Consider the following 57,671-nt stretch of genomic DNA (forward strand, 5'->3'; position numbering starts at 1 on the left):
GCCGGTTCCGATATGTCCGTCTCTGTTCGGACATGTCATCCCTCCGTTTAAAGTGACCTTATATACTTTTTCTCCGAACAGTTTCTTAAGATAGAGATTCAGGGAACGATAACGTTCCCCATCTGGCTGAAACTGTGAAAAAACAGGCGCCATTAAATCAATTCCTTTATTGCGCGGCTGACTGTTTCCGCAACACATGGGTCAAATGCCTGAGGTAAAATATTATCTTCGGAAAGTTCTTCATCCGGGACAAGTCCGGCGATCGCTTTTGCAGCGGCGAGTTTCATTTCTTCTGTGATCTGAGAAGCACGGCCTTCTAAAGCGCCTTTAAAGATACCCGGAAAAGCTACTACGTTATTTACCTGATTCGGAAAATCCGAACGTCCCGTTCCGACGACTTTCGCACCTGCGGCTTTGGCAAGATCAGGCATGATCTCGGGAACAGGATTCGCCATAGCGAACAAAATGGCATCTTTATTCATAGAAGCAACCATGTCTTTTGTGACGATGCCGGGAGCGGAAACACCGACAAAAATATCTGCGCCTTTTAAAGCGTCGGCCAAAGTTCCCGAAGCATTTTTTAAATTAGTCACTTTTGCCATTTCCTTTTGCATCCAGTTTAAGTTCTCTGAATCTTTTGAGATGATTCCGTTAATATCGCACATTGTAATGTCTTTGAAACCGTAATTTAAAAGAAGTTTCGTAATCGCAACTCCGGCGCTGCCGGCTCCGTTTACGACAACGCGGCATGTCTCCTTCTCTTTTTTGGTTACTTTCAGGGCGTTGATGATTCCGGCAAGTACGACGATAGCGGTTCCGTGCTGATCGTCATGGAAAACAGGAATATCAAGCAGTTCTTTTAAACGTGTTTCGATTTCAAAACAGCGGGGAGCCGAGATGTCTTCCAGATTGATTCCTCCGAATGCCGGAGCAATATTTACGACAGTACGGATGATCTCCTCTGTATCTTGGGTATCAAGACAGATCGGTACTGCATTGACACCGCCGAATTCTTTGAAAAGTACGGCCTTTCCTTCCATAACAGGCATTGCGGCAAGAGCGCCGATGTTTCCGAGGCCAAGTACGGCGCTTCCGTCGGAAACGACTGCTACAGTGTTGGATTTGATTGTATATTTGTATGCGGCTTCCGGATCTTTTGCGATAACTTTACACGGTTCCGCTACTCCCGGAGTGTAAGCGATCGCAAGATCCTCGCGGGAATTGACGTGGGCTTTTGCTGTTGTTTCCAGTTTCCCGTTCCATTGTTCATGCATCTGAAGTGCTTTTTCGCTATTTGACATTTTGATTACCTCGCTTGTAATTATCGTTTTGCACATATGCTATTATCATAGCACTTCTCCCCCCGTCTTGACAAGGGCATGAACGAAATGTATAATAAGTACACATGTTTAGTGAATTCATCAATTTTATGTCAATTCAGACAGTGATTCCCGGAGCATTTAGAAAAAATTGAAGAAACCGATTTGTTTATATTTCTTATATTTCATGAAAGGGTTGGATTATGACAAGAGAAAAATATGAATCTCTCCCGCTGGCAACATTAAAAGAGTTGGCAAAAGCGAGAAAAATGAAAGGCGTTTCTACATTAAAAAAAGCAGATTTGATCGAAGCGATGATCTCTCTTGACGAGCAGGAAGATCAGGAGAAGCTTTCGGAACAAAAAGAAAGTTCGCAGGAGCATTTGAAAGAAATGCAAAATCAAAATAGAGAGGAAAAAGCAGCTTCTGAATTGAAAGAAAATAAGGAACATAGAGAGGCGAAGGATAAGAAGCCGGAGACAGATATGGAACAGCTTGACAGCGGATGCTCGGTAAGCGGAATATTAGAGGTCATGCCCGACGGTTTTGGATTTATCAGAAGTGACAACTATCTTCCGGGAGAAAATGACGTATATGTCTCACCTGCACAGATCCGCCGGTTCGGACTTAAAACAGGAGATATATTGTCTGGAAATACAAGGATTAAAACGCAGAGTGAAAAATTCAGCGCCCTTCTTTATGTAACTACAGTCAACGGATATCACCCGGCGGAAGCTGCGAAAAGACCGAACTTTGAAGAGTTGACGCCGATATTTCCAAAAGACAGAATCCGTCTGGAACAGCCGGGAAGCAGTACGGCGATGCGGATTATGGATTTGATTTCGCCGATCGGAAAAGGTCAGAGAGGGATGATCGTTTCTCCGCCGAAAGCGGGAAAAACAACTCTTTTAAAAGAAGTTGCGCTTTCGGTACAGAAAACAGAACCGGACATGCACCTTCTTATATTACTGATCGATGAACGGCCGGAGGAAGTAACTGATATTAAAGAAGCGATCGAAGGACCGAATGTAGAGGTAATATATTCTACGTTTGACGAACTTCCGGAACATCATAAAAGGGTATCGGAGATGTTGATCGCAAGGGCAAAGCGTCTCGTAGAACATGGCCGGGATGTAATGATCCTTTTAGATAGTATTACAAGATTATCACGGGCATATAACCTGACCGTTCCGCCATCGGGACGAACATTGTCGGGAGGTCTTGATCCGGCAGCTCTTTACAGTCCGAAGCGCTTTTTCGGAGCAGCCCGAAAAATGCGGGAAGGCGGAAGTCTTACTATTCTGGCCACTGCTCTCGTAGAAACGGGAAGTAAGATGGACGATGTCGTATACGAAGAGTTCAAAGGAACAGGAAATATGGAACTTATGCTTGATCGAAAACTTCAGGAGAAAAGAGTGTTTCCGGCAATCGATATTCCGCGTTCCGGAACGAGAAGAGAAGATCTTCTTCTTAATAAAGAGGAACAAGAAGCAAGTTACATTATCCGGAAGGCGTTAAACGGAATGAAAGCGGAAGAAGCCGCAGACAATCTGATCAATATGTTTTCGAGGACAAAATCAAATGCAGAATTAGTGCAGCAGGTTATTCGTCAGAAGTTTATCTAAAAAATAGTTGCAAAAGGAAATAACTTGTGATACAATGAGGAAGCTGTTTAGAGATTATAATAACTATTTTGAAATAGAGAGGTGAAAATCATGCGCGAAGGAATCCATCCAGAATATCATCAGGCAACTGTGACTTGCAACTGTGGAAACACATTTGTAACAGGTTCTACAAAAGAGAACATCCACGTTGAAATCTGCTCCAAATGCCATCCGTTCTATACAGGACAGCAGAAAGCAGCACAGGCACGCGGCCGTGTTGATAAGTTTAATAAAAAATACGGTATTAAATAAGAAGCGAATGAAGCAGGCTGAGGTGGGATCATCTCAGCCTCTTTTCTTTACTGAGAATACGTTAGTTTTTCAGTAATTAAAAATCTGTACAGGTCAGACTGAGAAAGCAATTCTCTTAGTTAAGATTCCGGCAGACAGTAAAGGAGAAAGCAGGGAAATTATGCGATCATCGAATATTGGCGGACAGGCAGTGCTGGAAGGCATTATGATGAGAAACGGCGGAAAGTATTCTGTGGCAGTACGAAAGCCGGATGGAGAGATAGAATCAGAAGTGTGGGATTATCATAGTGTGATTCCGTGGAAAGTTCTTCTGAAAATTCCTTTTATAAGAGGAATATTTAATTTTGTGGATTCTCTTGTTCTTGGAATGAAGACGTTGATGTATTCTGCTTCGTTTTTTGAGGAAGAAGAGGAAGGCGAACTTTTGACGAAAGAAGAGGCGCAAAAGAGAGAAAAGAAAGAGAAGATCATTATGAACATTACGGTAGTCATTTCGTTGCTGGCGGCTGCGGCATTGTTTATGATACTGCCCTATGTGCTGAGCGGACTTTTGAAACGGGTGACGTCATCCCGTGTTGCGGTGACTGTTTTTGAAGGTGTGATCCGTGTTGCGATCTTTTTGATTTATATTTTTCTTATTTCAAGGACAAAAGATATAAAAAGAACCTTTATGTATCACGGGGCAGAACATAAGTGTATTAACTGTATCGAACACGGATTAGAACTGAATGTGGAAAATGTGAGGAAAAGTTCAAAACAGCACAAACGATGCGGAACAAGTTTTCTCTTTTTTGTGATGATCGTAAGTGTGATATTTTGCTTTTTTATTACGGCGCAGTCACAGGTGATGCGCATTGTTATCAGGTTGGCGCTTCTTCCCCTTATTGCAGGTGTTTCTTATGAAATCATCAAATTGGCAGGCAACAGTGACAATCCGGTTGTGAATCTTTTGAGTAAGCCGGGAATGTGGGTTCAAAATATGACGACGAAAGAACCGGATGACAGTATGATCGAAGTGGCGATCTGTGCGGTAGAGAAAGTGTTTGACTGGCGGGAGTGGCAGGAGAAGAACAATGAATTATAAAGAAGCGTATGCATGGGGCGTCGAATTGTTAGAAAAGGCATGCGTCGAAGAGTCAAAGATCGATGCATGGTATTTATTAGAATATGTGACAAAGATCAGCAGGGCAGTATTTTATGCATACCCGGAAAAAGAATTGACTGAAGAAGAAAAAATACAGTATGAAGAGTGTATCAAAAGGCGGGCAGAGAGGATTCCGCTCCAACATATTACCGGGGTACAGGAATTTATGGGACTTCCGTTTCTGGTAAACGAACATGTACTTATTCCCCGTCAGGATACAGAAGTTCTTGTAGAACAGGCTTTGTGTCTGCTTGAAAAAGAAAAGAAACATAAGGAAATAGTCCGGATTCTTGATCTTTGTACCGGATCAGGCTGCATTCTTTTGAGTATGCTGCATTATGTAAGAAGGAAACGAAAAATAGATATTTACGGCGTCGGCTCGGATATTTCAAAAGAAGCGCTGGCTGTTGCGGTTGAAAATGCGAAAAAGCTCGGTATAGAAGCGAAGTTTGTGCAAGGAGATCTGTTTGAAAACGTAGAAGGAAGTTTTGATATGATTCTTTCAAACCCGCCTTACATACGGACATCTGAAATAGAGCGGCTCCAAGAGGAAGTCAGATTTCACGATCCTATCAAGGCATTGGACGGAAAAGAGGACGGTCTTTATTTTTATCGGATCATCGTGAAAGAAAGCAGACAGTATTTAAAGCGCGGCGGATGGCTTATATTTGAGATCGGAAGCGATCAGGCGGAAGCGGTAAAAACGCTGCTTCAAGAGGCTGGGTATGAAAATATTGAAGTGAAAAAAGATCTTGCAGGACTTGACCGCGTCGTATATGGCATGTATAGTTGAAAATAAGTTTGCCGCAAGCCCATTAGCTTTAGACAGTGGGTAGTTTTACAAAGTGTATAGAAAATATACAGGACAGTATACAGATAAGGTGTACAGGAAAGGATAAGAGAAATGTTTGACAGATTAGAAGATTTGTTAATTCGATATGAAGAAGTTATGGGAGAGTTACAGGAGCCGGGTGTGGCGGACGATCCTGTAAGGTTTAGAAAACTGATGAAAGAGCAAAGTGATCTTGCGCCGATCGTAGAGGCTTACAATGAGTACAAGCAGTGCAGGCAGAACATCGAAGACAGTCTGGCGATGCTTGAGGAAGAGTCTGACGAAGAGATGAGAGAACTTGCGAAAGAAGAGTTGAGCGATTCGAGAAAACGTGTAGAAGAATTGGAACAGGAGCTGAAGATCCTTCTGCTCCCGAAAGATCCGAATGATGATAAGAACGTTATCGTTGAGATCCGGGCAGGCGCAGGCGGTGATGAAGCGGCGCTTTTTGCGGCTGAGATCTACCGTATGTATGTTCATTATGCGGACAGCCGAAGATGGAAGACAGAGATGATCTCTTTGAACGAAAACGGAATCGGAGGATTCAAAGAGTGCGTATTCATGATAACAGGTCAGGGAGCTTATTCCAGATTGAAATATGAAAGCGGAGTTCACAGGGTTCAGCGCGTTCCGGAAACAGAGAGCGGCGGGCGTATCCATACATCTACGATTACCGTTGCAATCATGCCGGAGGCAGAAGAAGTTGACGTAGTGATCGATGAGAAAGATATTCGTATCGACGTTATGCGTGCGTCGGGAAACGGAGGACAGTGTGTCAATACAACCGATTCCGCAGTCCGTCTTACTCATTATCCCACGGGAATTGTAATTTACAGCCAGACGGAGAAGTCTCAGCTTCAAAATAAAGAAAAAGCATTCCGTCTGCTTCGTTCAAAACTCTACGATCTGGAATTGGAAAAACAACAGGCTTCAGAAGCGGAGGCTAGAAGAAGTCAGATCGGTACGGGAGACCGTTCCGAAAAGATCAGAACATATAATTTCCCGCAGGGACGTGTTACAGATCACAGGATCAAGCTGACTCTTCATAAGTTAGATACAATACTGAACGGAGATTTGGATGAAATTATCGACAGTCTGATAGCAGCAGATCAAACAGCGAAGCTTGCAAAAATGGAGGGATAAGATTTATGACAGAACCTACGTTTAAACGGCCGGAACTGGAAGATAAAGAAATTATTTCCTCTTATTTTGAAAAAGCTCAAAGCAGAAGCTGTGAAAGAACATTTGTGAATGTATATCTATGGTCAAGACATTACAAAGTACAGTATGCAATCATCGAAGATACACTTGTTTTTAGAGACAGCGGGAAAAATCTTTCGTTTACTTATCCGGCGGGAGAACCGGAGAATGTTAAGAAAGCGCTTGAATTTCTTATGGAATATTGCAAAGAGAAAGACGTTCCTTTTATATTGTATAATGTAACGCCGCATATGTTTGCACAGCTTGACAAGTGGTATCCGAAAAAGTTTTTTATCGAGTATAACCGAGATCTGGCAGATTATGTGTATGAGACGGAGAAACTTGCTTCTCTGGCAGGAAAAAAGCTTCATGGGAAGCGGAATCATATCAATAAATTCAAGGCTCTTTATCCGGATTGGAGCTATGAGCCGTTAAATGACGATAATGTGGAAGACTGCTTCCAGATGGCTCTAAAATGGAGAAATAAAAACGGATGTGAAGATGATCCGGAAAAAAATGCAGAGATGTGCGTGACGCTGAATTCTTTGCGCTTATATAAAGAGTTGGGATTAAAAGGCGGCGTTTTAAAAGCAGACGGAAAGATCGTAGCCTTTACAGTCGGAGAACCGGTCAGCGACGACACATTTGTCGTGCATATTGAAAAAGCGTTTGCGGAAGTAGACGGGGCGTATCCGATGATCAATCAGCAGTTTGTACAGCATGAATGTATGGAGTATGAATATGTGAATCGTGAGGAGGACACCGGAGCCGAGGGACTTCGCAAGGCGAAACTTTCTTATAGACCGGCTTTTCTTGAGGAAAAAGGAATTGTAAAAGAAATGGAGTGACAGCTATGATATCAAAAAAAATGGAAAATATGGTGGCAAACAGTTCTGCGATCCGAGCGATGTTCGAGGAGGGAAACCGTCTCGCAAAGATTTACGGTGCGGAAAACGTATTTGATTTCAGTCTCGGCAATCCGAACGTTCCGGCGCCGGAAGAGGTGAAAAATGCGATCATCGAACTTCTGAATGAGGAAGATCCGATCGCGCTTCACGGTTATACAAACAGTAACGCAGGTTATGCGGATGTGCGCGAAGCGGTGGCGCAGTCTTTGAACGAACGGTTCGGCACAGAATTTGAAGGAAAAAATATCGTCATGACTGTCGGAGCGGCAGGAGGATTAAATGTTATTTTAAAATCTTTGCTGAATCCGGCAGATGAAGTGATCGTATTTGCACCGTATTTCGGAGAATACAGAAGTTATGTCAGCAATTATGACGGTGTGCTTGTCGAAGTGTCACCTGATACAGAGACATTTCAGCCGAAACTTGCAGAGTTTGAAGAAAAGATCACGGCAAAGACGAAAGCGGTGATCGTCAATACGCCGAATAATCCGACAGGAGTTGTATATTCGGAAGAGACGATTGAAAAAATGGCGGAAATTTTAGAGAAGAAACAGAAAGAATTCGGAACGGATATTTATCTTATTTCGGACGAGCCGTATAGAGAGCTGGCATATGACGGAGTGGAAGTTCCTTATCTGACGAAGTATTATGCGAATACGATCGTTGGATATTCTTACAGTAAATCGCTTTCTCTTCCGGGAGAACGAATCGGTTATCTTGTGATCCCAAGTGAAGCTTCAGACAGCGAAGATTTGATTTCGGCAGCAAGTGTAGCGACGCGTATTCTTGGATTTGTCAATGCCCCGACACTTCAGCAGAAAGTAGTAAAGGCATGTTTGAATGCGAAAACAGATATTTCTTATTATGACAGAAACAGAGAGGCGCTTTATAACGGGTTAAAAGAGCTCGGATTTGAATGTGTCAGACCGGAAGGCGCATTTTATCTCTTTGTCAAATCTCCGGTTGAAGATGAAAAGGCGTTTTGCGCAGCGGCAAAGAAATATAACATATTGATCGTTCCGGGAAGTTCGTTCGGATGTCCGGGATATGTGCGTATCGCATATTGTGTGGCTTACGAGACAATCGTAAATTCATTGCCGAAATTTAAAGAACTTGCCGGAGAATATAAATAGTAAGAATGTAAAAAGCCATGTGCGGGAGAAGAGACAATGACGGTCAGAAAAGAACTTTTAAATAATATACGTATAGTGGATCCGTATGTTCCGGGAGAACAGCCGCGGCAAAAGGTAGTGAAACTGAATACAAATGAGAACCCATACCCCCCGGCGCCCGAAGTGAAAGCGGTTTTTGATGAACTGAAAGAGGATGAATTTCGTCTTTATCCGGATCCGACCTCAGGGAAGCTTATAAAAGCGCTCGCGGATCAATTAAAAGTAGGAGAAGATCAGATTTTTGTGGGAGTCGGATCAGACGATGTGCTTTCGCTTTGCTTCCTTACGTTTTTTAATTCGGAAAAACCGATATTATTTCCTGATATTACATATTCTTTTTATCAGGTATGGGCAAATTTGTACAGGATTCCGTATGTCTGCCCGAAATTAGATGGAAAGTTTAGAATTGTAAAAGAAGATTATTACAAAGTAAACGGAGGAATCATTTTTCCGAATCCAAATGCCCCGACGGCGATTTATGAGGAAGTGGATTTCATCGAAGACATTTTGCGTCATAACAGAGACAATATTGTGATCATAGATGAAGCGTATGTTGATTTTGCAGGAAAGTCAGCGATCAGCTTGATTGACCGTTACGATAATCTGATCGTTACGCAGACGTTTTCAAAGTCTAGAAGTATGGCGGGAATGCGAATAGGATATGCAGTTTCCAATCCGGAATTGATCCGTTGTTTAAATGATGTAAAATATTCGTTTAATTCTTATACAATGAGCTGTGCGGCAATCTCATGTGGAGCGGCAGCTTTGGAAAATACGGAATATTTTAAAACAAATATAAGTAAAATAGTACAAACGCGGGAAAATGTAAAAGAGCAACTCAGAGATCTCGGATTTGAATGTACAGATTCAAAGGCAAATTTTTTGTTTGTGACTCATCCGAGATATGATGCGCTTAAATTGTTTGAAGAATTAAAAGAAGCGGGAATTTATGTGCGGCATTGGAATGATCCTAAGATAAAAGATTATCTTAGAATCACAATAGGCACAGATGAGGAGATGAAGATATTTCTTGATTTCCTGAAAAAGAAAATAGGAGCATAGAAAATGATAAAAAAATTGTTACAAGGTATGGTTGTCGGAATTGCGAATATTATTCCCGGAGTGAGCGGGGGAACAATGATGGTCGCAATGGGACTTTACGATAAACTGATTCATGCGATCACGCATCTGAAATCAGAATTTAAGAACAGCATGAAACTGCTTATTCCGATTTTCATAGGAGCGGGAGCGGCAATCGTTATTCTTTCAAGGTTGTTTGAGTTTCTTTTGGAAAATTATCCGATTCCGACAAATTTTGCTTTCTGCGGATTGATCGCGGGCAGTCTTCCGTTTATTTTTAATAAAGTGAAAGGTCACTCGGTTTCAACAGGGAAGATCGCCGCATTTTTGATCTTTTTCGGAATAGTGATACTGATGGCTTTGCTTGGGGATACAAACGGAAAAGCGGCAGATGTAAGTTTCGGAATTATAAATATGATCAAGTTGTTCAGCGTTGGTATCATTGCGGCTGCAACGATGGTCGTTCCCGGAGTAAGCGGATCTATGATGCTTATGCTTCTCGGATATTATGATACGATTCTGAAAACAATCAATCAATTTATTGACGCTGTTGTAGCTTTTGATATAAATGGTATTTTGACGCAGTGTAAAGTTTTGATACCGTTCGGAATCGGGATCGTGATCGGGATCTTCCTGATTGCAAAGCTGATCGAATTTATTTTTTCAAAAGCGGAGATCCATGCATATTATGCGATCATCGGTCTGATCATCGCATCGCCGATCGCAATTTTGTTAAAGACAGACTGGAGTGCGTTCTCTGTTGTGACATTGCTGATCGGAGTGGTGACATTTGCGGCAGGATGGTTTGCGGCATCAAAATTAGGCGGAGAATGATTTTATAGCAGATGTGCGTTGAATTGGCAATACGAAGGATTGAAAAACAACAAATTTTCTGATAAATTATATATAAACATATAATTAATCTGTAACAGTTGTGCTCTGTAGTAAAGCCGAGGAGGTGCATCGTATGAAATTAGAGGTTGCAATAATAGAAAGAAAAGAGCAGTTGGATGATCTGATTCCGTTTCGTGTGGAAAATGCATTATGGGGAACTGAGAAATTTCCTCCTATGTATGGATATATCGGATTTATTCCTCAAGATGCATTCTATTTGAAGCTGATCTGTGAAGAAAAGAATCCTCTTCGTGTTTATACGGAGATCAATGACCCGATTTACAGAGACAGCGTGATGGAAGCTTATCTTATGTTCGAGCCGGTTTCTTCGAGAGCGAATGAAGAAAATTATTTGAATTTTGCAGTAAATGCAAACGGAGTCCTGCATGCGGAATATGGTTCCAGACGGATGTACCGTTCTTATTTTACAGAGGCGGAACGGGTGGGATTTGAATGTCATGCAGAAGTGCATGAAAATGACTGGACGGCAGAATTGAAAGTTCCCGTTAAAATTTTGGAAAAGATTTACGGACCGCTGAATTTAGGAGAAGGAAGCTATTTTACATGCAATTTTTATAAAATTTCAGAGTCAAAAGAAGCCGAACATTATGCATCTTATTCCCCTATCTTATCGAGTGTGCCGAGTTTCCATGTACCGGAATTTTTTGCCGACGCTAAGATTGTCAGACAGAAATGAAAAAAGAAAATAAATTATGCAGAACAGAGTGCTTTGGTGCAAAACCCGAAGCGAGACAGAAAAAGAAGGGAAACGAAATAATCTATGATTTTAGAAAATAATGAAGAGAAAAGAAGTACGCTTTGGAGAACGATTGTTGCAATATCATCAATACTTATAGTTATCGTAGCGGTCTTTTTTGTGACGAGACTCTTTGTCGGAAATCCACTTGTGGGAACTTGGGTCAGTGAAGACAGCGGAGAAGTGATCAAGATAGAAAGTAACGGAAAAGTTACGCTGACAGACGAGGATAAAAAGTCTTTTGAGACGGTGCAATCAGAAGTGGATACAAAAACGAAGGTTTTTACGATTCACACTGAGGATACACAGGCGGAAGGACTTCTCTCAGGAACATATGATTACAGTATAGAGAAAGATACGCTTACATTAACAGAGCGTGAATATGGCGATCAGCTTGTATTTGTCAAAAGAGAAAAGAAGTAACAGCAAATCAGATGAAGAAGAGTTCCGTTTACGGAACTCTTCTGTTATAATAAAACGATAAGACAGTTCGGAAAAAGGAGAAACAGAATGTACAGGGAAAACACAAAAGAAATTGCGATCGGCAATGTGAAGATCGGAGGAACTCATCCGGTAACGATCCAGTCGATGACAAATACAAAGACAGAAAATGTGAAAGAAACAGTAGATCAGATACTGCGTTTGGAGGCGGCAGGATGTGAAATCATTCGTTGTGCGGTTCCGACAATGGAAGCGGCAGAGGCGTTGAAAGAAATAAAAAAACAAATTCATATTCCTCTTGTGGCAGATATTCATTTCGATTACAGGCTGGCGATCGCCGCGATCGAAAACGGAGCGGATAAGATTAGGATCAATCCGGGAAATATCGGCTCGGAAGAAAAGGTTCAGGCTGTTGTAGATAAGGCAAAAGAGTACAATGTACCAATCCGTGTCGGTGTGAACAGCGGTTCTTTGGAAAAGCATATTTTGGAAAAATACAACGGTGTAACGGCAGAAGGGATCGTGGAGAGTGCTCTTGACAAAGTGCATATGATCGAAAAAATGGGATATGACAATCTTGTTGTGAGTATTAAATCTTCCGATGTGCTGATGTGCGTGAAAGCTCACGAATTGATCGCAAAGGCATGTCCTTATCCGCTTCATGTCGGTATTACAGAATCGGGAACGGTTTATTCGGGAAATATAAAATCTTCGATAGGTCTTGGGATCATCCTCAACGAGGGGATAGGAAATACGATCCGGGTTTCTTTGACCGGAGATCCGGCAGAAGAGATTCGAAGCGCAAAGCTTATATTAAAAACACTTGGTTTGCGAAAAGGCGGGATCGAAGTTGTATCCTGTCCTACTTGCGGCAGGACGAAGATCGATCTGATCGGTCTGGCAAACGAAGTGGAGAAGATGGTTCAGGATATTCCTCTTGATATCAAAGTTGCCGTTATGGGATGTGTAGTGAACGGTCCGGGAGAGGCAAGAGAAGCTGATATCGGAATCGCCGGAGGGATCGGAGAAGGTCTTCTGATCAAAAAAGGCGAGATCATAAAAAAAGTAAAAGAAGAAAAACTTTTGGAAACATTGCGGCAGGAACTTTTAAACTGGAAAAAGTGACAGATTCGGATCATGCCGGATGAAGAGAGCTAAAAAGAATACGTATTACTGTTATCAGTGTAAAAGAATATATAGGAGCTGTTGATTTGGAACAGGTAAAAGACGATAAAAAATTTTTTCATGTATTTCCGACGTTGAGAGCAGACGATGATGTCCGTTTGCTGTTTTCAGATGTGGAAGTTAAGAAGATCACGACGAACTCGCGACGTGATTTTCTTAACATATATATTTTCAGCAGACATCTCATTCAGAAGAAGCAGATTTTTCAGATGGAACAATGTATCAAAGATCAGTTATTTGCCAAAACGGCTGTTGCGGTGCATATTGTGGAGGAATATATGCTCTCGGGACAGTATACTGCAGAAGCGCTTATGAATGAATACAGGGAGAGTATCATCCTCGAATTGAAAGAAAAAAGTATGCTTGCATCTAATATGTTTGCACAGGCAGATATCCGCTATGAAGCGGAAAATGTAGTCTGCCTGGAACTGCTCGATACGATTGTTTCGGCAGGGCGAAAAGAAGAGATAGTGGATCTGTTAAAGGAAGTGTATTCAGAAAGATTTCATATTCCGGCAGAGATCCGTGTAGATTACAAAGAGCCTGACAGAACAGGAAGCAGGGAATATGATGAACAGAGAATCCAACAGGAGATCAATGCGATCTTTGAGAGACGGGCAAGACAGCGCGGGGAAACGCCTCAGGCAGAAGGAGAAGAGAAGAAAGATCAGATAAAAAGAACTTCATCTGAAAATGCGGCGGATAAAGCATCGGTATCATCCCGAGACGGGAAAGGAACATCGGCGGCAATATCAGGAGGAGTGAAAAAGGGAGAATTTAAAAAAGGTGAATTCCGAAAGAAAGATTTTTACCGTCCTGTTAAGATCGGTGACGATCCGAATCTGATTTACGGGCGTAATTTTGAAGATGAGCCTATTTCTTTAGAGCAGGTGATCACAGAAATGGGAGAGATCACAGTACACGGTAAGATTATCAGTTTTGATACAAGAGAAATCCGGAATGAAAAGACGATCATTATATTTTCTGTGACAGACTTTACAGACACGATCACAGTGAAAATGTTTGCGAAAAACGAACAACTTCCTGAAATCTTAGGGGAATTAAAAAAAGGAGCGTTCGTAAAAGTCAAAGGAGTTACGATGATTGATAAATTTGACGGAGAACTTACGATAGCTTCTGTAACAGGAATTAAAAAGATCGGTGATTTTACGGTTCAAAGGGAAGATTTAAGTCCAATCAAGCGGGTAGAACTTCATTGTCATACGAAAATGAGCGATATGGACGGTGTGTCGGAAGTAAAAGATATCGTAAAACGTGCGCATGACTGGGGACATCCTGCAATCGCGATCACAGATCACGGTGTGGCTCAGGCGTTTCCGGACGCCAATCATTATATTGAAACACTTGATAAAGACGACCCGTTTAAAGTTCTTTACGGTGTGGAAGGATATGTTGTGGACGATCTGACGGAGATTGCAGTAAACGCAGGCAATCAGACGCTTGACGATACTTATATTGTCTTTGACATCGAGACTACAGGGTTTAGTTCAATCAAAGATGCGATCATAGAGATCGGAGCCGTAAAAGTGACGGACGGAAAGATCACGGATCGTTTTAGTACGTTTGTGAATCCGAAACGGCCGATTCCGTTTGAGATCACAAACCTGACAAGCATCACAGACGAAATGGTGATGGATTCACCGACAATAGACGTTGTTTTACCTCAGTTCCTTGAGTTTGCAGGAGACGGTGTGCTTGTCGCGCACAATGCCGGGTTTGATGTTGGATTTATCGAACAGAATTGCCGGTCGCTTGGACTTTCGGATGAGTTTGTATATCTGGATACAGTAGCGCTGGCACGTGTACTTTTGCCGACGTTGTCAAAATATAAATTAAATATCGTGGCGAAAGCGTTGAATATTTCCCTTGAGAATCATCACCGTGCAGTGGATGATGCAGAGGCAACTGCGGAAATATTTGTTAAATTTACAGAAATGCTGAAAAAGGATCAGGTCGGAACTTTAAAAGAAGTGAATCGTTACGGGGACCGGAATGTCAATGCGATTCGGAAAATGCCGACACATCATATTATTATTTTGGCGAAAAATGATATCGGCCGATATAATCTGTACCAGTTGATCTCTCAATCTCATATGACTTACTACGCAAGAAGACCGAGAATACCGAAAAGTCTTTTGAACGAGCACAGGGAAGGGCTGCTGATCGGAAGCGCCTGCGAGGCGGGAGAATTATATCAGGCAGTGCATGAAAAGCGCTCTGCCCAACAGATTGCGAGGCTGGCGGAATTCTATGATTATTATGAGATACAGCCTGTCGGAAACAATCAGTTTATGATCGAGAGTGAACGTATAGCGGATGTAAATTCAATAGAAGATCTGCAAAATATCAACAGGGAGATCGTGGAGCTCGGAGAAAAATTCGGAAAGCCGGTAGTGGCAACATGCGACGTACATTTTTTAAATCCTGACGATGAAGTGTACCGAAGGATTATTATGGCGGGAAAAGGATTTGACGACGCGGATCGTCAGCCTCCGTTGTTTCTTCGCACGACAGATGAGATGCTGGAAGAGTTTTCCTACCTCGGCGCGGCGAAAGCGAGAGAGATTGTTATAGATAATCCGGTGAAGATCGCGGGTATGATTGAAAAGATCTCTCCGGTCAATCCGAACAAATGTCCTCCGGTTATCGAAAATTCAGATCAGGAACTAAGGGATATCTGTTACAGGAAAGCTCATGAGATGTATGGAGAAGATCTTCCGAAGCAAGTTTCCGCACGTCTGGAAAAAGAACTGAATTCCATTATTTCAAATGGGTATGCGGTTATGTATATCATTGCGCAAAAGCTTGTTTGGAAGTCAAATGCGGACGGATATCTTGTAGGTTCGCGAGGATCGGTCGGATCTTCCTTTGTTGCGACAATGGCGGGAATTACAGAGGTAAATCCGTTAAGTCCGCATTATTATTGTTCAAAATGCCATTATAGTGATTTTGAGTCGGATGAAGTGCGTTCATTTGCCGGCGGATGCGGGTATGATATGCCGGATAAGAAGTGTCCGGTATGCGGAGAACAGCTTGTGAAAGCGGGATTTGATATTCCGTTTGAGACATTCCTAGGATTCAAAGGAGACAAAGAACCGGATATCGACTTGAACTTTTCCGGAGATTATCAGGCAAAGGCTCATAAATATACAGAAGTTCTTTTCGGTGAAGGACATACATTTAAGGCTGGAACGATCGGTACTCTGGCAGATAAGACAGCGTATGGATTTGTCCGGAACTACTATGAGGAACATGAGCAAAGAAAACGAAAATGTGAGATAGAAAGAGTGACCGAAGGGTGTACGGGAATCCGAAGAAGCACAGGTCAGCATCCGGGAGGTATCGTCGTTCTTCCTCACGGGCATGATATCAATGAATTTACTCCGGTTCAACATCCGGCAAATGATATGGAATGTGGAATTACAACGACACATTTTGATTATCATTCCATCGATCATAACTTGTTGAAGTTAGATATTCTGGGACATGACGATCCGACGATGATCCGTACACTGGAGGACTATATTACATCGGATGCTATGGAAAATGAATACAATGCAGATCATCCGTTTATTGCGACCGAAATTCCTCTTGATGATAAGGATGTGATCGAACTGTTTCATGGAACAGAAGTGTTGGGGATTAAGCCGGAAGATATTGACGGATGTAAGATCGGAAGTCTCGGAATACCGGAATTCGGAACGGACTTTGTTATTCAAATGGTTCAGGATACGAAACCGCAGACACTTTCGGATCTGATCCGTATTTCCGGATTATCGCACGGAACGAATGTGTGGCTTGGAAATGCACAGGAGCTTGTGAAGTCGGGAAAGGCGACGATTTCGACGGCGATTTGTACGAGAGACGATATTATGATCTATCTTATCAACAAAGGAGTAGAAAGTGCTCTTGCGTTTACGATTATGGAAAGTGTGCGAAAAGGAAAAGGACTGAAACCGGAATGGGAAGAGGCGATGAAAGCACAGGATGTGCCGGATTGGTATATTTGGTCATGTAAAAAAATTAGCTACATGTTCCCGAAAGCACATGCCGCCGCTTATGTTATGATGGCATATCGGATCGCATACTGTAAGATCAACTATCCTCTTGCATATTATGCGGCGTATTTCGGCATCAGGGCGGATGCGTTTTCGTATGCGCTTATGTGTCAGGGAAAAGAAACGTTGAATTATCATATAAAACAGTATAAAAGTAAAGGGGATCAGCTAAGCAAGAAAGAGCAGGACGTGCTAAAAGACATGAAGATCGTTCAGGAAATGTATGCCCGTGGATTTGAGTTTGTTCCGATTGATATTTATAGGGCGAAGGCAAAGATGTTTCAGATCGTAGACGGAAAGCTGATGCCGTCGCTTGCAAGCATTGAAGGAATGGGGGATAAAGCTGCCGAGGCAGTGGAAGAGGCGGCGAAAGACGGGGCGTATCTGTCGCTTGACGACTTCAGGCAAAGAACAAAAGTCAGCAAGACTGTGATTGATCTGATGGCGGAGCTTGGATTGTTTGGAGATCTTCCGCAGAGTAATCAGTTATCGCTGTTTGATTTTACATGATGGCAGAAACTTTTTAAACGCCGCGGAATGCGGAGAATAAAAAGATAAGATGCAGGAGAGAAAGACGTGATCAGAAAATTTCAAAGACAGGATCTGGAAGCGGCAGTGAAAATCTGGCTTGCCGCGAATAAAGAAGCGCATGATTTTATTGATCCGTGTTATTGGGAAGGTTACAAAGATGCGGTTAAAGAGATGTTTTTGCAGGCGGAAATCTATGTTTTCGAGACAGAAGACATGATGGAAGAGATATTTGATGAAACAGGCGGAATTCTCGGCTTTATCGGATTAGATAAAGATTATGTGGAGGGGATTTTTGTCAGAGGAGACGTTCGCTCCCAAAGTATCGGAAAGCAGCTTCTTGATTTTGTAAAACAAAAGAGAAAAAGATTAGAATTAAACGTATATGTAAAAAATAAAAGGGCAGTACAATTTTATGAAAGGGAAGGATTTTGTATTCAAAGAGAAGGAAAAGATGCGGAAACCGGAGAAAAAGAATATTGTATGCTATGGATAAAATAAATGACTTTTATATGAATCCGGAGAAAATATAAACAAGGCGTATGAAAACAGAGGAATAAAAACATCTGTTACATAAATGAGGATGGAGATGGAACATAGAAATTCAGTATTAATCGTAGAAGATGATGTAAATATTAACGGACTTTTAAAAGAAGCATTAGAAAAAGAAGGGTATATATGTACGCAGGCGTTCTCAGGTACGGAAGCAAGAATGATTTTACAGGGGGAAAGATATTCGGTTATACTTCTTGATTTAATGCTTCCGGGAATTCCGGGGGAAGAAGTACTTAGAGATATTCGAAAGAAAGGAAATACCCCGGTGATCATTCTAACAGCAAAAGATACGATTGATGATAAAGTGGAATTTTTGCGCGGCGGAGCGGATGATTATGTGACAAAGCCGTTTGATATTAAAGAAGTAACTGCCAGAGTGGAAGTGCAGATCAGAAGGGCAGAAACAACAGGGAGAAAAGAGGAGGAACACCGATTTACTTATCAGGAGCTGGAACTTAATAAGGGTGATTTTACTGTAAAAGTGGGAAATACAGAATTGCCTCATATTACAAAACAGGAATTTTCAATATTGGAGCTGTTGTTAAAACATCCGAAAAAAGTATTCAGCAAAGAAGAAATGTTTGAATATGCGTGGGAAGAGCAATATATGGGAGAGACAAAGACGCTAGACGTACATATAAGTAATATCCGCAAGAAGATCAAGGCTGTGACAGATAAAGAATATATTGAAACTGTATGGGGGATCGGGTACAGGCTTCATCCGTAATCTTTACTCTTTTTTTACTTTTTATTTGCGATTGATTAGCAATTTGTTTATAGAATGAGAGCAGATAAAGAAAAGAAAAGGAGAAAAAAGATGAGTGAATATTTATTGGCTACACACGGATTGACAAAACAATTCGGTCATCATAAGGCGGTAGATCATGTTGATCTTCATGTGAAAAAAGGTTCGATTTACGGCTTTATCGGAAGAAACGGAGCTGGGAAAACGACATTTTTGAAAATGATAAGCGGTTTATCACAACCGACTTCGGGTGAGATTGAAATGTTCGGATATAAGAATGCTCAGTTGAAAAACGTACGTTCAAGGATCAGCTGTCTGATTGAGTCGCCGGGACTATACGGAAATATGTCTGCTTATGATAATCTGGCGGTAAAATGCCGATTGTTTGGGATCAATGACAAAAGATACATTGAAAATATATTAAAAACAGTTGGCCTGTCTAATGTGGGAAAGAAAAAGACAAAACATTTTTCGCTCGGAATGAAGCAAAGACTCGGGATCGGTATGGCTCTTGTCGGAGAGCCGGATCTGCTGCTGCTCGATGAACCGATTAACGGATTAGACCCACAGGGAATCGCGGAAATCCGGGATATGATCTTCAAACTTCGAGATGAGCAGAATATGACGATCATTATTTCCAGTCATATTTTAGAAGAGTTGTCTAAAATCGCAACCCATTATGGAATTATTCATAACGGAACTCTCGTACAGGAAATTACGAAAGAAGAGTTGATGCAGCGCTGTGGAGAAAGGATGGAGATTTTTCTCGATGACCCAAAACAGGCGCTGCCGGTGCTGGATCAGATGGGATTTAAGAACTATCAGGTGACAGACAAGAATACGATCCACATATACGAAAGGCTGGATGAAAGCGCAGCTGTGAATATGGAACTTGCAAAAGCAGGTGTCAGTGTGAGAGGGATTGGAATTACAAGCGAAGAACTTGAAAATTATTTTCTGAATCTGACAGGAGGTGCCTGCAATGCTTAATATGATACGAATGGAATTGTTCCGTATGTTTAAAACAAAAAGCCTCTATGTAATCTGGACAATTTTTGCTGTTCTTATGATTGTGACAACAGCGCTTACAGCGGGTGAAATGGATGCATATTCGCTTGAGGATCGGCAGCAGAATTATGAATATGCAATGGAAGAACAAGAAAGCGGTCAGGTGAATCTTGGAATGGATGTGACGCCTCCGACAAAACCGGGGGAACAGGTTTCTGTTTTCGATATGTTTTTTGCAAATATAAAAGGAAAGGCCGTTGCGGTGTTTATGATCATCTTTACAATCCTGTATTCTACGGCAGATGTAACGAGCGGATTTGTGAAAAATATAGCAGGTCAAGTGAAAAACAGAGGTTTGATCGTATGTGCCAAAGCCGTATGTTTGTTCCTTTATACAGTATTGACGATGATGTTGTTCTTCATTGTACAGGCAGTGGCAAACAAATTGTTTTTCCATGAAGTTATACTGGGAGATAAAAGAGCATTTGCGCTTTATTTTCTTCTTCAGACGATACTGCATTTTGCTCTTTTGATGATCGTAATGTGTATTGCGCTTGTGATCAGAAATAATGTAGTCAGCATTGTGATAGGTATTTGTCTGTGTATGAATGCACTTATTATTTTTTATAGTTTTATTGATCGTATGCTTGCAAAAGTCGGACTGGAAAATTTTCATATGATCAATTATACTGTGAGCGGGAAGATTACGCTTCTTGGAACAGAGATTACATCGGAAATGGCGGTTACTTCTTTGCTGGTTGGATTTGCATTTGTGGCAGCCGCAGTCTGTTTGGGAAGTTTTGTGTTTAAGAAACGAGATATTTAACATGTATGTTATAGTTGGGATTTTGGTCGGAGTTATTATTACATTGATTTGTATATTGGGTAGTTATATGCGGCAGGTAAAAGATATCTGCCGCCAATTGCGTTTTCTGAGAGAGCATGAGAGCAATATGCTCATCACAAAAGAAATTAAGCTGGGAAATATTAAAGAGTTGACAGATCTTCTGAACGAGATGATTAAAGAACGAAAAGAAGAAGCTGCACAATATGTAAAAAAAGAACGGATGATTGCTGATACATATACGAATTTATCGCATGATATAAGGACGCCCCTGACATCAATGGACGGATATTTTCAACTGCTGGAAACCTGTTCGTCTGAAGCGGACAGGAAGCGTTATATCGAAATCATAGAGGAACGAATCGAAAGCCTTAAAGAGATGCTGGAAGAGCTGTTTACTTATACAAAGTTAAAAAATGAAACGTATGAATTGAAAAAAGAACGACAAAACTTAACTCAGATTCTGAAAGAAACAGTGTTTTCATATTATGATGAATGGGCAGAAAGGGGAATTGTTCCGGAATTTGACTTGACAGATACGCCTGTTTGGATCATGGGGAATGGACAGGCGCTTAGAAGGATTATACAAAACATTGTGAAAAACGGGTTGGATCATGGAAATAAAGAATTGAAGATTCAACTGAAAAAGAAGGAAAACAGAGCGAAGCTAGTGTTTAAAAATAGAGTGGAATATCCGGATCGGATCGATCTTCAAAGAGTCTTTGAACGTTTCTATAAAGCAGATGAAGCAAGAAGCAAAAATTCGACAGGACTCGGCCTTTCTATTACAAAAGGGTTTGTACTGAAAATGAATGGAGAAATCAGCGCGCAGATGAAGGGTGACTGGTTTAGTATTCATATCAGTTTTCCGTTAATATGAAGTTAAAACGGATGAGAGAGACTTTGTTTTTTCTTTCTTGATATCCTCTTGCTATCGGAACATGCTGACTATATAATGAAAACAGAAGAATGCGGGGCAGAATACTATAAACATCCATATAAAGTGAAGCGGATGAAAGTAACGAAAACGCAGCAGAAAGGAAGGAAATGGAAATGACGAGAAATTTTGGGTGTACGAAGGAAGGAAATCAGGCGAGTCTCTATGTGATAAGAAATGAAAACGGGATGGAGGCAGCAGTGACTGACTTAGGAGCGACACTGGTCAGTTTGAAGGTGAAAAATAAAGAGGGAAGCATGGCGGACGTTGTTCTGGGATATGAAAACGCGGCCGGTTATGAGGCAGGTACGTGCTTTTTCGGAACGATTGTAGGAAGAAATGCAAACCGGATTGGCGGCGCGCAATTTGAATTAAACGGAAAAACATATCATTTGACGGGGAATGATAACGGAAATAATCTGCACAGCGGTATGGATTTCTACAATATAAGGATATGGGAGACGGAAGAGGTGACGGAGACGTCTGTTCGTTTTAAACTTCATAGTCCGGATGGAGATCAGGGATATCCGGGAACGGCAGATATATACGTGACATACAGCCTTGATAAAGATGATAAGCTTGATATCTTTTATGAAGCTTTGTCGGACAAAGATACGATTCTGAATATGACAAATCATAGTTATTTTAATTTAGATGGACATAACAGCGGAAGTGTACTGCAGCATACGCTTACTCTGGAGGCGGATTATTTTACTCCGGGGGATGCACAGTCAATACCGACAGGAGAGATTCTTCCGGTGGAGAATACACCTATGGATTTTCGGGAAGGAAGAAAAATAGGAGAGAGGATCGAGGAAGAGTACGAACCGCTTCGATTCGGAAACGGATATGATCACAACTGGGTTTTGAAAAACAAAGGAAACTTTGAGAAAGTGGCGGAACTTATGGCTGAGGAAAGCGGAATCGTGATGGAAACTTACACGGATCGTCCGGGAATGCAGATTTATACGGCGAACTTTGTAGAAAATGAAGTAGGTAAAGAGGGCGTCGTATATGGGAAAAGAAGCGCAGTTTGTTTAGAAACACAGTGTTATCCTGATGCGGTTCACCATGAGAATTTCCCAAGTCCTGTATACCGTGCAGGTGAAAAATATACCGCACATACTGCATTTCGTTTTTTGATAAAGAAGTAAAAACAGATTGAAAAGACAGATATGAAACAGAAAGCTGCCAAGGGGTATATCAGCGGCTTTCTGTTTTTTGCATTAGTGGAGAATGTAATCCGGGAATGTGCCTTTTAAAAATTTCGATGATTGTGTCTGACTGAAAAAGGATGGGTACAAAATGACGGGAAAATAAGAGCTAAAATGACAAATATTATAAGACATGACTAATAAAATCTTAAAAAATTCAATATAAACAGAAAAATATTCTATGTTATATTTAAAAGAATTCATATAAACTGTCACTATCAACAAAAAATATCTGTGCGAAAAAGAGCAGAAGGGAGAAAATGTATGAAGAGAAAAATAGCTTTAATCACAATGGCGGCGGTAATGGCACTGTCAGTTACTGCGTGTGGAGGAGGATCTGACAGCGGAAAGTCAGCGTCAAATAATTCTTCCGGATCGGAAGTGGCAAATAAGGACAAACCGTTGGTATGGTTCAACAGACAGCCGTCAAACAGTTCCACGGGAGAATTGGACATGACAGCATTGAACTTCAATAAAGATACATATTATGTAGGATTTGATGCAAATCAGGGTGCTGAACTTCAGGGAACTATGGTAAAAGACTATATCGAAAAAAATATAGATAAAATTGACCGTAACGGTGACGGAGTGATCGGATATGTTCTGGCTATCGGAGATATCGGACATAACGATTCTATCGCACGTACAAGAGGTGTCCGTAAAGCTCTTGGTACAGGCGTAGAGAAAGACGGAGATATCGACAGCGCTCCGATCGGAACAAATGCAGACGGAACTGCAACTGCTGTAAAGGACGGAACGATTGAAGCCGGCGGAAAGAAATATGTAGTAAGAGAACTTGCTTCTCAGGAGATGAAGAACTCTGCAGGAGCAACATGGGATGCGGCTACAGCAGGAAATTCAATCGGCACATGGTCCTCTTCATTTGGGGAAAACATAGACGTTGTAGTTTCCAACAATGACGGAATGGGAATGTCAATGTTTAATGCATGGTCAAAAGATAATAAAGTACCTACTTTCGGATACGATGCAAATAATGACGCGGTAGCTGCTATTGCAGAAGGTTACGGCGGAACGATCAGCCAACATGCAGACGTACAGGCATATTTGACATTGCGTGTTATCCGTAATGCACTTGATGGCGTAGATATTGATACAGGTATCGGTACAGAAGATGAAGCAGGCAATGTTTTGTCTGAAGATGTATATACATACAATGAAGAGCAGCGTTCTTACTATGCGTTGAATGTAGCGGTTACAGCTGATAACTATCAGGAATTTACAGATTCTACAAAAGTATATGAGCCGGTATCCAAACAGCTGGATGAGAAAGAACATGCGAAAAAGAAAGTATGGCTGAACATTTACAATGCTTCCGATAACTTCTTAAGTTCTACATACCAGCCGCTTCTTAAGAACTATGATGATCTTCTTAATTTAGACGTTGAGTATATCGGCGGTGACGGACAGACAGAGTCCAATATTACAAACCGTCTTGGAAATCCTAGCCAGTATGATGCGTTTGCGATTAACATGGTAAAAACAGATAATGCGGCTTCCTATACATCATTACTTCAGTAATAATGAGGATAAGCAGGTCTATTAGGGAGAAGGAATTCTCCCTAATATTTTTGCGGCGGCGATAAGCTAAAGTCCGGGTTTGCCTGAGACTATGGCGGCTGCCTGCGATCTCGGAGAGTACCTTTTGGTGATTTCGGTAATTGAGATCAGGCAGTCAGAGAAAGTTGTCTGTGGGAAAAGGACTGCAACCGTTTGGGTAAAGATAGAAAAATTCTAAAGTATAATAGGAGTAAAAAGCATGGCAGATAAGAAAGATAATATCGTCTTATCGATACGGGATATGAGTAAGTCCTTTGGAAGAAACAGAGTTCTCACTCGCATCAATCTGGATGTGAAAGCGGGAACAGTTATGGGGCTTATGGGGGAAAACGGCGCTGGAAAATCAACGATGATGAAGTGTCTTTTCGGTACCTATCAAAAAGACGAAGGAAATATCTTCCTGGATGGGAAAGAGGTAAGTTTTTCCGGACCGAGGGAGGCGTTGGAAAACGGTATCGCTATGGTTCACCAGGAATTGAATCAGTGTCTGGAGAGAAATGTAGTTGACAATTTGTTTCTTGGACGGTATCCGGTGAATGCGGTCGGTGTAATAGATGAAGGCCGGATGAAAAAAGAGGCGTCTGAACTTTTCAGAAAATTGGGAATGACAGTCAACTTGTCTCAGCCGATGCGTAATATGTCGGTTTCTCAGCGGCAGATGTGCGAGATTGCAAAAGCAATCTCTTATAATTCCAAGGTGATCGTTTTGGATGAGCCTACCTCTTCATTGACGGTGCAGGAAGTAGAAAAACTTTTTGAAATGATGAGAATGCTGAAAGAGCAGGGAATTGCTTTGATTTATATTTCTCATAAAATGGATGAAATTTTTGAAATTTGTGATGAAATATCGGTGCTTCGAGACGGAAATCTGGTTATGACAAAGAGCACGGAAGATACAGATATGAATGAACTGATTACGGCAATGGTAGGACGTTCTCTTGAAAACCGTTTTCCGGAAGTGGATAATACGCCGGGAGATGTGGTTTTGTCCGTGCAGCATTTATCTACAAAATTCGAGCCTTATCTTAAAGATGTGTCTTTTGATGTGAGAAAAGGAGAAATCTTCGGATTGTATGGTCTGGTAGGAGCCGGACGAACAGAGCTTATGGAGACGATTTTCGGAGTGCGCACCAGGGCGGCAGGACGAGTATACTTTAATAATCATCTTATGAACTTTGAAAGTGCGAAAGATGCGATGGAACATGGCTTTGCTATGATCACGGAGGAACGTAAGGCAAACGGATTATTTTTGAAGGGAGATCTTACGTTTAATACAACGATAGCAAACTTGAAACAGTATAAATCAGGGATCGCTCTTTCTGATTCGAAAATGGAAAAAGCGACTGCGGAAGAAATCAAGACTATGCGGACAAAATGTATGGGACCAAATGATATGATTTCAAATCTTTCCGGAGGAAACCAGCAAAAAGTTATTTTTGGAAAATGGCTGGAAAGAGAACCGCAGGTATTTATGATGGATGAACCGACAAGAGGAATTGATGTCGGCGCAAAATATGAGATATATGAACTGATTATCAACATGGCAAAGCAGGGCAGGACGATCATTGTTGTCTCGTCTGAAATGCCTGAAATTCTGGGAATTACAAATCGCATTGGCGTTATGTCAAATGGATATCTTTCTGGAATTGTTAATACAAAAGAGACAAATCAGGAAGAACTATTAAGACTTAGCGCAAAATACCTATAAAATGAGGGAGAATGATGAATATGGCTAATGGAAACAGTAAGGTTCTGACGGCGGAACAGGAAATGCAGATTCGCCGTCCGATAGAAGAATACGTCGGTGCAATTCAAAAACAGATTGACGGTCTCCGGGTGGACGGCACGGATAAAGTGTTGTCGCTGCAAAACACAATGGACGGAGTAAAGAGAGATCGCACTCTTACAAAAGGTGAAAAAGAGGATAGACTTACGAGAATGCGCAGGGAACTGCAGCAGGCAAAAGCGGTAGAGTCTAAGAATAAAGACAGGATTTCAAAACTGATTGCAGATGCGGAAGCATATTTGAAAGAACATTTCGACAAGGAATATTATGTGCCTGTTAAAGAAAGCTGCGCACAGGAAAAAGTCCTTGCGAAAGAGAAATATCAAAAAAGAGTAGAAGAACTGAAGAAAGAGCATCAGCAGATTCTTTCCAAACTTTCAGAACATCAGGAAATAAAGGATGAAAAATATGTTTATAAGAACAGGCTGTTCGATGCGAAAATGGAACTGCAAAAAGATTATCAGACTATAAAGGACAGACGGCATGCGGCGTATTCTTATAAGTATCATCTGATTGATTTGCTGCGTATGTCAAAATTTACTTTTCTTGAAACGCGGGCGCAGAAATGGGAGAATTATAAATATACGTTCAGTAAAAGAAATTTCTTCCTTCAGAACGGATTATATATCGCTATTCTCTTGATATTTATTGTGCTTTGTATTATTACGCCGATGATTAAGGGAGCGCCTTTGCTCACTTATAATAACGTGCTGAACGTACTTCAGCAGGCATCTCCGAAGATGTTCCTTGCATTAGGTGTTGCAGGTTTGATTCTTCTTGCAGGCACAGACCTTTCAATCGGGCGAATGGTAGGTATGGGAATGACGACGGCAACGATTATTATGCATCAGGGAATTAATACGGGTGGAGTTTTTGGACATATATTTGATTTCACGTCAACACCTATCATTGTGCGTGTAATCTTGTCATTGGTTATATGTATACTTTTGTGTACATTCTTTACAATGATCGCCGGATTTTTTACTGCCAAGTTTAAGATGCACCCGTTTATCTCGACAATGGCAAACATGCTCGTGATCTTCGGACTTGTTACATATGCTACAAAAGGAGTATCTTTCGGAGCTATCGAACCGACGATTCCGAATATGATTATTCCAAAGATAAACGGATTCCCTACAATTATCATATGGGCAGCAGCCGCAGTCTTTATTGTGTGGTTTATTTGGAATAAAACAACTTTTGGTAAGAATTTGTATGCGGTCGGCGGAAATGCAGAAGCGGCGTCGGTGTCAGGTATTTCAGTATTTGCCGTTACGGTAGGAGCATTTATTCTGGCAGGTATTCTTTACGGATTCGGCTCCTGGCTGGAATGTATAAGAATGGTCGGTTCAGGTTCTGCCGCATACGGACAAGGATGGGAAATGGATGCGATTGCAGCCTGCGTAGTAGGCGGCGTGTCATTTACCGGAGGTATCGGAAAAATCTCGGGAGTAGTAGTCGGTGTGTTTATTTTCACAGCGCTTACATATTCCCTTACGATCCTCGGAATTGACACAAACCTTCAGTTTGTATTCTCAGGTATTATCATTCTTGTTGCGGTAGCGCTGGATTGTCTGAAATATGTACAGAAAAAATAAAGATAAATCAAGGAAAGAGCCGACATTATGTCGGCTCTTTCTGCTTTAGGATAGGTGATGAGCCAAAGCCGGAGTCTGCCTGAGATCCCGGCGATCGCTTATAATTCCGGAATGTGCTCTTTGGTGTTCTCGGTGATTCTGAGCCGGTTTAAAAAGACAGAAAGAACAGACGACGGATAAAATATGAGGTCGTATTTACAGGCATGTATGTCTTTGTTATAATGAGGAAAAATAAAACGGAATAATATATATGGAGACAAGATGGATAAATATACAATACTTTTGGTTGATGATGAAGAGGAAGTAATACAGGCTATTATCCGAAAAATTAATTGGGAAGAGTTGGGATTTTCTGTAGTCGGATATGCCGATAATGGAATCAAGGCGCTGGAAATGATAGAGGAGAGTCAGCCGGATGTTGTTATGACAGATATTAAAATGCCGTATATGGACGGCATGGAGCTGTGCAGTCATATCAGAAGAGAGTATCCGGCGATGAAGATCGTACTTTTTACAGGTTTTGATGAGTTTGAATATGCAAAGGAAGCGGTTCATCTGGAAGTGGAGGAATATATTTTAAAGCCGGTTAATTCTGTGGAATTGATCAATATATTCACAAAGTTAAAAATAAAGCTGGATCAGGAGATAAGTGAAAGAAGAAGCATGGAAAAGCTGGAACATTATTATACGGAGTCCCTTCCTCTTTTGCAGGCAAATTTTTGTTCTACTCTGATAGAGGGAAGGATTCATGAGGATGAACTTCAGAAATACCTGTCGGATTATCAGATTTCTCTTCCGGGTCCATTATACTGCTGTCTGGTCATTCATATGTCGTCCAGTCAGATTCCGGAAAATATGAATTCCTTATTTTTAGCCGCGTCTGTACAAAAACAGGCAGAAGACCGTCTGGGGAAAAGATGGAAGGCAAAATGTTTTCCCTACCTTGGAAACAGCGTTCTGTTTGCCCAGATAAACAATGAAAATGAGATTGCGGAGCTGACAGATGACTGCGACCGCTTTTGTAAGTATGTAAACCGCATGATGGGAACTGTTGTCACGGTAGGAATAGGCCAGGTCTGCAGTCAGATTTTGGATTTGGCACAATCGTATAACGCAGCGCGTGAAGCGGTTTCATATCGTGCCGTCTACGGCGCTTCCAGGGCGATTAACATTAAGGAAATCGCGCCTAAAGAGTCGGGAGAGCCCTGTTTTACAAATGATATGGAATTGTTGAATTTATTTAAAAAGATTCGTTTGAATTCGGAAGAAGAGATTGTAGAAGCGGTAGATCAGTATATAGAAAGCATTTCATTTCCGCTGAAATCATTGCAGCAGCATCATGTGGTGATCATGGAGTTGGTAACCGCCTTGTTTCGGTTTTCTGTAAATAATGATATTGCAGCGGAGGGGGTAGGCGGAGATATCGGAATACTCTATGGAAAGCTGCTTGAGCTTGAACCCGATGCGCTGCGAAAATGGCTTACGGATATCAGCCTTTGCTTCAGCGAAAATTTGGTTACGGCAAGGAGCAGATCAACTCAGTCCTTTGTATCAAAAGCGAAGGAGCATGTCCGCAGTCAATATGCAGATGTACAGTTGTCTCTGGCTCAGATTTGTGAAAGACTTGGGGTGTCTAATTCCTATTTTTCTACAGTGTTTAAAAAGGAAACAGGAAAATCTTTTGTCAGTTATGTGACAGATTACCGTATGGAACAGGCTGCGCGCCTGCTGATTGAAACAAATGAAAAGAGTTATGTCATAGCGCAGAAAGTAGGATACACAGATCCTAATTATTTTAGCTATGTATTTAAAAGGAAGTTTGGCGTATCACCGTCAAAATACAGAGCGGAGCATATAAAAAGTGAAAAACAAGTATTTGAAAAGTAAATGCGGGTATGATATGCAAGGAGAAAACCAAAATACGGAAAAAAGCCGCATTACGGAACGGGTGAGAAGCTGGGAAAAATATGGGGGATGGACAAATTTAAAACCAAAAGGGATACAAACGACTCTGATGGGAGTGTTTTCGCTTGTTTCCATCACTATCATGTTGATTTCCGGGTTTGTTATGTATATATGGTTTTCTACGTTATCAAGGGAAGAGACTGTGCAGAGTACCCAAAAGCTGATGGAACAGACGGGGGAGAGTCTGGAAGATTATCTTGTCAGTATGAGACAGGTGTCTGATACCGTTTACTACAATATTATAAAAGAGAGCGATTTCTCCAAACAAAAACAGGAGATTCAAAGCAGGATGAATCTTTTGTATGAGGCAAATAAAGATAATCTTCGAAGTATCGCAATTTATAATCATTATGGAAGTTTATTGGCGGCAGAACCGGTAGCGTCTCAAAAAGAAGATCCGGACGTAACCCAGCAGGACTGGTACATACAGGCGTTGGATGAAGTGGAAAATATGCATTTTTCCACACCTCATATTCAAAATTTGTTTGATGATGGAACGCAGCATTATTATTGGGTTACTTCTTTAAGCCGTATGATCGAAATTACAGACAGCGGAGTGTCTAACTGGGGGGTTCTGCTTGTGGATATGGATTATGCGGATATTTCAAGAATGATGAATCAGATCAATACTTTGAACAATGGAGAGTATTATTATCTGTGCGACAGTAATGGGGAAATCATCTATCATCCGAGGCAGATACAGATCAGTAACGGTCTTAGCGGAGAAAACAGCAGTCTGGCAGCCTCCCACAAGGACGGTGTGTACGAAGATGATTTTAAAGGCGAGAGGCGGAAAGTAATAGTCAATACTATCAGTTATACCGGATGGAAGCTGGTGGGGGTAATTCCTTATTCGGCATTTATACACGGGATGATCGACGTGCGATATTTTATTATTTTGTTGATGCTTCTGACGGTAATGGTACTTGTAGCGCTTAATCGTGTCGTTTCAGCGAGAATCTCAAGCCCGATTTTGAAATTAAACGCATCAGTACTGGAGTATGAAGCGGGTGAAAAGCCGGAGGTATATATTGGAGGAGCGGAAGAAATCCGGTATCTCGGATATTCTATCCAAAAATCTTATGAGCAGATAGATGAGCTTATGAAGGAGATTATTATCGAACAAAACGAACGTAGAAAAAGCGAGTTGGATGCATTGCAAAGCCAGATTAATCCTCATTTTCTTTATAACACGCTGGATTCTATCACGTGGATGATCGAGGATGGACGCAACGACGAGGCGGCGTTTATGATTTCACAGCTTGCAAAATTGTTCCGTATAAGTTTATCAAAAGGGCATACTGTGATTAATATCCGGGATGAGCTGCAGCATGCCCGAAGTTATATGAATATACAGAAGATACGATATAAAAATGCCTTTTCAGTTACTTTCGATGTAGATGATTCTCTTTATGCATTTTGTATTGTAAAACTGGTTTTACAGCCGATCTTGGAAAATGCGATCAATTACGGAATCAATGGGACAGATGACTGCGGTGAAATAAAAATCAGCGGTAAGATGGAGAATGGGCTTATTATTCTTTCGGTGACAGATAACGGGATCGGTATGTGCAGTGAGGAAGTGAGCCGGCTTTTGACAGATGAGAAAAGAGTACATAAGCATGGTTCGGGAGTAGGACTTGTGAATGTTAATAACCGCATTAAGATTGTATTTGGAAAAGAATATGGTATAGTCGTGGAAAGCGAGCCGGATGAAGGAACAACTGTCTCGATCTGCATCCCGGCGGTTTTGTATACAGAAGAGAACCGCAAGGCTTTGGAAGGAGGAAACCTTCACGAAAAAGAGAATGAACAGAAAAAGGAACCGCAGAGGGAATAAGGATGAAGAATGGCAAAAAGATATTTATTTTGGTAGAAACATTTCTGGGGCTTATGGTTTTTGTGTTGGTCATGTTCATGTTTTTGGAAAAAAATGAAAAAAAGCAAGAAAAAATTTCCGTGATCATCCAGAATTCAGATGATAGTCAGTGGGCAGCATTTAAGTATGGGGCAAAAATGGCGGCGGCAGATAAAAAGACAGAGGTATTTGTGGTAAGTACAGCGGGAAGTCTGAGTGTACAGGAAGAAGAGAACTTAATAGAAAGAGAAATTGCAAACGGCGCATCCGGAATTATTGTAGAGCCTGCCAATGGAGAGAAAACAGAAAAGATGCTAAAAGAAGTCGAAAAGAAAGTGCCTGTTGTGCTTGTGGAAAGCCTTGCGTCTTCTGATGGAACAGAAACGAAAATGCCGGTTACGGGAGCGGATAATTATGCCATGGGAAAAGCGTTGGCAGAGGAATTATTAAAAGACTGCGGCGGAAATATAAAAGGGAAAAAGATAGGGCTCGTTTCGGGAGAAGAAAACGCAGAAGCTATAAGTGAACGGGCAGAGGGGGTTCGAGCGGTTTTGGAAGAAAAACAGGCGGATATTCTATGGCAGATATCGGATTCTTTTGCGGAAGACAAGGAAAAAAATTCAATGGAACAAAGCGAAAAAGTGGATTTTATAATGACATTAGATAATATAAGTCTGGTGGCAGCCGGGGAATGTTCTTCGACAAATAATCTGCATGGGGCGGTTCTGTATGGAATCGGACATTCTATGGAAGCTTTCTATTATTTAGATACAGGAGAGATACAATGTCTCGTAGTGCCGGATGAGTTTAACAGAGGATATCAGAGTGTGGCAGAACTATCAGACAGTTTGCGGCGCTTCATGAAAAAGCCGGAACGAAACACGGTTTCATATTCGACTGTTCGCAGAGAGACACTGTTTTCAAAAGAAAATCAAGAAGTTTTGTTCACTATGAGTCAGTAAGGCGTATAGAGTACATGAGGATTATAACAGAGGTGGAGGAATGAAAAAAAAGAAACTATTAGCGGCAGCGATTGTTTTATGTATGGTGATACAACTCTTGTGTGCCTGCGGTAAGCAGAAAATATCCATGTCAGACAAGGTTTATGTCGGAGTTACCTGTTACGATCAAAACGATACCTTTTTAAGCGAACTTCTTGTCTGTTTTAAAGAAGAACTTAATCATCTCAACAAGAATGGAGTTGAGACGACTGTGACAGTTAAAAATGCTGCCGGATCTCAGCGCACGCAGAATGACCAGGTGAAAGAGCTGATAAATGCAGGATGCAACGTCCTTTGTGTGAATCTGGTAGATCGGGCAGATCCGTCGGAAATTATAGATGTTGCAAAAGAACATGATGTGCCGATTATATTTTTTAACAGAGAACCGGTTGCGGAAGATATGAGGCAGTGGGACAGGCTTTATTACGTTGGCGCAGATGCAAAGCAGTCCGGTGTGCTGCAAGGAGAGCTGGCTGTTGAAATGATACGGCAAAACAGTCAGATAGATCACAATAAGGACGGAAAAATTCAGTATGTAGTTCTGGAAGGGGAAGCGGGACATCAGGATGCGATCATTCGTACAGAAAATGCGGTAGATACGCTTAACAAAAATGGGATTGAACTGGAAAAGTTAAGTTACCAGATTGCGAACTGGAACCGGGCGCAGGCGCAGAACCGGATGGAGCAGATGCTGGGGCAGTATAAAAATAAGATAGAACTTGTGTTGGCAAATAATGATGACATGGCTCTGGGAGCGTTGGACGCTTATAAAAATTTGAATTATACAGAGGCCCTTCTTCCGGTATTTATAGGAATAGACGGCACGGATATGGGGTTGAAGGCAGTGGAAGATTCAAGTATGGCGGGAACGGTATATAATGATAAAGAGGGACAGGCGAGAGCGATAGCAAAGCTTTCAGCTGCATTGGTAATCGGAAAAGAAGCGGAGGAAATAAAATTTACTAATGAAAATTACATTTATCTGCCCTATTCCAAAGTCACAAAAGAAAATGTCCATGAATATCTGAAGTGACGGATGATCCGCTGAGCAAGGTGAAAGGCAGAAAAAACACACCGGGTAAAAGAGTTTTGGTATCTTGTACAAGGTGTGTTTTTTGTGTTTTTAAAAGTTTGTTTTACGGAAGATTATACATCTAATCTGGAAGCGCCGACACCGATGTCTACTACATAAAATTCAGCTTCATATCCGAATTTTTCTTTATAGGCCTCTCCGACATTTTTAATAAAATTGTCTACGGCTTCATTTTTTACAATGCTGACGGTACAGCCGCCGAATCCGCCTCCGGTGATACGAGAGCCGATGACTCCCGGGGTATTCCATGAAAGATCAACGAGCAGATCGATTTCTTTACATGATACTTCATAATCATCGCGCAGAGAAACATGGGATTGATTCATTAATTCTCCGAACTTTGTAATATCGCCTTCTTTCAGAGCTTTGACGGCGGCGATAGTGCGCTGATTCTCGTAAACAGCATGTTTGGCACGTTTTACACGAACTTCATCCCGGATCAGGTGCTTTGCCTCTTCAAATTCTTCTGGAGTAAGCTCGCCGAGAGAAGAAATGGACAGTTCCTTTTGCAGATCGCTAAGCGCATCCGCACATTCCTGACGTCGGACATTGTATTCAGAAGTGACAAGGCTGTGCTTTACTTTACTGTTTGTAATGATGATCTTGGAGTCCTCAAGAAGAATGGGTGCATATTCATATTGCAAAGTGTTTGTGTCAAGAAATATTGCGTTGTCTTTTTTCCCGACAGCTACTGTAAACTGATCCATAATTCCACAGTTACAGCCGTTAAAATTATTTTCGGAGTATTGTCCGAATAAAGCAAGATCTATTGGACTTAGATCGGTAATTCCATATAAATCAGTCAGGATCACTCCGGTCAGCACTTCCAGAGAAGCAGAAGAGGAAAGACCTGCACCGTTAGGAATATTCCCCCATATTACCATGTCAAATCCGGTATCAAGTTTGTAGCCTTTTTCGGAGAATGTCCATACAACTCCGAGCGGATAGTTTGCCCAGTCGTAACAATCCTTGTTAGTAAGGTCGTCCAGAGATGTTTCTACTACGCCGATCTCGTCAAGGTTGCAGGAATAAAAGTGCATAAGCCGGTCTTCTCTTTTTCTTGCAACGCCATATGTACCAAGTGTCAGGGCACAGGGGAATACATGACCGCCGTTATAGTCGGTGTGCTCTCCGATAAGGTTGACGCGGCCGGGAGCAAAATAAAAATGTGCATCATCCGTAGCGCCGAAAAGTTCTGCAAATTTGTCATATAGTTTTTGTTTCATACGTGGTTTCCTCCTACATAAAATATTGAAATAATAAATTCAAAACATCTTGCCTTTTATTATAATCTATAGCGGAAGAAATGTATAGAAAAAATGAGCGCGAATATAGGTAAAAATGTTGTATTTTTAGCTTTTATAAGACAAAAGTATCCCAACACCGGAGGAGGGGATACTTTTGCCGGAATATTTAAATTGCATAAGCTGTTTCAGCATTTTTGTACGATTTCTTATGACGGCTATATATCTGTTGACTGTTTCACTTTTTTCTTCCTGTTCAAGTAAATCTAAGTAGCCGTATATTGCGGTTAGCGGTGTGCGTAAATCATGAGAAATATTTGTAACAGCATTCTTCAATTCTAAATCACCTTTTTGAAATTTTCTGCGTTCAGCTTGGAGTTTTCGTAACTGGATATTTATTTCATTTGCTAAATGGCGCATATATTTATCATTGCTTGAAATATCAATTAAAGTATTACTATCGGTTATGAGCTTTTCGGAAAATGAACTTTCTATTTCTTGTGCAGATTTTCGCAATAAATGTATTTTGATGAGTAGCAAGATAATTATTAAGATCAATCCACTTATGAAAAGCCATAACCATAACATAATGTGTTCGCTCCTTTATTTTAAATCTTTTTTCTTGAAAATCCAAACACCTGCACCGGTTGTAAGGACAATTATTGCTAAGGAATATATAGGTAATCGTGTTAAATTGACAGGCTGCATTGTTGAACATTGAATTGCCTGACCACCTGGATTGACATCATAAAAGAATTGTACAATTTCTCGTTTTGTTCCGTCCGAATATTTTGGGTTTTCTGTTTCCTGAGCTGTTGTTTCGCCATTTTCTCCTATTGAGTAAGCCGGAATAGTTGGCGGAGCATCTAACATTCTATTACATATTGCCCCTGCAAGTAATAGTCCGAATGAAAGCAGAATACAAGACACTGCAATAATAGCTTTATTTTGAAAGAGCATTGTTATAAGTGTGAAAAGTGAAGCAAATGTAATTGATAAAACAAGGACGGTTACGCCTATGAGCATAATCAATTTCACATCAGCAGTAAAAAACAAGCAAAGGTATTCCAACACTAAGGTATGGAACAAAAAACACAATGCACATAGTAATCGCGATAACAGAACAAGTTATCATATTTGATAAATAGATCGTTTCTCTTTTTGTCCTACGATAATTTTGTTTCTGATCGTTCCATCATTATGTTCTGTACCGATAAAAAGGCTGCAAAATACAGCAAGAATAATTCCTATGAACAAAGCGCGCGCAAAAAATCCATTGTCAAGATTATTGATATATCCGGACTGCTTCATATCCTTATATCTTAACAGCGGAAAAGCCAGTCCGACTATAAACATAAAAGCTAATGAACCCCATAAACATTTATTTTTCTTTAATCGAAAGAAATTGGAAAAGGCAATGGAAAAAGAACTGTTGAGAGTAGCAGATTATAGTGCTGTAGATGCAGCGATTGCGAAAGCGAACGGTTTGGAGAAAAAGGATGTAAATTAAACATCAAAACCGAATAATCATACGAATAATAAAGAAAAAGCGCCAACTACGGCTGATACAAATGATGTAATGGGATATATGATTGTTTGATAAGTGCATTACTGATGACAGGTTTGTTATATAGTAAAAGAAAACAACGGACAAGTAATTAGATAGCAATATTTGAAAAAAATAGAAAATAATTCAATGAACAATCCATTGCAACTGAACAGATAAAAAGGTAATATTACTTATTAAGTAATAGAATTATTTATCGGGAAAAGAATGCGTATTCTTTGTCAGAGAACGAAAGAATGATTTTTATGTTTTATATCAGTTTGAGGTGATCAAATGAATCAACAATTTATACAAAGCCTGTCGATAGATTGGAATAAGATTGAGGACGATAGTTATTTACGAGAAATTGAAGCTATAAATAAATTAAAAGAAGTTGTTTTTGAAAAACCAATTACCTTTTTTGTCGGAGAAAATGGTAGTGGTAAATCGACGCTTTTAGAAGCTCTTGCAGTATCATACGGTTTTAATCCGGAAGGCGGCACTAAAAATTATTCTTTTTCGACTTTTGATTCACATTCTGAATTGTATAATGCTATCAGAATTTCAAAAGGATTTCGTAAAGCAAAATGGGGATATTTTCTTAGAGCAGAAAGCTTTTATAATGTTGCAACAAAAGAACTGGAGTATTCGGATTGGGCTCATCCATCAGAGAAATACCATGAAAAATCACACGGAGAGAGCTTTCTTGCGCTCACACAGAATCACCTGCGACCAAATGGGTTATATTTATTTGATGAGCCGGAAGCAGCATTATCTCCTCAAAGACAATTAACATTGCTTATGGAAATATATTCATGTGCAAAAGAAGGATCACAATTTATTATAGTTACGCATTCCCCTATTTTGTTAGGAATACCAGATGCACAGATTTTATCATTTGACGATGGAATAGTACACAAATGTGAATATGAAGATACGCAGAGTTATAAAGTTACCGAAATGTTTATTAATAACCGAAAGATTTTACTTGAAAGATTGCTTTCCGAGTAAGAGATAGATTTGTAACTTGTAAAGTAACGGAAGATATGAATTTGAAAGCGAGATATGTAAATGGAATTTTTTGCAAAAACATTTGATGAATTAACAACAAAAGAATTATATGAAATTTTGAAATCAAGGTCGCAAATTTTTACTATAGAACAAAATATTCATTGTCAGGATATGGATGATATAGATTATAATTCTTTACACTGCTATATTATGGATGATAATAAAGTGGTTGCTTATTTAAGAGCGTTTAGTCAAGATGATAATAAATATATAGTTCGGGTTGGCAGAGTTTTGACATTAGTGCATGGTAACGGGCTTGGAAAAGAATTGATGCAAAAAAGTATTGTTGCTATTAAAGAAAAGCTGAAGTGTAAAAAAATATGTATAGATGCACAAAAGCACGCAGTAGGTTTCTATAAAAAATTTGGGTTTAGAGTTTCATCCGATGATTTTTTAGAAGAAGGTATAGTTCATCAAAAAATGGAATTATGCACACATTTTTGAAAAAATGATTTTAAATATAGTTGAATCATACCAGGGAGAAAAAATAAATGATTGAAGATACAATAGAAATTAAATATCCCGTTGAAAAGTTATGGATAGTTTAGCTATGCTCAGTGAAACTTATTAAATATAAAGCTTAAATTATGTGATATAATCTTATAAATCTGAAGTATAAACGAGAATTTGTTTGGTGTTGGTAATACGAAAATTTGAAGTTGTAAAGGAGAAAAATTATGGGCGAAAATTATTTGGATATGGCTACCGTTATAGTAATATTTTTTGCTCTCGGCATTTTATTATCAAGGCTGGGAGGTATTGGAGGAATTGTTGTAAGAATTAAAAGAATTATTTGCAAGCTAATGGGACATAGCGACTGAGAGAAGCGGTATAAATATTAGAATTTATGGAGGCTTTCTTATTTCATTGGGATTTTTGTTTTTCTTTTGATTGTAAGATTGATTTTTTCATAAAGAAATAGAGTTGTAAATTCCGGTAACACGAAAAATTTAAATTTAGGAATGATATAAATGATATAAATGATTAAAGATTTAATGTATATTGAACTGAAAACAGGATATTCTGATGATGGTCCAGCATGGATTGGGTATGTGAAAACTTCAAAAACCAAGAAAACCATTTATTTTAACAACCATGCATTTCAGAAATATAACGGTAATTACGCAAATTATATAGACATTGAAAATGGTGATGAATACTGGATTTCTGGTTTGAAAAAGAAGGAGAGTAATCGACATTGGGCTGGTCATGGAAAAATTATGATTGACCGTAGAGCTGTTAATGAATATCTTACTCTAATTGATGAAAAAGAATTGCCACTAAATTTGTTTGAAATAATTGATATTGAAGACAGATTTCCAGTTGAAAGAGTAAATAAACTTTTGAACGATAAAGAATAAAATCCCAGTTTGTGAATTTAAAGGAGGATCTATGAAAAAAGTCAGTTTGTTTATAGCAATGAGCCTTGACGGATATATCGCAGACAGTGAAGGCAGTGTTGAATGGTTGGTTGGACAGGGTGATGACGCTGATAACATTGATACATATTCTGAATTTGCAAAAGATATTGATACTGTGATAATGGGGTGGAATACTTATCATCAAATTGTTACTGAACTTTCGCCAAATGAATGGGTTTATAATGATTTTACAACCTATGTAGTAACACATAATCAAAAAACATCTTCTGATAAAATTAATTTTACCAATGAAAGCTCTGTTGATCTGGTAAAAAAACTACGAGAGGAAAGTGGGAAAGATATTTGGATATGTGGTGGTGCAACCCTTATCCAACAGGGAAGATATAATTGATTGTTATTATATTACTGTTATTCCAACTATTTTAGGGTCAGGCATTCGACTTTTTGAAAAGACTGACCATGAAATTAAGTTAAGGCTGCTCAAAACACAATCGTATAATGGAATGACGGATTTGATTTATACAAAGCGATAACTCTTAAACGTACATTATAGGGTGGGATCGCGGATATGTATTTACAAAAGGGAAATCCGGTATAAAAGTTTTGAAACTAACAAGAAGGTAATGCCAAAGTAAATGAGATGAGAAGAGAGTTATTTCCGTTTGACTTTTTGGAAGAAACAGAAAGCTCTCCGCCGATCTCTTCTGCAAGTGATCTGGCAATCGTAAGACCAAGTCCGGTTCCACCCTGACTGCGCGCCGATTCCTGAATATAGAAGCGGTCGAACAGATGAGAAATATCTTCGGATGAAAGAGAACATGTGTCATTAGCGAACAAGATTTTAATGGAATTTTGTTCGTTTTTTATTGTTATATGAAAAAAGGTATGTGCGTATCTTCCGGCATTTTGAAACAAATTAAAAAAGATTCGTTCTAAAGCTGTTTTGTCAGCAAGCACATATATTGGGCGATCCGGCAAATCAAGCGAAACGTTTAAATGTGTCTCTTCGAGTATGTGGCAGTTGTCTGCAAAAGATTCTCTCAGTAATTTTACAGTATCAATTTTAATGAGATTTACTGTATAGTCATGAGCTGTAAGTCGGGAAAAATCATAAAACTGCGTAATCAGGTTTTTCAGTGATTCTGATTTTCGTTCAATGACATCTAGTGTATCTGAAAGCTCAGCGTTTTGTGAGATATAGGAAGACTGGGATTTTTTATATAGTCTAACATATCCGAGAAGGGATGTTAAAGGAGTACGCAGGTCATGACTGATATTTTCAATCTGTTTTTGAAATTCTTTTTCCTGTTTTGTATAACGCGCGCGCTCATGGTGAAGCTCATCTAAAAAAGAGTTGATTGTGATGAGAAGTTCCTTTAACCGATTGTTCGGAACGGGAAGATGTATCATCTGATTTTTGGAGAGATCCTGCTGTATGACATCGAGCTCTTTTTGTATCTGTTTTAATGCACGGAGAAGGGAAATGTAGCGAAACGCAACATATCCTCCTGCGATACTGATAAGAAATAGAATGATATACAACATATGTGATCCCTCCATATTTATGTTTATAAGTCTGCTTTTCGGATGTGCCTGAATCCGATTGCCATGAAAATAATAATTCCTGAAATTCCTGCAATTATGCAGCGCAGCATACCGCCGGTTGTATCCCATGCGGTAATGCATGAACTCATATTGACGTTTGCGGTGTTGATCTGAAAAAAGTTCGATGGCATCCACATGGCGATGTTGTAGATAAAATCTGTTTTAAAATGGGCTGAAACTGCTATTCCGAATTTAAGTAAAATTGTCGGAAAAATGAAAAAGACAAAAAGCCATGTAAAAAATATGAATGCGCCGTTTTGAAAACACAGGCAAAGTACGATTGTTAAAACAATACTGGATACGGCAATCAAATAAATAGCCGGAATTTCCATTAGCAGATCGGTCATATGAACCGGACCGGTTTTATCAAGAAACAGTTCGGTCATGAAAATCCAGAGGGTGAGAACAATCGTCATAATGACAGTAGCAGTGGTGATACTGACGATACATTGGCTGAAGAACACCTTTCCTCTGGGAATTCCGTTTGCTATCGAATTTTTTATAATCCCGTTTCTTTTGCTGTCTTCATAGAGAACCGAAGCGGTCAGCATTCCCATCAACGTGAAAAACATAGGACTCGATACAAGGATGGAATAAGAAAAAGAGGTTGTATGGTACTGTGTTTCAACAATCGAAATACCTGATATCAGTAAAATGGTCAAAACAGAGAGAATTCCGAAGAAGACACGGATTCCGGTTGTATGGATCATACGGTAGTACTCACTTTTAATAAAATTCAACATTTTACAGCACCTCTTTTCTTCAGTTCCATATAATAATCTTCCAATGATGTCTGGAGTGTCTGCATTTTTGTAATGTAAACATCATTTTTTGCGGCAAGTCTGCTGAAGCTTTCGGCTGTCTCGTGCGGTTTATAAATGCGAATCGTATTTCCCGGAAGCACTTTATAGTTTTCTTCAGGAAAGATTTTTTCGAGCAGAACGGTATATTTTTCAGCATCAGAAACAGTCAGTTCGATACAGTTGGCGCATTTTGCGTGTAAAGCTTCAGAACTGATCTCTTCAAGTAAGATTCCTTTATTTAGGAAGCCGTAAACTGTGGCAAGGTGTTGTAATTCTGATAAAATATGGCTTGATAAAAGGATCGTGATGTTTTTCTGTTCATTTAATTGTTGAAGGATACTGCGAAATTCGACAATACCGCTCGGATCAAGTCCGTTGATCGGTTCGTCCAAAATGAGAATCTGCGGTTCACCCAGCAGGGCAACTGCAAGTCCGAGCCGTTGTTTTTGCCCGAGCGAAAGCGTTTTACATTTTGCATGTTGCTTTTCGGATAGACCGGTCAGTTGAATTGCTTCGCCGATTTTTTTGTTGTCTGGAACTCCCTTTTGAATGGCATAATAATGCAGAGTTTGCTCAACAGTCATGCCTGGAACAAAGCATGGATATTCGATCAGGCAGCCGATATTTTTGCGTATATTGCAAAGTGCTTTTTCTTCTGTTTCGCCAAAAAGGCATAGTTCTCCGTTTGTTGGAAAGATGTGTCCGGCAAGTAATTTGAGTAATGTGCTTTTTCCCGCGCCATTATCTCCGATCAGTCCGTAAATGCAGCCTTCGCTTACATGAAGATCCACATGATCCAGTGCGATAAAGGGAGAACGCGGATTGTATGTTTTTGTGATTTGTTTTGTCTCTATGACATATCTGTTCATATCTGTTCACTCCGTATGGATTTTATTTTATGCAGCAGGTTTTTGAATAAAAGCTGTTACGATGCCAATTATATCTGAATCTGTTTTAATAAGTCATAAAGAACTTTTAAAGAACTTATAAAATCGTACTGATTAGGTTTATCAAAGTTTAAATCTATAATTTTTGAATCAGTTCAGTTATTAAATGCTAAATCACTGCTTCAAATTTTGTTTTATTTGAATGAAGAACAAGTTTGAATCCAATTCCGTATACAGTACGGATATATTCGTTTTCAGGATCGGCTTCTTTTATTTTTTTTCGGAGATTGCTTACATGTACATTGACAGTATTGTTTTCCCCATAATAGCCTCCGTGCCAGACGAGATCGTACAGCATTTCGCGGGAATAGACCTTCTCTGGATTTTTTATGAAAAGATAGAGTAAGTCATATTCGTGGGCGGTCAGAGAAAGTTCGATTCCGTGAACAGTAACTTTTCTAGAATCCGGATATAACTCTAAATTTAGGCAAGACAGTTTTTTTGATGTTGCAGTACGCCGTAAAGCAGCCTGGATTCTTGCTATGACTTCTTCAGGTTCAAACGGCTTTGTAATATAATCATCGGCACCCATTTTTAAAAGTGACACTTTGTCTGCCAGGGCAATTTTTGCAGACAATATGATGACTGGTACGTCAGAAGAAAGATTTTCCCGAAGTTCGGATAGAAGTTCTTCGCCGGATAATCCCGGAAGCATAAGATCCAGTAAGATTAAGTCCGGCGTGTTGTGCATAAAGAGCAGTTTTGCTTCTGTTCCGGAAAATGCCTGTATCGGCTTAAAATGCTCGGTGCGTAATATTTTTGCAAGCAGATTGTTGATATCTGCGTCATCTTCTGCAATTAAAATTTGTTCTCCCATATCGTTAATATTTCTTCCTTTCCTATTTTCTGTGGTTGAGTGAATAAGTAAATTCCATATGTAAAAGTAAATTCCATACAGAAGACTAAATTCGATATTTTAGGGTTTGACGAATTGTGTCAAATCCTTTAAAGTGGAATTTAACCAGATAATAAATGCTTTTCTGCAATAAAAATGTATGCTAATGAGACAACTGGAATCTGCTCTGTAAGACTAAATTCCACTTGTCTGGTATGTGTGATATGGAGCCTTTATCCGCAGATTTGTTTTATTATCTGGTTTTATTTTTTCAATAATGCAGGCGTTAATACGATCTCATCTGCCGGTATTTCAGTGAGAGCAAAAAAATTTAAAAGTTCATGTGGGAGCATGATTTTTGCAAGAGCCATAGGCGACAATCCACCAAGGCTTTGTCTTGGAGTACTGTTGATATGGCTCATCATCAGATTGATCTCTTTTTGCGAGTAATCGTCAAAGGATGTTCCTTTCGGGCATATTTTTCGGATATATTCATGGTTCTTTTCACAATGCGGCTTTTGCCAGGAACACATCGGATCACAATAATAAATACTTGTCCGAATCAGGTTGTCTTCACCACATTCCAATGCATCCGGAATCTGAAATTCACCGCCTCTGTCCGTTAAAATCAGCGAAAAAGCAGAGGCAAAAGAAAAGGTTCCAATCGCATGCTCAATGGAGTCAAATACATTTTTTATATGATCGGATTCTTTGCTGTCAAGAAGATACGCCATCATAAAAGAACATTCGGAAAAGTGGAAAGTGAGTAACACCTTGTGGGAACCTTCACAGCCGAGAACGGTATCCATTTCAGTAACTCTTGTATCCGGGAACTCTTTTAAAAATGCCTGAAAGTCTTTGTAAGTACGACCTTCATAGATTGTTTTATCAACTAATTCAGAAGAGCCGGAAGAACGGAGCTTATATTTTACTTTTTTAGGCAGATCGATATTTTTAACACTCAAAGCTCCGGATTCAATGTAATTGTAAAGCGTTTTTTCTGAGTAAGGGATCTCCGGATGATTCTGTAGGATCATGTAAGGGGACTGCCCCTGCATAATCAGTGGGGAAACCAGTTCATCCAGCCTTATCAAATCTTCAGGAGAAATGTTGATACCAGTTCGCGATTCAATCAGAACGGTTCGATATTCCCTGTGAGCAATCGTGGCTCTATAATAAGCCTTATCCAAACGGCATCCGCTTTTTTTACTGCAAGCATTGCATACAAAGGGAGCTTTATCTAGTTTGGAACAATGATAACTGCGAGGAATGAAATCATCGCAATGGGAATTACAGTGGTTGCAGAGTTTACACATTCTTTTGCATATCGGAGCATAGATTTCACAGATATTCTTTTTTTTGCAGTCTTTTATTAGAGCACATTTATTTTTTGATTCATTGAAGTGGCTATGTTCCTGAATAGTGCGGTGCTTTTTAATTTCTTTGGAGATAGTGGTTGGATCTTTTCCTAACTGTAGCGCAATGCTATGGAGGGAGTTTCCTTGATCCAACCTTTTTTCAATTATAATACGCTGATCCATTGTCATATGCTTTTGATTTCCAGGGATAGATTTACACATAAGTACCTCTTTTCTACTGCGGATAGAAGGTACTAAAATAATATAGGATATAGAAGAAGAGAGTAAGACTAAATTCAGCATGATGGTGGAATTTAGTTTTTCATTTAAGGTCCTATTTTCTGTCTTTAGAAAGACGTAGACGGGATACATCCGCTATGCTATAATAACTCTAACGCTTTGTCATAGTAAAGTGTAAATTTATGAAATTTCAAATTTCAAATTTCAGATGAGATGGAGGATAATGACGATGTACGACTTCGATGAAATCAAAAATGCAGATCCGGAGATTGCGGAAGTGATCACAGCGGAAATGAAGAGACAGAACTCCCATATTGAATTGATCGCTTCTGAGAACTGGGTGAGCAAAGCAGTGATGGCAGCGATGGGAAGTCCGCTTACAAATAAATATGCAGAAGGATATCCGGGCAAGAGATATTACGGAGGCTGTCAGTGTGTGGATGTTGCCGAAGAACTGGCAAGAGAACGCGCAAAAAAACTGTTTGGCTGTGAGTATGTAAATGTACAGCCTCATTCAGGAGCGCAGGCTAATATGGCAGTTCAGTTTGCGATGCTGACACCGGGCGATACGATCATGGGAATGAACCTTGATCACGGCGGACATTTGACTCATGGATCACCGGTCAATCTGTCGGGAAAATATTTTCATGTCGTTCCTTACGGAGTCAATGATGACGGAGTGATCGATTATGATAAGGTTTTGGAAATTGCAAAAGAATGTAAACCGAAGATGATCATTGCGGGCGCAAGCGCTTATGCAAGAACGATCGATTTCAAACGTTTCCGTGAAATCGCAGATGAAGTCGGCTCGTATCTCATGGTAGATATGGCTCATATTGCAGGACTTGTGGCAGCAGGTCTCCATCCAAGTCCGATTCCGTATGCACATGTGACAACGACAACGACCCATAAAACATTAAGAGGTCCAAGAGGCGGAATGATCCTTTCAAGTAATGAAGTGAACGAGAAGTTTAATTTTAATAAAGCAATTTTCCCGGGAACTCAGGGAGGACCGCTTATGCATGTAATCGCGGCAAAGGCAGTCTGCTTTAAAGAAGCTCTTGAGCCGGAATTTAAAGAATATCAGATGCAGGTTGTAAAAAATGCAAAAGCGCTCTGTGAAGGTTTGAAAAAACGCGGCGTGAAGATCGTTTCAGGAGATACAGACAATCATCTTATGCTCGTAGATCTTACCGGAAATGACGTAAGCGGAAAAGAGCTGGAAAAACGGCTTGACGATGCACATATTACATGTAATAAAAATACAATACCGAACGATCCTCGTTCTCCGTTCGTGACAAGCGGAGTAAGACTCGGAACTCCGGCAGTTACAACTCGGGGAATGAAAGAGGACGATATGGATAAGATCGCCGAGATCATTGCAATGGTGATCGAGAGTGAAGAAAATGTAGAGACTGCAAGAAAACTGGCAGCAGAACTTACAGAGAAATATCCTCTTTGTTAAATTTGATTTAATGATAAAAAGAATAGAAACAATAGAGTTCCTCTTTGCCCGACAGGATCAGGTCCTCCGGGTAAAGAGGAATTTTTCTTGATTTAAAGCTTTAATTCGCAAAAGTATTGTGCTATACTAATAGACATCAGTAAAAAAGAAAGCTGAAAAGCAGATTGCCGATAAGCGATGGCACAACATATTATAAAGGAGGATATGCGCGATGATATGGGCAAAGGAAGAGACTCTGCCAAGAGAAGAGATCGAACGGATACAGCTTACAAAGCTGAAGGATACGGTTCGATATATTTATGACAGAGTGAAACCTTACCGCGAGAAAATGGATATGGCAGGTGTACGTCCGGAAGATATACAGACGTTGGAAGATTTAAAAAAACTGCCGTTTACATATAAAGCTGATTTTCGGGATCATTATCCGGATGGGTTGTTTGCGGTTGATAAAAAGGAAATCGTTCGTTATCATGCAAGTTCGGGTACGACGGGAAAGCCGACCGTTGTCGGATATACAAGAAACGATCTGGATATCTGGCTGAATAATGTTGCGAGAATTGCATGCATGGGAGGCGCGACGGAAGAAGATGTGGCACAGATCGCGTTTGGATACGGAACATTTACGGGAGCGCTCGGACTTCACGGAGGTCTTGAGAAGATCGGAGCATCTGTGATTCCGATGTCTTCAGGAAATACAAACAAACAGATTATGTTTTTACAGGATATGGGTGTGACACTTCTTGTGGCTACCCCGTCTTATGCGCTCCATCTTGGAGAGGAACTTCGCAGAAGAGGGATCGATCCATCAAAAGATTTAAAGATAAGAATCGGACTGTTCGGAGGAGAAGGCATGACAGAGCCGATGCGGGAAGAGATGCACCGTGTTTGGGGAGAACAGTTTGTCTGTACACAAAATTATGGTATGAGTGAACTTTGCGGACCGGGTGTTTCGGGAGAATGTACACAGCTTTGTGGAATGCATATTAATGAAGACTGGTTTATTCCTGAAATTATTGATCCTGAAACAGAGGAAGTTCTTCCGCCGGGAGAAAGAGGAGAACTTGTTGTTACCTGTCTTGGAAAAGAGGCGCTTCCGATCGTAAGATACCGAACCGGAGATATGACAAGACTGATGTATGAGCCGTGTAAATGCGGAAGAACAACCTGCAGAATGGAAAATCTTTCCGGTCGTGCAGATGATATGCTTGTTATCCGAGGAGTTAATGTATTCCCGACACAGATTGAAGAAGTGCTCTTAAAGATTGATGAGATCGGACCGCATTATGAGATACTTGTAGAGAGAAAGAACCGTCTGGATGTAATGACGATTACGGTAGAGCTGATCGATGACAGACTTCTTGACAGCTATGCAAAATTAAGTGAACTTGAGACGAGGATTAAGTCAGCATTGAAATCGCAGCTTGGACTTGCAACCTGTATCAGGCTTGTGGCGCCGAACTCTTTAAGACGGTTTGAGGGTAAGGCAAAGAGAGTAACAGATTTACGAAAGGATGGACTTTGATATGGCAGAGAAAGTGATCATGCTCGGCAATGAGGCGATTGCGAGAGGAGCATACGAAGCAGGGGTAAAGGTATCGTCTGCTTATCCGGGAACTCCGAGTACCGAGATAAGTGAATACCTTGTACAATATAAAGATGATGTGTATGAAGAGTGGGCGCCGAATGAAAAAGTGGCGACAGAAGTGGCGGTCGGAGCAAGTCTTGCCGGAGTACGTTCTATGGCATGCATGAAGCATGTCGGTTTGAATGTGGCGGCAGATCCGCTGTATTCGGTTTCTTATATGGGAGTAAACGGAGGACTTGTTCTTGTTGTTGCAGATGATCCGGGACTTTACAGTTCTCAGAACGAACAGGATACGAGGATGGTTGCAAGAGCCGCTCAGATTCCGGTGATTGAACCGTCGGACAGTGCGGAGGCAAAAGATTTTTTTAAGACGGCGTTTGAATTGAGTGAACAGTTTGACAGACCCTTTATTTTCAGGACAACAACAAGACTTGCACATTCGCAGGGAATTGTAGAGTTGTGTGATCGTGCGCAGGTCGAAGATAAACCGTATGAGAAAAATATTCCGAAAAATGTCATGATGCCGGGAAATGCGAAACTTCGTCATGTCGAAATTGAAAAACGCAATCTTGAACTGGCAGAAGCAGCGAATACACTTTCGCTGAATAAGATGGAGATGAATGATACAAAGATAGGAGTTATTACAAGCGGTATCCCTTATCAATATGTAAAAGAAGCGCTTCCAGATGCATCTGTTCTTAAACTTGGACTTGTGAATCCTCTTCCGAAAAAATTGATCGAAGAGTTTGCATCAAAAGTCGAGACGCTGTATATCGTAGAAGAACTTGACCCGGTAATTGAAGAACAAGTTCGTTCATGGGGAATTCCGGCTGTAGGAAAAGAAATTTTTACAGTGCAGGGCGAGTACAGTGCCAATATGCTTCGCAAAGCGATACTGAAAGAAAATCCGGATCTGAAAAAACCGGCAGAAGCTCCGGGAAGACCGCCGATTCTTTGTCCGGGATGTCCGCATAGAAGTGTTTTCCATGTATTGAATAAGCTGAAAATGCATGCTGCCGGCGACATCGGATGTTATACGCTTGGAGCGGTTGCGCCTTTGAGCGTAATCGATACGACGATGTGTATGGGATCAAGCATTTCGACGCTTCATGGAATGGAGAAAGCAAAAGGAAAAGAATACATAAAAAATTGGGTTGCCGTAATCGGCGATTCCACCTTTTTGCATACAGGCATCAATTCATTGATGAATATGGTATATAATCATGCGACAGGAACAGTACTGATCCTTGATAATTCGACAACAGGAATGACAGGACATCAGGACCATGCGGCTACAGGGAAAACTTTGCAGGGCGATCCGACATATGCGATTGATATTCCGGCTTTGTGTCGTGCAGTGGGCGTGAAAAATGTTTATGAGATCAATGCTTTTGATCTTTTGCTGCTTGAAAAAACGATCAAAGAAGAGGTGGCAAGAGACGAAGTATCGGTCATTATTACAAAAACTCCGTGTGTACTTCTTGATAAGAGGAAAAAGCCGCTTTATATTGCACATGCCGATAAGTGCAAAAAATGTGGAATGTGCATGAAGCCGGGATGTCCGGCAATGACGAAAAACCCGGACGGAACGATTCATATTGACGATACAATGTGTACAGGATGCGGTTTGTGTAAAGATTTGTGCAAATTTGATGCAATCGAGCTTATAAAGGAAGGTGAGTAAGGGATGGCTGTGAAAAATATTATGATCGTCGGTGTGGGCGGACAGGGAACTTTGCTCACAAGCCGCATTCTCGGAGGTCTTACGATCGCGGGCGGATATGATGTGAAATTATCGGAAGTTCACGGAATGGCACAGAGAGGCGGAAGCGTCGTTACATTTGTTCGATACGGAGAAAAAGTGGCGGAACCGATTGTGGAAGAAGGGCAGGCAGATGTAATTATTGCATTTGAGCGGCTTGAGGCGCTTCGCTATGCGCACTTCTTGAAGAAAGACGGAGTGTTGATCGTAAATGACTGGCGAATCGATCCGATGCCTGTCGTGATCGGAGCAGCCCGGTATCCGGAAAATATTTTAGAAGATTTGGAAAAAGAATATAAAGTCTATAAAGTAGATGCAACAGAAGAATCAAAGAAACTGGGAAATCCGAAAGTGTTTAACCTGATCGTCCTCGGCGTAGCGGCACAGCATATGGATTTTACAAAAGAGCAGTGGTATGAAGTGATAGAGAAAACGGTTCCCCAAAAGACAGTCGAATTAAATAAGAAAGCTTTTGATGTGGGATATACGTTGAAATAGGTGGAAGCCATATAAAAGAAAAAGACATATGATAATGAATGTATCGTAACAACAAACAATCTGTGTGAAAAAATATTGGCAGATATTGACAGAGAATCTAAAAGGAAAGGCGGTGATAGTTAATGATCAGGCAGATATCAGTTTTTGTGGAAAATCAACCGGGAAGTATGATGAATGTGACAAACGTACTTACTGAGGCGCATGTCAATATTCGTGCAATTTCAACATTTGATACTCCGGAATTTGGCATAATGCGTTTGGTAGTAGATGATCCGGTCCGCGCAAAAGAAAGTTTAACGTCAAAAGGGTTTGTAAATCGCGTCAGTGATGTGATCGGTGCGGAACTAAAAGACGAAAAGGGAAATCTGAATCAGATGTTGAAAATACTGGCAGACGGACAGATCAATGTAAATTATATCTATTCTTTCGTAATCCGAGAAGGGAAAGCCCCGGTCATGGTATTTCATACTGATGACTTTGAAAAAGCGGAGAGCGTTCTGAAGCAGGCGGATGTAAAGCTTGTGGAGGAAGAGGATTTATAAAAGATATATAATTGACTAAAGGAGAAGAAATAATGGCTGCAGTATCAAGAGAAAACTGGGTTGAGAGGATTCGTGATCCTAAGATTGAATGCATGAGCAGGGACGAGATGGCCGCTCTTCAGAGCAGACGGCTTGTCGAGGTAGTAAACAGAGTATATAATAATGTAGAATTTTATCGAAAAAAAATGCAGGATATGGGAATAGAGCCCGGTGACATCAAATCTATTGAAGATATCGGAAAACTTCCGTTTACAACAAAAGAAGATTTAAGGGAAAATTATCCTTTTGGACTTTTGGCAATACCGAAAAAGGATGTTGTCCGTGTGCAGGGAACATCCGGTACAACAGGAAAACTGACGATTGCTCCTTATTCGCAGAAAGATGTAGAAGTATGGGGGGAATGTGTGGCAAGAGAACTGACGATGGCAGGACTTACCGAGGAAGATATTATACATGTCTGTTATGGTTATGGTCTGTTTACCGGAGGCCTTGGACTGGATTTTGGAGCAAGAGCGCTCGGGGCAATGGCGATTCCGATGTCTGCAGGCAATACAAAGCGTCAGATGATGTGTATGGAAGATCTTGGAGCCACTGCATTTGCGTGTACGCCTTCGTATGCTTTGTATCTTGCAGAATCCATTCAAGAAGCAGGGATTGTTGACAGGCTGAATCTGAAAGTCGGTATTCACGGCGCAGAACCGTGGACGGAAGAAATGCGGAAAAAGATTGAAGATATCCTTCACATTAATTGTTTTGATATTTACGGACTTTGTGAAATTACAGGTCCGGGAGTGGCTCAGGATTGTATCCATAAAGCGGGACTTCATGTACAGGCTGATTATTTCTATCCTGAAGTTTTGAATCCGACAACCCATGAACCGTGTGCGGACGGAGAAACAGGCGAACTTGTGTTTACAACTCTTGCGAAGGAGGCAATGCCGCTTTTAAGATATCGGACAAAAGATCTTACAAGTATTGATCACAGTACCTGTGCCTGTGGAAGAACACTGCCGAGAATTTCTAAATTTACAGGAAGAACCGACGATATGAAAGTAATTCGCGGTGTAAATGTATTCCCGACTCAGGTTGAAACGGCGCTTCTTTCAATCGGAGGAGTTGTAGCGCCTCATTATATGATGATTGTTGACAGGGAAGATAATCTTGATGTACTGACTGTTATGGTAGAGGTAGACGAATCTGTATTTTCAGATGAAATCAGAAAACTTGACGCTCTCAGAAATAAGATTGCAGCTACATTAAAGACTGCGCTTGGCGTATCTGTAAAAGTGAAGCTTGTAGAGCCGAAGTCGATTCAAAGAAGTGAAGGAAAAGCTGTTCGCGTGATTGACAACAGAGATCTGTAGAAGGAGGAGAGAACGAATGGGAATTACAATTCAACAACTGTCGGTATTTCTTGAAAACAGAGAAGGAAGACTGGATGAAGTCCTTTCTGTATTAGCGGGAAATGATGTCAATATCGTTGCCTTAAGTTTGGCTGATACAACAGAATACGGAATGCTTCGTATGATCGTGTCGGATCCAAACAAAGGAAAAGCGGTTTTAAAAGAAAACGGAATTACGGCAATGCTGACAGATGTCATTGCTCTGCGAGTTCCTCATGAGACAGGGTCTTTGAGCCGTGCGATGCATCAGATTGTAGACGGAGATGTAAATATTGAATATATGTATGCTTTTGCAAACGGAGAAGATGCCTCTGCGGTTTTAAAATGTGATGATCCTGCAAGGGTTGTAGATATTTTGAGAGGAAGCGGATTCGATGTATGGGAAGCTTCAGAAGCATATGTGTCTAATATAAAATAGCACGAGCAAAGCTAATAACGGTATAAAACATACAGGAACAGAGTCTGTTTAAAACTGTTCCTGTGTTATAACTAAAAACAAGAAAAACCGGGCAGTTCGATTACTGTCCGGTTCTCTTTTTTAATCTCATTTCTCTGTATTGCTTTTTAATAATAAATAAATCGAGTTTGTTTATATATTAAAAGGTACATTAAAAAATCTGATTAAAGTTTTACTACGTTAGTTGCCTGCGGTCCTTTAGCGCCTTCTGTTACTTCGAACTCTACAGCCTGACCCTCTTCCAGAGTCTTGAATCCATCCATTACAAGTCCTGAATAGTGAACGAAAATATCGTTTCCTTCTGAGTCAGAGATGAATCCGTAACCTTTCTGGTTATTGAACCATTTCACTGTACCTGTCATTGTGTTGCCCTCCATTTAAGAAAAAATAAATATGTTTCTGTATTAAAAAATGAGTTTTCAATACCGGCTAAGTTTAGCATGGTTAACAGCAAAAGTCAACGGATGATTGATAAAAGTGTGACAGAAAGATTGAAAAATTAGTGAATATGTTATATACTGTAAAAAGTACAACAAAAGTACGATGAAATCATTAAGGAGGACTAAGAGAATGAAAGAATTTAAATACGTTGTAACAGATCCGGAGGGAATACACGCAAGACCGGCAGGAATTCTTGTAAAACAGGCAGCAGGATATACATCATCCGTTAAAATTACAAAAGGTGATAAAACAGCAGATGCAAAGAGAATCTTCGGAGTGATGGGGCTTGGCGTAAAAACAGGCGAAGAAGTTACGATTACAGTAGAAGGTGACGATGAAGATAAGGCATTTGCAGAATTAGAGGCATTTTTTAAAGAAAATTTATAAATCGGATTAAGGGAGAATTTATAAATTATGATTACAATAAAAGGAAAAAGTGTATTTGGCGGCGTTTCTATTGGAAAGATCATGTTTTATAAAAGAAATGAAAAAGTGATCAAAAGAACGCATGTAGATGATGTCGATGCAGAGTGGAAGAGATTCTGCGATGCAAAGGATACGGCAGTATCCCAGTTGAAAGAATTGTACGATAAAGCAATAGAAGATGTCGGAGAGGCAAATGCGATGATTTTCGAGATCCATCAGATGATGCTTGAGGATCTTGATTATCTTGAGTCTATTGAGAATATCATCCGTACACAGGAAGTGAACGCAGAATTTGCAGTTGCAACAACAGCAGATAATTTTGCACAGATGTTTGCTGCAATGGACGATGCTTATATGCAGGGAAGAGCGGCGGATGTAAAAGATGTGTCTGAGCGGGTATTGGATATTTTGTGCGGAGTATCCGGCGGTATGAAAGAGATGACTGAGCCGTGTATTATCGCGGCAGATGATCTGGCTCCGAGTGAGACGGTACAGCTTGATAAGAGCAAAGTTCTCGGTTTTGCTACAATGTATGGATCTTCCAATTCACATACGGCAATTCTTGCCCGTACAATGAATATTCCGGCGGTGATCGGACTCGGAGAAGATCTGTTGACAAAATATGACGGTAAAATGGCGGTGATTGACGGATTTACCGGAATGTTATACATTGATCCTGATGAAGAAACAATGAAAGTCATGGAAGAAAAGCGCACGAAAGATCAGGAGCAGAAAGCGCTTCTTGAGCAGCTTAAAGGAAAAGAAAATGTAACTAAGAGCGGACAGAAGATCAATGTGTATGCAAACATCGGTAATGTTTCAGACGTAGGAGCAGTATTGAAAAATGATGCGGGCGGTATCGGTTTGTTCCGAAGCGAGTTCCTGTATTTGGAAAATTCGGATTTCCCGACAGAAGAGCAGCAGTTTGCAGTGTACAAACAAGTCGCTGAAAATATGGCAGGCAAGAAAGTAATCATTCGTACACTGGATATCGGTGCGGACAAGCAGGTTGATTATTTCGGACTTGATAAAGAAGAGAATCCGGCTCTCGGATATCGAGCAATCCGTATTTGTTTGACGAGAAAAGAGATCTTTAAGACGCAGCTTAGAGCTCTTTATCGTGCGGCGATGTTTGGAAATATCTCTATTATGTTCCCGATGATTATTTCAGTTGCGGAAGTTCATGAAATTAAAGCCATCATTGCAGAGGTGAAAGAAGAGCTTAAAAACGAGGGAATCCCGTTTAAGGATGATGTGGAACTCGGCGTTATGATTGAGACACCGGCATCTGTTATGATCAGTCGTGAATTGGCGAAAGAAGTGGATTTCTTCAGTGTGGGAACAAACGATCTTACACAGTATACATTGGCGATTGACCGTCAGAATGCAAAATTGGATAAGTTTTATGATCCGCATCACCCCGCAGTACTTGCTATGATCAAGATGGCGGCGGATAATGCCCATGCAGAAGGTGCTTGGATCGGTATTTGCGGTGAACTTGGAGCAGATCTTGAATTGACAGAAGAATTCCTTAAGATGGGATTAGATGAGCTGTCAGTATCTCCGGCTATGGTTCTCCCGCTTAGAAAGCGTATCAGAGAGTGCGAATAAAGCAAATATAAATTGCATATAAAGAGCAGATAAAAAGCTGATTTTTAAATGGTAAGTTTGAAGCTTATCGTTTAGGATCAGCTTTTTGTTATAGATAAAATTGGGGGATTTTATAGTGTGTTACAAAGTTTCTTGCTTGAGTTATTGTGGCGGATGCAGAATAGACTCTTGAAAAAACAGAACATATGTGCTACTCTTTAATAGAACACATGTTCTAACAAGAAAGAGGAAGGTTTTCGGAAAATGTTGAAACTGATGCAGACGGAGATGACTTTAGGAGAAAAGCTAGAGATATTGTCTGATGCGGCAAAATACGATGTTTCATGCACATCTGGCGGCACAGAGCGCAAGGGAGACGGAGAAGGAATGGGAAACTGCAGGAAAGCAGGAATTTGTCATAGTTTTTCGGCAGACGGGCGGTGTATTTCTCTTCTGAAGATTCTCTTTACAAATGAATGTATTTATGATTGTAAATATTGCGTGAACCGATCAGGAAATGATGTTGTACGTACATCTTTTACTCCGGAAGAAGTATGTACTTTGACGATGGAGTTTTATAGAAGAAATTATATAGAAGGATTATTTTTAAGTTCAGGGGTTTTAAAAAGTCCGAATTATACAATGGAACTTTTGTATACAGTGTTATACAAGCTGCGCCATGAACACAATTTTCAGGGATATATTCATGTGAAAGCGATTCCGGGAGCGGATTCTCGTCTTATTCAGATGACGGGGTATCTTGCAGATAGGATGAGTGTGAATATAGAACTTCCTACTGCGGAAAGCCTTCGTCTTTTGGCACCGCATAAAACGCGGAAGAATATCCTTGCACCAATGCGTTTTGTACAGCAGATGTCAGCGGAAAATCAATATGAAATTCAAACTTATCGTCATGTGCCTAAGTTTGTTCCGGCAGGACAGAGCACGCAGATGATCATAGGCGCTACACCGGAGTCTGATTATCAGATTTTGCATGTGGCAGAGTCGTTGTATAAAAAATTTGATCTTAAGCGAGTATTTTATTCTGCATTCATTCCGGTCAACGAAGATAAAAATCTTCCGTCTGTCAAAGAGCAGCGACCTCCTCTTTTAAGAGAGCACAGGCTTTATCAGGCTGACTGGCTTCTCAGATACTATCATTTTGAAGCAGGAGAACTTTTGGATGAAGAAAATCCTAATTTTAATGCATATCTTGATCCGAAATGCTTTTGGGCGTTAAGGCATCTCGAAGAATTTCCGATCGAGATAAATTACGCGGCATATGATATGCTTCTTAGAGTTCCCGGAATAGGGTATAAATCAGCATCGCGCATTGTGAAAGCGCGCAGGATGGGGATGCTTGATTTTGAAGATTTAAAGAAAATGGGAGTTGTTTTGAAGCGGGCGCTCTATTTTATTACATGTAAAGGAAAAATGATGTATCCGATTCGAATGGATGAAGATTATATTACAAGAAATCTCCTTAATACAAAAGAAAAACTGCCCGAAGGCGCAGATGGGATGAGCTTTCGTCAGTTGTCGTTATTTGACGATATGGGGATAGAATAGGAGGTAAAATAAGAGCTGCTGATTTTTGGTTACTTTGAAAAATAAGAGAATATCCGGCAGATTGGGGGAAGCGATGAAACAGATCTATATATGTGAAGATACGATAACCGGCATTTATTCAGCTTTGCATGATGCCTGGAAAGAATGCAGAGATACGCAGGCGGGTGTCGAACTGAGGGGGAGGACACAGCGGCAGCTTTTTTGTGAGTACAGAATAGTAGAAGAATCAGAAGAAAAAGCGCTGAGATTAGAAAGAATGATAAAGCATCATCTCGGATACAATGCCTACTGGGAGATTTACCATGCGCTTCTTTCGACAGATGACAGAAAAGGAACGGTAGTATTTGAAGTGCTGCAGGAAGCCAGAAAAATCAGGCAGAGTGAAAAGATAATGGAACATTTAGGGTGTCCGGCAGTTGCGGATGTATTTTCTATGAGCAGGAGCGTGTCCAATGAAGCGCATAGATATGAAGAATTTATTCGTTTCAGAGAACTTGAAAACGGAATTTTGTTTTCGGAGATTACTCCGAAAGCGCAGATTTTAACTTGTGTTGCAGATCATTTTGAGGATAGGTTTCCATTGGAAAATTGGATCATATATGATAAAACGCATAAAGTATGTCTTGTACACGGAGTTAGGAAAAGATGGAGACTTGTGTGGGGAGAGCTTTTTAATGAGAGAGCGGCAGAGAATATATCGGAAGAGGAACGGAAATATGAGTTTTTGTGGAAGCGGTTTTTTCATTCGGTTTCGATCAAAGAGAGGGAGAATCCCAAATGTCAGCAGGCGCACCTTCCTTTTCGATATAGAGGGGAAATGACGGAATTTAGTTGTGCGGAAGATAAAATAGGATTATGATAGAACTATCATGAAAATTTCAAAATGCAGATAAGATGCGGTGAAGTGAAAGTGCTTATATGAATATCCGAAATTTTGATGAAATACGAAGTGACAGAACGGGCAGAGATATTATTGAAAGAAGAAGTGAAGATTGTTCGTATTTCCGTGAGAGATTTAGTTGAATTTGTTTTGCGGGAAGGCGATATCGATAATCGAAAAATAGGAATGTCAGATAAAGATGTTATGGCTATGGGCGGAAGGCTTCACAGAAAAATACAACGGCAGATGGGATCGGATTATCATGCGGAAACAGCGATGAAGCTTCAGATTCCATGTGGAGAATTCGATCTTAGAGTTGAGGGGCGGGCAGACGGAGTTATTATAAAAGGGGATACATCTGAAGTAATTATAGATGAGATTAAAG

The 57,671-nt window shown here is 40.5% G+C and carries 54 protein-coding genes and 1 pseudogene (2 of these 55 cut by a window edge); 43 read left to right on the forward strand and 12 right to left on the reverse strand.

Annotated elements, in window-relative coordinates:
• Both mnmL and RUMTOR_RS03715 read right to left on the reverse strand, forming a co-directional pair.
• A protein-coding gene (gene mnmL, locus RUMTOR_RS03710; RefSeq protein WP_004845764.1) for a tRNA modification radical SAM protein MnmL/YtqA crosses the window boundary here: on the reverse strand, positions 1-153 show its start. It extends 792 nt beyond the left edge of the window; the window shows 153 of its 945 coding nt (coding positions 1-153); it begins with the start codon at positions 151-153; its stop codon lies off the left edge, out of view.
• Positions 153-1,301 carry an NAD(P)-dependent malic enzyme gene (locus tag RUMTOR_RS03715; protein ID WP_009242227.1) on the reverse strand — a complete coding sequence of 383 codons (1,149 nt, stop codon included), beginning with the start codon at positions 1,299-1,301 and terminating at the stop codon, positions 153-155. The genes mnmL and RUMTOR_RS03715 overlap by 1 nt, the downstream gene beginning before the upstream one ends.
• A gap of 221 nt (positions 1,302-1,522) precedes the next feature.
• Between RUMTOR_RS03715 and rho the strand changes: the two genes are divergently transcribed.
• From rho to RUMTOR_RS03845, 26 genes are all read left to right on the forward strand, one after another.
• Positions 1,523-2,944: a transcription termination factor Rho gene (gene rho / locus RUMTOR_RS03720; RefSeq protein ID WP_004845766.1), complete on the forward strand. Its 1,422-nt coding sequence runs from the start codon at positions 1,523-1,525 to the stop codon at positions 2,942-2,944.
• Between the two features lie 90 nt (positions 2,945-3,034).
• Positions 3,035-3,235: a 50S ribosomal protein L31 gene (rpmE, locus tag RUMTOR_RS03725; protein WP_009242226.1), complete on the forward strand. Its 201-nt coding sequence runs from the start codon at positions 3,035-3,037 to the stop codon at positions 3,233-3,235.
• Positions 3,236-3,395: 160 nt separating this feature from the next.
• A complete protein-coding gene (locus RUMTOR_RS03730) occupies positions 3,396-4,319 on the forward strand; it encodes a DUF1385 domain-containing protein (RefSeq protein WP_004845768.1) in 924 nt (307 codons plus the stop codon).
• Positions 4,309-5,172: a peptide chain release factor N(5)-glutamine methyltransferase gene (gene prmC, locus RUMTOR_RS03735; protein ID WP_004845769.1), complete on the forward strand. Its 864-nt coding sequence runs from the start codon at positions 4,309-4,311 to the stop codon at positions 5,170-5,172. The genes RUMTOR_RS03730 and prmC overlap by 11 nt, the downstream gene beginning before the upstream one ends.
• 111 nt (positions 5,173-5,283) lie before the next feature.
• On the forward strand, positions 5,284-6,354 hold the full coding sequence (gene prfA, locus RUMTOR_RS03740) for a peptide chain release factor 1 (protein ID WP_004845770.1): 1,071 nt from the start codon (positions 5,284-5,286) through the stop codon (positions 6,352-6,354).
• Positions 6,355-6,359: 5 nt separating this feature from the next.
• The gene (locus RUMTOR_RS03745; RefSeq protein ID WP_004845771.1) at positions 6,360-7,259 is read left to right on the forward strand and encodes a DUF2156 domain-containing protein; all 900 of its coding nucleotides are present in this window, start codon (positions 6,360-6,362) and stop codon (positions 7,257-7,259) included.
• A gap of 5 nt (positions 7,260-7,264) precedes the next feature.
• A complete protein-coding gene (locus tag RUMTOR_RS03750) occupies positions 7,265-8,452 on the forward strand; it encodes a pyridoxal phosphate-dependent aminotransferase (protein WP_004845772.1) in 1,188 nt (395 codons plus the stop codon).
• A 36-nt stretch (positions 8,453-8,488) separates the two neighbouring features.
• Complete coding sequence (gene hisC / locus RUMTOR_RS03755) at positions 8,489-9,553, forward strand: histidinol-phosphate transaminase (RefSeq protein ID WP_004845773.1); 1,065 nt, start codon at positions 8,489-8,491, stop codon at positions 9,551-9,553.
• A 3-nt stretch (positions 9,554-9,556) separates the two neighbouring features.
• Positions 9,557-10,405 carry a DUF368 domain-containing protein gene (locus RUMTOR_RS03760; protein WP_004845774.1) on the forward strand — a complete coding sequence of 283 codons (849 nt, stop codon included), beginning with the start codon at positions 9,557-9,559 and terminating at the stop codon, positions 10,403-10,405.
• 133 nt (positions 10,406-10,538) lie between these two features.
• Positions 10,539-11,162, forward strand: a complete 624-nt coding sequence (locus tag RUMTOR_RS03765; protein WP_004845775.1) for a carbohydrate-binding family 9-like protein — start codon at positions 10,539-10,541, stop codon at positions 11,160-11,162.
• 84 nt (positions 11,163-11,246) lie between these two features.
• Complete coding sequence (locus tag RUMTOR_RS03770; RefSeq protein ID WP_004845777.1) at positions 11,247-11,645, forward strand: hypothetical protein; 399 nt, start codon at positions 11,247-11,249, stop codon at positions 11,643-11,645.
• A gap of 87 nt (positions 11,646-11,732) precedes the next feature.
• Positions 11,733-12,788 (forward strand): flavodoxin-dependent (E)-4-hydroxy-3-methylbut-2-enyl-diphosphate synthase, encoded by a 1,056-nt coding sequence (gene ispG / locus RUMTOR_RS03775; RefSeq protein WP_004845778.1) that lies wholly within the window; start codon positions 11,733-11,735, stop codon positions 12,786-12,788.
• Between the two features lie 86 nt (positions 12,789-12,874).
• Complete coding sequence (locus tag RUMTOR_RS03780; RefSeq protein ID WP_044997936.1) at positions 12,875-17,437, forward strand: PolC-type DNA polymerase III; 4,563 nt, start codon at positions 12,875-12,877, stop codon at positions 17,435-17,437.
• Positions 17,438-17,503: 66 nt separating this feature from the next.
• A complete protein-coding gene (locus RUMTOR_RS03785) occupies positions 17,504-17,956 on the forward strand; it encodes a GNAT family N-acetyltransferase (protein WP_009242223.1) in 453 nt (150 codons plus the stop codon).
• Between the two features lie 88 nt (positions 17,957-18,044).
• Positions 18,045-18,737 (forward strand): response regulator transcription factor, encoded by a 693-nt coding sequence (locus RUMTOR_RS03790; RefSeq protein WP_009242222.1) that lies wholly within the window; start codon positions 18,045-18,047, stop codon positions 18,735-18,737.
• A 90-nt stretch (positions 18,738-18,827) separates the two neighbouring features.
• On the forward strand, positions 18,828-19,745 hold the full coding sequence (locus RUMTOR_RS03795) for an ABC transporter ATP-binding protein (protein WP_009242221.1): 918 nt from the start codon (positions 18,828-18,830) through the stop codon (positions 19,743-19,745).
• Positions 19,738-20,589, forward strand: coding sequence for an ABC-2 transporter permease (locus RUMTOR_RS03800; protein ID WP_004845784.1), 852 nt, complete (start codon positions 19,738-19,740; stop codon positions 20,587-20,589). The genes RUMTOR_RS03795 and RUMTOR_RS03800 overlap by 8 nt, the downstream gene beginning before the upstream one ends.
• A 1-nt stretch (position 20,590) precedes the next feature.
• On the forward strand, positions 20,591-21,487 hold the full coding sequence (locus RUMTOR_RS03805) for a sensor histidine kinase (RefSeq protein ID WP_004845785.1): 897 nt from the start codon (positions 20,591-20,593) through the stop codon (positions 21,485-21,487).
• A 167-nt stretch (positions 21,488-21,654) separates the two neighbouring features.
• Entirely contained in the window at positions 21,655-22,698 is a 1,044-nt protein-coding gene (locus RUMTOR_RS03810) for an aldose epimerase family protein (protein ID WP_004845787.1), read from the forward strand.
• 324 nt (positions 22,699-23,022) lie between these two features.
• Positions 23,023-24,297, forward strand: a complete 1,275-nt coding sequence (locus tag RUMTOR_RS03815; RefSeq protein WP_004845788.1) for a substrate-binding domain-containing protein — start codon at positions 23,023-23,025, stop codon at positions 24,295-24,297.
• A 238-nt stretch (positions 24,298-24,535) separates the two neighbouring features.
• Complete coding sequence (locus RUMTOR_RS03820; protein ID WP_004845790.1) at positions 24,536-26,044, forward strand: sugar ABC transporter ATP-binding protein; 1,509 nt, start codon at positions 24,536-24,538, stop codon at positions 26,042-26,044.
• 20 nt (positions 26,045-26,064) lie between these two features.
• Positions 26,065-27,720 carry an ABC transporter permease subunit gene (locus RUMTOR_RS03825; protein ID WP_009242220.1) on the forward strand — a complete coding sequence of 552 codons (1,656 nt, stop codon included), beginning with the start codon at positions 26,065-26,067 and terminating at the stop codon, positions 27,718-27,720.
• A 261-nt stretch (positions 27,721-27,981) separates the two neighbouring features.
• A complete protein-coding gene (locus tag RUMTOR_RS03830) occupies positions 27,982-29,607 on the forward strand; it encodes a response regulator (RefSeq protein WP_004845793.1) in 1,626 nt (541 codons plus the stop codon).
• A gap of 13 nt (positions 29,608-29,620) precedes the next feature.
• On the forward strand, positions 29,621-31,525 hold the full coding sequence (locus tag RUMTOR_RS03835) for a sensor histidine kinase (RefSeq protein ID WP_004845794.1): 1,905 nt from the start codon (positions 29,621-29,623) through the stop codon (positions 31,523-31,525).
• Positions 31,526-31,527: 2 nt separating this feature from the next.
• Positions 31,528-32,505: a substrate-binding domain-containing protein gene (locus RUMTOR_RS03840; RefSeq protein ID WP_004845796.1), complete on the forward strand. Its 978-nt coding sequence runs from the start codon at positions 31,528-31,530 to the stop codon at positions 32,503-32,505.
• Between the two features lie 40 nt (positions 32,506-32,545).
• Positions 32,546-33,577, forward strand: a complete 1,032-nt coding sequence (locus RUMTOR_RS03845) for a galactose ABC transporter substrate-binding protein (protein WP_004845797.1) — start codon at positions 32,546-32,548, stop codon at positions 33,575-33,577.
• 113 nt (positions 33,578-33,690) lie between these two features.
• Here RUMTOR_RS03845 and RUMTOR_RS03850 read toward each other — a convergent pair whose 3' ends face one another.
• The 4 genes from RUMTOR_RS03850 to RUMTOR_RS03865 all read right to left on the reverse strand — a co-directional run bounded on the left by RUMTOR_RS03850 (position 33,691) and on the right by RUMTOR_RS03865 (position 36,237).
• The gene (locus tag RUMTOR_RS03850; RefSeq protein WP_004845798.1) at positions 33,691-34,863 is read right to left on the reverse strand and encodes a galactokinase; all 1,173 of its coding nucleotides are present in this window, start codon (positions 34,861-34,863) and stop codon (positions 33,691-33,693) included.
• A gap of 126 nt (positions 34,864-34,989) precedes the next feature.
• The gene (locus RUMTOR_RS03855; protein ID WP_004845799.1) at positions 34,990-35,469 is read right to left on the reverse strand and encodes a histidine kinase dimerization/phospho-acceptor domain-containing protein; all 480 of its coding nucleotides are present in this window, start codon (positions 35,467-35,469) and stop codon (positions 34,990-34,992) included.
• Positions 35,470-35,484: 15 nt separating this feature from the next.
• Positions 35,485-35,907: a hypothetical protein gene (locus RUMTOR_RS03860; RefSeq protein ID WP_004845800.1), complete on the reverse strand. Its 423-nt coding sequence runs from the start codon at positions 35,905-35,907 to the stop codon at positions 35,485-35,487.
• Positions 35,908-36,012: 105 nt separating this feature from the next.
• A complete protein-coding gene (locus tag RUMTOR_RS03865; RefSeq protein WP_004845801.1) occupies positions 36,013-36,237 on the reverse strand; it encodes a hypothetical protein in 225 nt (74 codons plus the stop codon).
• Between the two features lie 484 nt (positions 36,238-36,721).
• Here RUMTOR_RS03865 and RUMTOR_RS03870 point away from each other — a divergent pair, with 484 nt between their 5' ends.
• The 5 genes and pseudogenes from RUMTOR_RS03870 to RUMTOR_RS03885 all read left to right on the forward strand — a co-directional run bounded on the left by RUMTOR_RS03870 (position 36,722) and on the right by RUMTOR_RS03885 (position 39,413).
• Complete coding sequence (locus RUMTOR_RS03870; RefSeq protein ID WP_004845803.1) at positions 36,722-37,438, forward strand: AAA family ATPase; 717 nt, start codon at positions 36,722-36,724, stop codon at positions 37,436-37,438.
• Positions 37,439-37,498: 60 nt separating this feature from the next.
• Positions 37,499-37,942 carry a GNAT family N-acetyltransferase gene (locus RUMTOR_RS03875; RefSeq protein ID WP_004845804.1) on the forward strand — a complete coding sequence of 148 codons (444 nt, stop codon included), beginning with the start codon at positions 37,499-37,501 and terminating at the stop codon, positions 37,940-37,942.
• A 233-nt stretch (positions 37,943-38,175) separates the two neighbouring features.
• Positions 38,176-38,319, forward strand: coding sequence for a hypothetical protein (locus tag RUMTOR_RS13105; protein ID WP_004845805.1), 144 nt, complete (start codon positions 38,176-38,178; stop codon positions 38,317-38,319).
• A gap of 159 nt (positions 38,320-38,478) precedes the next feature.
• On the forward strand, positions 38,479-38,859 hold the full coding sequence (locus RUMTOR_RS03880; protein ID WP_004845807.1) for a hypothetical protein: 381 nt from the start codon (positions 38,479-38,481) through the stop codon (positions 38,857-38,859).
• 31 nt (positions 38,860-38,890) lie between these two features.
• Positions 38,891-39,413 (forward strand): annotated as a pseudogene (locus RUMTOR_RS03885) (dihydrofolate reductase family protein).
• Positions 39,414-39,489: 76 nt separating this feature from the next.
• On the opposite strand, the gene RUMTOR_RS03890 reads toward RUMTOR_RS03885, so the two are convergent.
• From RUMTOR_RS03890 to RUMTOR_RS03910, 5 genes are all read right to left on the reverse strand, one after another.
• The gene (locus RUMTOR_RS03890) at positions 39,490-40,425 is read right to left on the reverse strand and encodes a sensor histidine kinase (RefSeq protein WP_009319819.1); all 936 of its coding nucleotides are present in this window, start codon (positions 40,423-40,425) and stop codon (positions 39,490-39,492) included.
• 23 nt (positions 40,426-40,448) lie between these two features.
• Entirely contained in the window at positions 40,449-41,228 is a 780-nt protein-coding gene (locus RUMTOR_RS03895) for an ABC transporter permease (RefSeq protein ID WP_004845811.1), read from the reverse strand.
• Positions 41,222-42,157, reverse strand: coding sequence for an ABC transporter ATP-binding protein (locus tag RUMTOR_RS03900; protein WP_004845813.1), 936 nt, complete (start codon positions 42,155-42,157; stop codon positions 41,222-41,224). Before RUMTOR_RS03900 ends, RUMTOR_RS03895 begins: the two co-directional genes overlap by 7 nt.
• Before the next feature lie 187 nt (positions 42,158-42,344).
• The gene (locus RUMTOR_RS03905) at positions 42,345-43,052 is read right to left on the reverse strand and encodes a response regulator transcription factor (RefSeq protein ID WP_004845814.1); all 708 of its coding nucleotides are present in this window, start codon (positions 43,050-43,052) and stop codon (positions 42,345-42,347) included.
• 281 nt (positions 43,053-43,333) lie between these two features.
• Positions 43,334-44,731, reverse strand: coding sequence for an IS30 family transposase (locus RUMTOR_RS03910; protein WP_242647671.1), 1,398 nt, complete (start codon positions 44,729-44,731; stop codon positions 43,334-43,336).
• Between the two features lie 166 nt (positions 44,732-44,897).
• Here RUMTOR_RS03910 and glyA point away from each other — a divergent pair, with 166 nt between their 5' ends.
• The 7 genes from glyA (at position 44,898) to RUMTOR_RS03945 (ending at position 52,341) form a co-directional block, all read left to right on the forward strand.
• Entirely contained in the window at positions 44,898-46,133 is a 1,236-nt protein-coding gene (glyA, locus tag RUMTOR_RS03915) for a serine hydroxymethyltransferase (protein ID WP_009242213.1), read from the forward strand.
• 211 nt (positions 46,134-46,344) lie between these two features.
• Positions 46,345-47,655 (forward strand): phenylacetate--CoA ligase family protein, encoded by a 1,311-nt coding sequence (locus RUMTOR_RS03920; protein WP_004845816.1) that lies wholly within the window; start codon positions 46,345-46,347, stop codon positions 47,653-47,655.
• Position 47,656: 1 nt separating this feature from the next.
• Positions 47,657-49,402 carry an indolepyruvate ferredoxin oxidoreductase subunit alpha gene (gene iorA / locus RUMTOR_RS03925; RefSeq protein ID WP_009242212.1) on the forward strand — a complete coding sequence of 582 codons (1,746 nt, stop codon included), beginning with the start codon at positions 47,657-47,659 and terminating at the stop codon, positions 49,400-49,402.
• 3 nt (positions 49,403-49,405) lie between these two features.
• Complete coding sequence (locus tag RUMTOR_RS03930) at positions 49,406-49,978, forward strand: indolepyruvate oxidoreductase subunit beta (RefSeq protein ID WP_004845818.1); 573 nt, start codon at positions 49,406-49,408, stop codon at positions 49,976-49,978.
• 122 nt (positions 49,979-50,100) lie between these two features.
• On the forward strand, positions 50,101-50,520 hold the full coding sequence (locus RUMTOR_RS03935) for an ACT domain-containing protein (RefSeq protein WP_004845819.1): 420 nt from the start codon (positions 50,101-50,103) through the stop codon (positions 50,518-50,520).
• 32 nt (positions 50,521-50,552) lie between these two features.
• A complete protein-coding gene (locus tag RUMTOR_RS03940; protein WP_004845820.1) occupies positions 50,553-51,884 on the forward strand; it encodes a phenylacetate--CoA ligase family protein in 1,332 nt (443 codons plus the stop codon).
• Between the two features lie 16 nt (positions 51,885-51,900).
• A complete protein-coding gene (locus tag RUMTOR_RS03945; protein WP_004845821.1) occupies positions 51,901-52,341 on the forward strand; it encodes a hypothetical protein in 441 nt (146 codons plus the stop codon).
• A gap of 203 nt (positions 52,342-52,544) precedes the next feature.
• Here the strand turns inward: RUMTOR_RS03945 and RUMTOR_RS03950 are convergent, their stop codons facing one another.
• Positions 52,545-52,742, reverse strand: coding sequence for a cold-shock protein (locus tag RUMTOR_RS03950; RefSeq protein ID WP_009242211.1), 198 nt, complete (start codon positions 52,740-52,742; stop codon positions 52,545-52,547).
• 208 nt (positions 52,743-52,950) lie between these two features.
• Between RUMTOR_RS03950 and RUMTOR_RS03955 the strand changes: the two genes are divergently transcribed.
• From RUMTOR_RS03955 to RUMTOR_RS03975, 5 genes are all read left to right on the forward strand, one after another.
• On the forward strand, positions 52,951-53,208 hold the full coding sequence (locus tag RUMTOR_RS03955) for an HPr family phosphocarrier protein (protein ID WP_009242210.1): 258 nt from the start codon (positions 52,951-52,953) through the stop codon (positions 53,206-53,208).
• Between the two features lie 27 nt (positions 53,209-53,235).
• The gene (gene ptsP / locus RUMTOR_RS03960; protein ID WP_004845824.1) at positions 53,236-54,858 is read left to right on the forward strand and encodes a phosphoenolpyruvate--protein phosphotransferase; all 1,623 of its coding nucleotides are present in this window, start codon (positions 53,236-53,238) and stop codon (positions 54,856-54,858) included.
• A gap of 243 nt (positions 54,859-55,101) precedes the next feature.
• On the forward strand, positions 55,102-56,406 hold the full coding sequence (locus tag RUMTOR_RS03965) for a putative DNA modification/repair radical SAM protein (protein ID WP_004845825.1): 1,305 nt from the start codon (positions 55,102-55,104) through the stop codon (positions 56,404-56,406).
• A gap of 73 nt (positions 56,407-56,479) precedes the next feature.
• Positions 56,480-57,265, forward strand: coding sequence for a TIGR03915 family putative DNA repair protein (locus tag RUMTOR_RS03970; protein WP_004845826.1), 786 nt, complete (start codon positions 56,480-56,482; stop codon positions 57,263-57,265).
• A 78-nt stretch (positions 57,266-57,343) separates the two neighbouring features.
• Positions 57,344-57,671, forward strand: partial view of an ATP-dependent DNA helicase gene (locus RUMTOR_RS03975; RefSeq protein ID WP_004845827.1) — the 5' portion only. It continues 2,063 nt past the right edge of the window; 328 of the gene's 2,391 nt are visible here — the first part of the coding sequence; the start codon lies at positions 57,344-57,346; its stop codon lies beyond the right edge, outside the window.

Origin of the sequence: [Ruminococcus] torques ATCC 27756, assembly GCF_000153925.1 — a bacterium.
In the GTDB taxonomy this organism is placed as follows: Bacteria; Bacillota; Clostridia; order Lachnospirales; family Lachnospiraceae; genus Mediterraneibacter; species Mediterraneibacter torques.

What these genes read in the sequence shown, in the direction of transcription:
- RUMTOR_RS03905 (WP_004845814.1), bottom strand. Translation starts at nt 43,052, where the DNA reads ATGGGAGAACAAATTTTAATTGCAGAAGATGACGCAGATATCAACAAT.
- RUMTOR_RS03820 (WP_004845790.1), top strand. Translation starts at nt 24,536, where the DNA reads ATGGCAGATAAGAAAGATAATATCGTCTTATCGATACGGGATATGAGT.
- prmC (WP_004845769.1), top strand. Translation starts at nt 4,309, where the DNA reads ATGAATTATAAAGAAGCGTATGCATGGGGCGTCGAATTGTTAGAAAAG.
- prfA (WP_004845770.1), top strand. Translation starts at nt 5,284, where the DNA reads ATGTTTGACAGATTAGAAGATTTGTTAATTCGATATGAAGAAGTTATG.
- RUMTOR_RS03805 (WP_004845785.1), top strand. Translation starts at nt 20,591, where the DNA reads ATGTATGTTATAGTTGGGATTTTGGTCGGAGTTATTATTACATTGATT.
- RUMTOR_RS03945 (WP_004845821.1), top strand. Translation starts at nt 51,901, where the DNA reads ATGGGAATTACAATTCAACAACTGTCGGTATTTCTTGAAAACAGAGAA.
- RUMTOR_RS03810 (WP_004845787.1), top strand. Translation starts at nt 21,655, where the DNA reads ATGGAAATGACGAGAAATTTTGGGTGTACGAAGGAAGGAAATCAGGCG.
- glyA (WP_009242213.1), top strand. Translation starts at nt 44,898, where the DNA reads ATGTACGACTTCGATGAAATCAAAAATGCAGATCCGGAGATTGCGGAA.
- RUMTOR_RS03840 (WP_004845796.1), top strand. Translation starts at nt 31,528, where the DNA reads ATGAAGAATGGCAAAAAGATATTTATTTTGGTAGAAACATTTCTGGGG.
- RUMTOR_RS03940 (WP_004845820.1), top strand. Translation starts at nt 50,553, where the DNA reads ATGGCTGCAGTATCAAGAGAAAACTGGGTTGAGAGGATTCGTGATCCT.
- iorA (WP_009242212.1), top strand. Translation starts at nt 47,657, where the DNA reads ATGGCAGAGAAAGTGATCATGCTCGGCAATGAGGCGATTGCGAGAGGA.
- RUMTOR_RS03845 (WP_004845797.1), top strand. Translation starts at nt 32,546, where the DNA reads ATGAAAAAAAAGAAACTATTAGCGGCAGCGATTGTTTTATGTATGGTG.
- RUMTOR_RS03750 (WP_004845772.1), top strand. Translation starts at nt 7,265, where the DNA reads ATGATATCAAAAAAAATGGAAAATATGGTGGCAAACAGTTCTGCGATC.
- RUMTOR_RS03770 (WP_004845777.1), top strand. Translation starts at nt 11,247, where the DNA reads ATGATTTTAGAAAATAATGAAGAGAAAAGAAGTACGCTTTGGAGAACG.
- ispG (WP_004845778.1), top strand. Translation starts at nt 11,733, where the DNA reads ATGTACAGGGAAAACACAAAAGAAATTGCGATCGGCAATGTGAAGATC.
- RUMTOR_RS03745 (WP_004845771.1), top strand. Translation starts at nt 6,360, where the DNA reads ATGACAGAACCTACGTTTAAACGGCCGGAACTGGAAGATAAAGAAATT.
- RUMTOR_RS03835 (WP_004845794.1), top strand. Translation starts at nt 29,621, where the DNA reads ATGCAAGGAGAAAACCAAAATACGGAAAAAAGCCGCATTACGGAACGG.
- RUMTOR_RS03950 (WP_009242211.1), bottom strand. Translation starts at nt 52,742, where the DNA reads ATGACAGGTACAGTGAAATGGTTCAATAACCAGAAAGGTTACGGATTC.
- RUMTOR_RS03890 (WP_009319819.1), bottom strand. Translation starts at nt 40,425, where the DNA reads ATGTTGTATATCATTCTATTTCTTATCAGTATCGCAGGAGGATATGTT.
- RUMTOR_RS03970 (WP_004845826.1), top strand. Translation starts at nt 56,480, where the DNA reads ATGAAACAGATCTATATATGTGAAGATACGATAACCGGCATTTATTCA.
- RUMTOR_RS03830 (WP_004845793.1), top strand. Translation starts at nt 27,982, where the DNA reads ATGGATAAATATACAATACTTTTGGTTGATGATGAAGAGGAAGTAATA.
- ptsP (WP_004845824.1), top strand. Translation starts at nt 53,236, where the DNA reads ATGATTACAATAAAAGGAAAAAGTGTATTTGGCGGCGTTTCTATTGGA.
- RUMTOR_RS03865 (WP_004845801.1), bottom strand. Translation starts at nt 36,237, where the DNA reads ATGTTTATAGTCGGACTGGCTTTTCCGCTGTTAAGATATAAGGATATG.
- RUMTOR_RS03920 (WP_004845816.1), top strand. Translation starts at nt 46,345, where the DNA reads ATGATATGGGCAAAGGAAGAGACTCTGCCAAGAGAAGAGATCGAACGG.
- RUMTOR_RS03815 (WP_004845788.1), top strand. Translation starts at nt 23,023, where the DNA reads ATGAAGAGAAAAATAGCTTTAATCACAATGGCGGCGGTAATGGCACTG.
- hisC (WP_004845773.1), top strand. Translation starts at nt 8,489, where the DNA reads ATGACGGTCAGAAAAGAACTTTTAAATAATATACGTATAGTGGATCCG.
- RUMTOR_RS03930 (WP_004845818.1), top strand. Translation starts at nt 49,406, where the DNA reads ATGGCTGTGAAAAATATTATGATCGTCGGTGTGGGCGGACAGGGAACT.
- rho (WP_004845766.1), top strand. Translation starts at nt 1,523, where the DNA reads ATGACAAGAGAAAAATATGAATCTCTCCCGCTGGCAACATTAAAAGAG.
- RUMTOR_RS03875 (WP_004845804.1), top strand. Translation starts at nt 37,499, where the DNA reads ATGGAATTTTTTGCAAAAACATTTGATGAATTAACAACAAAAGAATTA.
- RUMTOR_RS03850 (WP_004845798.1), bottom strand. Translation starts at nt 34,863, where the DNA reads ATGAAACAAAAACTATATGACAAATTTGCAGAACTTTTCGGCGCTACG.
- RUMTOR_RS03935 (WP_004845819.1), top strand. Translation starts at nt 50,101, where the DNA reads ATGATCAGGCAGATATCAGTTTTTGTGGAAAATCAACCGGGAAGTATG.
- RUMTOR_RS03790 (WP_009242222.1), top strand. Translation starts at nt 18,045, where the DNA reads ATGGAACATAGAAATTCAGTATTAATCGTAGAAGATGATGTAAATATT.
- RUMTOR_RS03765 (WP_004845775.1), top strand. Translation starts at nt 10,539, where the DNA reads ATGAAATTAGAGGTTGCAATAATAGAAAGAAAAGAGCAGTTGGATGAT.
- RUMTOR_RS03860 (WP_004845800.1), bottom strand. Translation starts at nt 35,907, where the DNA reads ATGCTCATAGGCGTAACCGTCCTTGTTTTATCAATTACATTTGCTTCA.
- RUMTOR_RS03955 (WP_009242210.1), top strand. Translation starts at nt 52,951, where the DNA reads ATGAAAGAATTTAAATACGTTGTAACAGATCCGGAGGGAATACACGCA.
- RUMTOR_RS03965 (WP_004845825.1), top strand. Translation starts at nt 55,102, where the DNA reads ATGTTGAAACTGATGCAGACGGAGATGACTTTAGGAGAAAAGCTAGAG.
- RUMTOR_RS03900 (WP_004845813.1), bottom strand. Translation starts at nt 42,157, where the DNA reads ATGAACAGATATGTCATAGAGACAAAACAAATCACAAAAACATACAAT.
- RUMTOR_RS03825 (WP_009242220.1), top strand. Translation starts at nt 26,065, where the DNA reads ATGGCTAATGGAAACAGTAAGGTTCTGACGGCGGAACAGGAAATGCAG.
- RUMTOR_RS13105 (WP_004845805.1), top strand. Translation starts at nt 38,176, where the DNA reads ATGGGCGAAAATTATTTGGATATGGCTACCGTTATAGTAATATTTTTT.
- RUMTOR_RS03880 (WP_004845807.1), top strand. Translation starts at nt 38,479, where the DNA reads ATGATTAAAGATTTAATGTATATTGAACTGAAAACAGGATATTCTGAT.
- RUMTOR_RS03715 (WP_009242227.1), bottom strand. Translation starts at nt 1,301, where the DNA reads ATGTCAAATAGCGAAAAAGCACTTCAGATGCATGAACAATGGAACGGG.
- RUMTOR_RS03895 (WP_004845811.1), bottom strand. Translation starts at nt 41,228, where the DNA reads ATGTTGAATTTTATTAAAAGTGAGTACTACCGTATGATCCATACAACC.
- RUMTOR_RS03730 (WP_004845768.1), top strand. Translation starts at nt 3,396, where the DNA reads ATGCGATCATCGAATATTGGCGGACAGGCAGTGCTGGAAGGCATTATG.
- RUMTOR_RS03870 (WP_004845803.1), top strand. Translation starts at nt 36,722, where the DNA reads ATGAATCAACAATTTATACAAAGCCTGTCGATAGATTGGAATAAGATT.
- RUMTOR_RS03795 (WP_009242221.1), top strand. Translation starts at nt 18,828, where the DNA reads ATGAGTGAATATTTATTGGCTACACACGGATTGACAAAACAATTCGGT.
- RUMTOR_RS03910 (WP_242647671.1), bottom strand. Translation starts at nt 44,731, where the DNA reads ATGCTGAATTTAGTCTTACTCTCTTCTTCTATATCCTATATTATTTTA.
- RUMTOR_RS03800 (WP_004845784.1), top strand. Translation starts at nt 19,738, where the DNA reads ATGCTTAATATGATACGAATGGAATTGTTCCGTATGTTTAAAACAAAA.
- RUMTOR_RS03760 (WP_004845774.1), top strand. Translation starts at nt 9,557, where the DNA reads ATGATAAAAAAATTGTTACAAGGTATGGTTGTCGGAATTGCGAATATT.
- RUMTOR_RS03855 (WP_004845799.1), bottom strand. Translation starts at nt 35,469, where the DNA reads ATGTTATGGTTATGGCTTTTCATAAGTGGATTGATCTTAATAATTATC.
- rpmE (WP_009242226.1), top strand. Translation starts at nt 3,035, where the DNA reads ATGCGCGAAGGAATCCATCCAGAATATCATCAGGCAACTGTGACTTGC.